This window comes from Peiella sedimenti, assembly GCF_030504955.1.
In the GTDB taxonomy this organism is placed as follows: Bacteria; Pseudomonadota; Alphaproteobacteria; order Caulobacterales; family Caulobacteraceae; genus Brevundimonas; species Brevundimonas sedimenti.
Genome location: NZ_JAUKTR010000005.1, coordinates 164,726 through 219,511 on the forward strand (window position 1 = coordinate 164,726; position 54,786 = coordinate 219,511).

Here is a 54,786-nt window from a genome sequence, read left to right on the forward strand (position 1 = left end):
ACATAGGCCTGATCGCCCTCGAACAGCACCGCCTGCTCCGGGGCCGCCAGGGACGTGCGCACGCCCTGGTCGATGCTGACGCGCACCAGCATGCCGGGACGCAGGGCGCCATCGGCGTTGGGCAGAACGGCGCGCGCCGTCAGGGACCGGTTCTGCTCATCGATGCGGGTGTCCAGCAGGCGGATGGCGCCCGGGAACTCACGGCCCGGCAGGGCGTCGGCGCGCGCCGTTATGGGCAGACCTGCGCGCAGGGCCGAAACCCGCCGCTCGGGCACCGGGAAGTCCACGCGGATCGAGGACAGGTCGTCCAGGGTGGCGATCACCGTGCCCGGATTGACCAGCGTGCCGGGGGTTACGTCCGTCAGGCCCATGACGCCCGAGAAGGGCGCGCGGATGACCCGGTCGCCAAACCGCGCCTGGGCGCCTTCCAGCCGGGTCCGGGCGTTCTCGAAATCGGTCTCCGCCTGTTCCAGCCGCGCGGGCGCGGCGATGCCGCGCTCAGCCAGGTCGCGCCAGCGGGCCAGGTCGCGCTCGGCCTGATTCAGGTCGGCGCTGGCGGCGGCGATGGCGGCGCTCTCTTCGCCCGCCTGCAGCTGGATCAGGGGCTGGCCGGCGCGCACGCGCTGGCCGTCGGTGAAATAGACGCGCGCCACCAGTTCCGTGGCGGCCGAGGTGATCTCGACGGACCTCAGGCCGCTGGCCGCGCCCAGCGCCTCCAGCCGGTCGCGGAACTCGCGCGGCTGCACCTGGATCAGGCTGACCGTCTGCGCCCGACCGCCGGGTCCGCCCGGTCCGCCCGGACCCTTCTCTTCCGCGCCGCCCGCCGTCAGCCGCAGCAGCACCGCCAGCGCCATCACCAGGATCAACCCCAGCGCCAGCGCCAGGAACCAGTGACGCCGCGCCAGTGCGGCGAAGCGGGCGTTCGTACGCGACGGCGGGGGTGTATAGGGGGCGTTCAAGGCAGCCGGAACTCCGTCAAGAGGGGTGCGAACCCAGCCGGTCTATTGGCCCTCACGTTGAAGGCCGTAAAGCGGAAACCGCACCTGAGGGGGTGGCGAAAACGCCGCGCCTGACGTTACGCGAACCGGGCCGGACGGATCACCCTGGCCTGCGCCTTTCGAGCAGCGCCACCTCGGCTTCGTGAAAGGTTGTGCGGGCGTACTCCACATACCCCGCGCGGGCCGCCGTGCGCAGCGAGGCGGGGTTGTCAGGCGTGATCATGCAGGCGGTGCGCTCGACGCCGCGCGCATCGGCCCAGGCCAGCACGGCGCTGAGGGCCTCGCTCGCCAGGCCCTTGCCGTGGTGTTCCGGCAGCAGCGCCCAGCCGGCCTCGGGCGCGCCGCCGAAGCCGGGCGTCAGCGGCCGCCGCGCCTCGAACAGACCCATGTCGCCGATGAAGGCGCCGCTGGCCCTGTCGGTGACGGCGAACATGCCGAAGCCCAGCAGCCGCCAGCCGCCCGCATAGCGCAGCAGGCGCGACCAGGTCTCGTCCGGCCGAGGCGTGGGCAGACCGATGGCCTGGCTCACCACCGGGTGGCTCCACAGCCGGTGCAGGTCGTCGAAGTCCGATACGGCGTGCGGCCTCAGGATCAGGCGCGGGGTCGAGAGTACGGGCGGCTCCAACGGGGTCTCCAGCAGGCGAGAAAAAGGCCGGGCTCTCGTCGAACCCGGCCTTTCCCGTCTCACGAAGATGTCGGCCTTACCAGAGGCGCACGCGCTGTTCCGGCGGGATGTACATCGGATCGCCGGGCTGGATGTTGAAGGCCTCGTACCAGGCGTCCATGTTGCGCACCACGCCATTGACGCGGGCGAAGGCCGGCGCGTGCGGGTCCGAGACCAGCAACTGGCGGGCGAAGGCCTCGCGGTCCTTGCTGCGCCACACCTGAGCCCAGCCCAGGAAGACGCGCTGCTCGCCGGTCAGGCCGTTGATGACGGGCGCCGGGCGGCCGTTCAGCGACATGCGATAGGCCTCCAGCGCCATGGTCAGGCCGGCCAGGTCGGCGATGTTCTCGCCCATGGTCAGCTCGCCGTTGATGTGGGCGTCCGGGAACATGGGCAGGGCCTCGTACTGGGCGCCCAGCCGGTCGGCCTGCACCTGGAAGCGGGCGGCGTCGTCGGGCGTCCACCAATCGCGCAGGCGGCCGTCGCCGTCCGATTTGCGGCCCTGATCGTCGAAACCGTGGCTGATTTCGTGACCGATCACGCCGCCGATGGCGCCGTAGTTGATGGCCGGATCGGCGTCCGGATCGAAGAAGGGCGGCTCCAGAATGGCGGCCGGGAAGGTGATGTCGTTCCGCGTGGGACGGTACCAGGCGTTCACCAGCTGCGGTCCGCGGGTCCATTCCTCGCGATCGACGGGCTGGCCCAGCTGCCAGAGATTGTAGGTCCAGTTCAGCTGGTTGGCCCGCTGGATGTTGCCCACCAGATCATCGTCGCTCAGCTGCAGCTCGCTGAAGTCGCGCCAGCGCGGCGGCGCGCCGATATTCGTGCCGAACTTCGACAGCTTGGTCAGCGCCTCCTGCTTGGTCGGATCGCTCATCCAGTCGAACTGGCCGATGCGAACCTCCAGCGCGCGGCGCAGGTTGGCGATCAGGTCCGCCATCTGGGCCCGGCTTTCAGCGGTGTAGTAGCGGTCCGCATAGAGGCGGCCGACGGCGTGATTGATGTTGTTGTTGACCAGATCGACCCCCCGGCGCCAGCGTGGCGCGTTCTGGGGCTGGCCGCTCAGGGTCTTGCCGTTGAAGTCGAAGTTGGCCTCCACGAAGGCCGATGACAGGTAGGGCGCGGCGTTGTTCGCGTACTGGAACGCCATCCAGGCCTGCAGCACATCGACGGGGGTCTCGCTCCACACCCGAGCCATGCCGGCGAACGCGGTGGGTTGCGCCACGATCGTGAAATCCTGGGCGGCGAAGCCCGCCGCCTGCTGATAAGCGCGCCAGTCAAAGCCGGGCGCCTGCGCCTCAAGCTCGGCGAGGCTGCGGCGGTTATAGGTGGCGGTGTCGTCGCGGCTTTGGGCCGACGTCCAGTGTTCGCGGGCGAGGGCGGTTTCGAACGCCATGACCTGCGCGGCGGCGGCCTCGGGCTGATCCCAGCCGATCATGCCCAGCATGCGGGCGATATGGGCCTGATAGGCCGCTCGCGTCTCGGCGAACCGGTCCTCCAGATAGTAGTCGCGGTCTGGCAGACCGAGCCCGCCCTGGCTGGTCCACACCACATTGCGCGTGGGATCATTGGCGTCGGCGCTCACGTAGCCGCCGAACAGGGTCGGGTGGAAATCGGTGAAGGCGCGGCCCATCAACCGCGCCAGGGCGCCGCGTTCAGAGGCGTTGCGGATTTCGGCCAGCTCGTCCCGGATCGGCTGGGCGCCCAGGTTCTCCAGACGCGCCTCGTCCATGAAGCTGCGATAGAAGGAACCGATCAGCCGCTGATCGGCGCTGGGGTTCTGGGACGAGGCGGAAGTCTCGATGATGTCGCGCACGCGCGCGTCGGACAGCGCGCGCAAGACGTGGAAGTTCCCCCAACGCGAACGGTCAGCCGGGATTTCGGTGCGCTCCAGCCAGCCGCCGTTGGCCCACTGGAAGAAGTCGTCGCCCGGCCGGATCGAGGTGTTCATGCCGGTCAGGTCCAGGCCCCACTCGCCGAACTGGGGCGAGGCCAGCGGATCGGCCGCGGTCTGGGCGGGCGCCTGAGCGGGCGCCTGAGCGGGCGTCTGCGCCACGACCGGCTGGCTGGCCAGAACGGCCGCGACCGTGGCCAACATCAGATGTCTGAATTTCATGGATCGTTCCTCCCCAAGCGGGCGGGACGATAGTCCCCGAGGAACGCGCCAGACATTAAATCCCTGTCACAAAGCCTGCGTCAGAACGACCGGACTTGCGGAATCCTCAGTATCCGAGCGCCCGCGCCGCCAACTCCCGCTGCTGGTCCGCATCGCCGAGCAGGCGGTCCAGAAGACGCTGCCGCTTCATGTAGAGCCCCGGATCGGCCTCGTCGGTCATGCCCATGCCGCCGTGCATCTGCACTGCCTCCTGCACGGCCAGGGCGGCGACCTGGCCGGCCTTGGCCTTGGCGGCGGCCACGGCGAAGGCGGCGTCCGCGGCGTCCGCCTCCAGCAGGCGCAGGGCCTTCAGGGTCCCCGCGCGGGCCAGCTCGATCTCGCAGAACAGGTGCGCGGCCCGGTGTTGCAGGGCCTGGAAGCGGCCGATCTCGACCCCGAACTGCTTCCTCGTGCGCAGGTGCTCGCCGGTGAGGGCGAAGACGCCTTCCGCCAGCCCGGTCATCTCGGCGGCGGCGCAGGCGCGGCCGAGGCTAAGGAAGCGTTCCACCAGGTCCGCCCCGCCCAGCCGCTGGGCGGGCGCCCCCTCCAGCGCCAGCCGCGCGGATTGGGAGCCGTCCAACAGCACGTCCGTCTCCCGCGTCAGGCCGTCCGCGCCCCCCTCGACCAGGAAAAGACCCGCGCCCTCCGCGTCCGCAGCCGCGACCACGAAGGCATCCGCCGCCGCGCCGTCCAGCACGAAGGTCTTGGCCCCGGTCAGACGACAGCCGTTGCCGCTGGCCTCGGCCTGACAGGTCAGGCGATCAGGCGCGTGACGGCCCTCCTCATCGACGGCGAGGCCGATCACCGCCTCACCCGCCGCCAGGGCGCCCAGACGTTCCGCTTCGCCGCCGCCGGCCAGGGCCGCCGCCGCCATGACGCCGCTGGACAGGAATGGGCTGGGCGCTAGCGTCCGCCCCGCCGCCAGGGCGATCAGCCCCGCCTCAACCGGGCCGAGACCCGACCCGCCGTCGGCCTCTGGAACCAGCACCCCGGCGAAGCCCATCTCGCCCATGGCGCGCCACAGGCCGGCGTCGACGCCCTTGCTCTTCCGGTCGTCGCGAACCCGGCGGCGCAAGGCGACCGGCGCCTGTTCGGCGAAGAAGCCGCCGGCGGCCTCGAGCAGCAGGGTCTGTTCCTCGGTCAGCATGCTCACGCCCCCGGCAGCCGCAGCAGGTGCTTGGCGATGATGTTCAGCTGCACCTCACTGGTCCCGCCCTCGATGGAGTTGGCCTTGGTCCGCAGCCAGTCGCGGGCCGCGGCGCCCCCGTTCGAGCGCGCGCCTTCCCATTCCAGCGCGTCCGAGCCGCCCGCCGCCATCAGCAGCTCGTGGCGGCGCTTGTTCAGCTCGGCGCCGTAGTACTTCAGCACCGAGGCCATGGCCGGGTGCGCCCGGCCCGCCGCCAGGGCCGCGCCCGTCTCCTCCAGCGCCGCGTCAAAGGCGAAGGCGTCCACGTCGAACTCGGCCAGCCGCGCGCGCAGCATGGGCTGGTCCAGCCGCCCCGCATCGTCCCGGCCCAGCCGCTCGGCCGCCAACTCACCCAGGGGCCGCGCGTTCGCCGCCTGGCCCATGGCGCCGATCATGGCGCGCTCGTGCCCCAGCAGATACTTGGCCACGTCCCAGCCGCGGTTCAGCTCGCCGACCAGGTTCTCCTTCTCCACGCGCACACCGTCGAAAAAGGTCTCGCAAAAGGGGGACTTGCCGCTGATCAGGGTGATGGGCCGGGTCGAGACGCCCGGCGTCTTCATGTCGAACAGGACGAAGCTGATCCCCAGGTGCTTGGGCGCCTCGGGGTCCGTGCGCACCAGGCAGAAGATCCAGTCGGCCTGATCGGCGTAGGAGGTCCAGATCTTCTGGCCGTCGACGATCCAGTGGTCGCCGCGATCCTCCGCGCGGGTCTGCAGTGAGGCCAGGTCCGATCCCGCGCCGGGCTCAGAATAGCCCTGACACCAGCGGATCTCACCGCGCACGATGGGCGGCAGGAATTTTCGCTTCTGCTCTTCCGTGCCGTATTTCAGCAGAGCCGGACCCAGCATCCAGACGCCGAAGCTGACCAAGGGCGGGCGGGCTCCGATGCGCGCCATCTCCTCGCGCAGCACCTGGGCCTGGTCATGGGACAGCCCGCCGCCGCCGTATTCGGCGGGCCATTCCGGCGCCGTCCAGCCCCGCGCGGCCATGCGCTCCAGCCACAGGCGCTGGTCCTGCGACTGGAAGACGAAGTCGCGACCGCCCCAGCACATGTCCTCTTCGGACGCCACCGGCGTGCGCATGGACGCCGGGCAGTTCGCCTCCAGCCAGGCGCGCGTCTCAGCGCGGAAGGCGTCCAGTTCGATCATCAGCCGCCTCTCAGCTGGGTCAGGGTTCGCCCGGGCGCGATGGCCTCCACGTCGCAGATGAGGTGGATCAGGGCGGGCCGCCCGGCCTTTCGCGCCGCCGCCAGCGCCTCGGGGAAGTCCTCGGTGCGCTCGACCCGGAAGCCGGCCGCGCCGAAGGCCTCGGCATAGGCGACGAAGTCGGGGTTTTTCAGATCGGTGGCCACCACCCGGCCCGGATATTCGCGCTCCTGGTGCATGCGAATGGTCCCATAGGCGCCGTTGTCCGCCACCACGACGATCAGGTTGGCGCCGTACTGCACGGCGGTCGCCAGCTCCTGCCCCGTCATCAGGAAGTCGCCGTCCCCGGCGAAGCACACCACCTCGCGATGCGGCTCGACCAGCTTGGCGGCGACGGCGGCGGGGAAGCCGTAGCCCATGGCGCCGGAGGTGGGCGCCAGTTGCGTCCGCCGCGCCCGGTGCCGGTAGAAGCGGTGCAGCCACGCCGCGAAGTTGCCCGCCCCGTTGGTGATGACGGCGTCGGCCGGCAACGTCCCGGCCATGTGCGCCACCACCTCCGAGAGGTTGACGCTGGCCTCGACCGGAACCGGCTGGGTGAAGGCCTCGTACTCCGCCCGCGCCGCATCCCGCCATTCAGTCCAGGCGCGTCCCGGCTCGAGGGTGGCCAGCCCCTTGGCGGCCGAGGCCACGTCGGCGCAGGCGGTGATGGCGGCGGGCCAGACGCGGTTCAGTTCTTCGGGCCCGGCGTGGATGTGGATCAGCCGCTCGGGCGTCGTGGTCCGGTCGAGCAGGGAATAGCCCTGGGTCGGATTCTCGCCCAGCCGCGCGCCCACGGCCAGGGTCAGGTCGGCGGTCTTCACCCGCTCGATCAGCTTCGGGTTCGGCCCCAGCCCCAGATCGCCGACGTAACAGGGGTGGTCGTTCGAAACGATGTCCTTGCGCCGGAAGGACAGCACGATGGGCAGGTCGATCCGGGCCGCCCACTCGGCGATGCAGATGGACGCCTCGTCCGTCCAGCCCGAGCCGCCCAGGACCAGCAGCGGCCGCTCGGCCCGCTTCAGCCGCGACTCGATGGCGGCCACGGTCCCTGGGTCCAGGGCCGAGAGGGCCGGGCTGACGGCCGCGATCGGCGCCGGGCCGCCGGGCTGCTCCAGCACGTCCTCGGGCAGGGCCATGACCACCGGTCCGCGCCGGCCGTTCAGGCTGGTGGCGATGGCGCGGCCGACGATCTCGACGGTGCGCTCGGGCTGGTCCAGTTCGGTCGCCCATTTGGCCAAGGTTCCGAAGACGGCGGCGTAGTCCACCTCCTGGAAGGCGCCCCGGCCCTTGTCGGCGCGGCTGACCTGGCCGACGAACAGGATCATCGGCGTGGAGTCCTGCTCGGCCGTGTGGACGCCGATCGAGGCGTGGGTGGCCCCCGGGCCGCGCGTGACCATGCAGACGCCCGGCCTGCCGGTGAGCTTGCCGTAGGCCTCGGCCATGTTGGCGGCCCCCGCCTCGTGGCGGCAGGCGACGACCTTGATCCGGTCCTTCACGTCGGCCAGCGCGTCCAGGACGGCCAGATAGCTTTCGCCCGGCACGCAGAAGACGTGATCGATCCCGTTCAGGATCAGGGTCTCGACCAGGCGGCGGGCGCACGTATCAGGAGCTTGCATGGCTTTGCTTTAGGACGCCCCACGCCTTTCGTCGAGGCGACGGATGACGCCCGGCCCCGCGCGCGCTACACGGGCGCCATGGCGGCCCCCGAAAGCCCTCAGGAACCCTTCAAGCGCGCCCTGGCCCATGCCGTGCGGGCCCTGGCCGAACAGCCGGACCTTGAGGTCGTGTTCGGCTCCGACGGCCCCAAGGTGCAGGACCGCCTGGCCACCCTGCCCCATCCGCCGCGCGACCTGATGAGCGCAGAAGCCCAGGCCCTGCGCGGCCTGGCCGACCGGCTGGCCCTGAAGCTGGCGCACCATGACGAGGGCGCGCATCGGCGCCTTCGCCCCACCTCGCCCGAGGCCGCCGAGGCCTTTGACGCCCTGGAGCAGACACGCATCGAGGCCCTCGGCGCCCAGTCCCTGGGCGGCGTGCGCGCCAACCTGGCCGCCGCCCTCGCCAGCCAGGTGGAGAAGACCGGCCTGACCCGCGCCACGGAAGCCGCGCGCGTCCCCGTGGCCCATGCCCTGGCCCTGATCGCCCGCGAGCGCCTGACCGGCGAGCCGCCGCCGGAGGCCGCGCGCGCCGCCGTCGATCTGGTCCGCCCGCGGATCGAGGGGCGCGCCGGGGCCGACCTCGACCGCCTGGCCGAGGGACTGGCCGATCAGGCCGGTTTCGCCGAGGCCGCGCGCCGCGTGCTGCGCGACCTCGACTTCGATCTTGGCGACGAACCCTCGGACAGCGCCGACGAGGAGGGCGAGGACGAGGAGGGCCAGGATCAGGAGGCCGAGACCGAACAGCCTGAAGAGCAGGAGCAGGAACAGCCCGACCAGGGCGCCCAGCAGGCCTCAGACCCCGGCGCGCCCGAATCCTCCGACGGAGAGGGCGAGGAGGGCGAGGCCCCCGCCGACGCCAAGCCTTCGGACCAGGAGAGCAGCGAGGAGGGCGAGCGCCCGTTCCGCGCCGAAACGCCCGAGGCCGCCTTCGATCCCAACGCCTATCGCGTCTTCACCAGCGCCTTTGACGAGGTGATCGACGCTGAGGAACTGTGCGATCCGCTCGAGCTGACCCGGCTGCGCGCCCTGCTCGACCACCAGCTGACCTCGCTCTCCAGCCTGGTGACCCGCCTGGCCAACCGGCTGCAGCGCCGCCTCCTGGCCCAGCAGAACCGCTCATGGATCTTTGATCTTGAGGAAGGCGCGCTCGACACGGCCCGCCTGACGCGCGTGATCGTGGATCCCACCGCGCCGCTCAGCTTCAAGGCCGAGAGCGATATGCCCTTCCGCGACACGGTGGTGACCCTGCTGCTGGATAATTCGGGGTCCATGCGCGGGCGACCCATCATGGTGGCGGCGATCTGCGCCGATATCCTGGCGCGCACCCTCGAGCGTTGCGGCGTCAAGGTGGAGATTCTCGGCTTCACCACCCGCGCCTGGAAGGGCGGCCAGAGCCGTGAACGCTGGATCCAGGCCGGGAAGCCGCCCCATCCCGGACGTCTGAACGACCTGCGCCACATCATCTACAAGGCGGCTGACCACCCCTGGCGCCGAGCCAAGAAGAACCTCGGCCTGATGATGCGCGAGGGGCTGCTCAAGGAGAACATCGACGGCGAGGCCCTGCAGTGGGCGCGCGCCCGCCTGGCGGCCCGGCCTGAGGCGCGGCGCATCCTGATGGTCATCTCCGACGGCGCGCCGGTGGACGACGCCACCCAGACCGCCAACGCCATCGGCTATCTTGACCGGCACCTGCGCCAGGTCATCGCCGAGATCGAGCGCGATGCGGCCATCGAGCTGCTGGCCATCGGCATCGGCCACGACGTGACGCGCTGGTACCGGCGCGCCGTGACCATCGTGGATGTGGAGCAGCTGGGCGGCGTCATGGTCGAGAAGCTGGCCGAATTGTTTGAAACCGAGCCCGCGCCCGCCCGGCGCGGCATGAGGAGAGCGGCGTGAGAAAGTATCTGGGGCCAGTCCTGGCCGCCCTTCTGGCCGCCTGCGCCACGACGCCCGAGGTGGGCTGGCAGGCGCGCCACGCCGCCAACGAACTGGCGCGCGAGGCCGTGCGCTTCGCCGAGCAACCCCTGCCCAACGCCTGGACGCCGGTGGAGACCACGACGGCGCCGGTGGCCCTGAACGCGCCCATCTACGAAGATGGCGGCGCGGCCCTCGTCTTTGCGGGCGGCGTCGAGATCAGATCGGACTTCAACCGCTTCCATGGCCTGTCGGACATCGACTTCGCCGCCGACGGCCGCACCTTCTGGTCCATCGTCGATGAGGGCCTTCTGGTGCGCGGCCGTGTGGTGCTGGACGCGCAGGGTCGCCTGACCGGCGTCGAGGGAATCGAGACCCGCCCCCTGACCGATCCGGACGGCCAGAGCCTGATCCCAAAGTATCTGGCCGACGCCGAAGGCATGGCCCTGACGCCTGACGGCGAACTGCTCGTCAGCTTCGAGCGGGAGCATCGCGTCTGGCGCTACGACCCCGACGACGGCCGCTGGCTGGGCGAGCGGGTCATCCCGGACTTCGCCTTCCCCGAGAACGACGGCATGGAGGGCATCGCCGCCGCCCGTCTCCAGGGCGCCTACTGGGCCACGGGCGAGAACGGCGGCTGGTGGCTGTGCCGCATCGAGGCCTGCGAGACCGTCATGGCCCCTCCCGCCGCGGCGCCCGGCGAAGACGCCCTGCGCGTCACCTCGCTGGACGCCAACCCGGTGGCGGACACCATCTTCGTGCTCGAGCGCGCCTATCACGCCAGCCGGAACACCAACACGATCCGCATTTCGCAGCTTCACGGCGCGGATCAGTCACGCGCCAATCCGTGGGAACGGCTGGCCGAGTTCACGGCGCCCGCCACGGTCGACAACTTCGAGGGCATAGCGGCCGTCCGCCGCCCGGACGGGGGCGTGCGCCTCTACATCCTCTCGGACGACAACTTCAATCCGGGACAGCGCACCCTGCTGATGGCCTTCGACGTGCGCTAGGCGGCGTATAGGGGGGCGTTTCAGGGGGGGGGGCCGTTTCAGGGGGCGACCACCTCGGCCTGGCGGAACTCCTCCACCAGCCAGTCCCGGAACCGCTCGATCAGGACGCGCTTGAGGCTGTCCTCGCGCCAGACGACGAAGTAGCCCCAGTCGACCGCGTGATCGATGTCGAACAGCCGCACCAGCCGGCCGCTCCTCAGGTCAGGCTGGGCCAGGGCCGAGCGCGCCAGGGCCACGCCCAGGCCTTCGACGGCCGCGTCCAGCATGTCGGAGCTGTCGTCGAAGACCAGCCCGCCCTGCGGCTCCTGCATCTCCAGTCCGACGATGCGGCACCACAGGGTCCAGGTGCGCATGCGGTGGCGCAGCAGCGGCACGCGCCGAAGGTCCTCCAGCGTCTCGATCCCGTGCCGGTCGCGGAAGGCGGGACTGCACACGGGCAGCAGCGTCTCCTGGAACAGAGGGTCGGCGCGCACGCGCGGCCAGCTGCCCTCGCCATAGCGCAGCGCCAGGTCGACGCCGTCGGTGGTGAAGTCCGCCAGCCGCTCCTCGCTGCGAATGTCCAGCGTCACCGACGGATAGCGGCTGGTGAACCGATCCAGACGCGGCGCCAGCATGCGACGGAAAAAGGACGACAGGGTCGAGATGACCAGGGTCGAGGGCGAGCTTTCGGCCTCCAGCCGGTTCACCGCCTGGCGCAGCAGGCCGACCGCCTCGGCCACCTCGCCGGCCAGCCGCTCGGCGGCCGGGGTCGGCGCCATGCCCCGGCCCGCGCGATGGAACAGCTTGACCCCGAACTGCTCCTCCAGGGCCCGTATCTGGTGGCTGACCGCGCCGTGGGTCACGTGCAGTTCGGCCGCCGCGCGGCTGTAGCTGCGCAGGCGCACCGCCGCCTCAAGGGCGCGCAGGGTCGATAGCGGCGGAATGTGGGCCATATGTGAGCTGCGCTATCAGAACATACGAGAAACTCTCGTTCGCCAGGACGAACGGCCACGCCTAGATAGCAGGGCATCGAAACCTTGCAAGACAAGGACGACGCGGGGAGGCGCAAGTGCGTTTCGCGCGAACGCCCAAGCCTTGCCCTGACTTAAGGGAGATTAACAATGACTCGTCTGCGTCGCCTGCCCGCCCCCGGCGTTCTCGCCGCCCTGCTGGCCATGATGGTCCTGCTGCCCATCGCCTTCGCCGCCAACGCACAGACGCCGGGCCGCCTGACGGACTCCGCCTTCATCAAGGCGTCCCAGTGCGCCGGCTGGGCCCAGGTGCTGTCCGAGGACGCCTCCATCCAGCAGCTGATCCGCGAGCAGTCCTCGCGCCGTATCGAGGTTGTCCGCAACCGCGCCGAAGCCGCTCAGGCCGACGCCGCGCGTGAGGCGCGCCGCAGCCAGGGACTGACGCGCCAAGCCCTTTCGGAGCGCCTCGCTTCCGAATGCGCCACGTTCGAACTGTCCGCACGGTCGAACTAGGCGTTCCTCCCCGCGGCCGGCCGGAGCCCCAGTCCCTCCGCGCCGGCCGCTTTTTTGGCTGGATACGCACGCCCCGGCGGCAGGGTCTAGACTTTGGACATGCAGCCTCGTCGCCCTCGCCAGGCAGCCGCCGTGGACGCCTCTACGCCGACGAACATTGGCGCGGTTTGGCGCGATCTGGCGCGGTTTGGCGCCCCGTTTTCGCTCGGCGCCCCGCCAGCTAGGCTCCCTCGCGCGTTGAGTCGCGAGGAGGACCCCCTGCATGAGCCAGTTCGACATCGACGCCGTGGTGGTGGGCGCGGGGGCGGTGGGCCTGGCCTGCGCCTACGCCCTGTCCGCGCGCGGCCTGTCGGTGATCGTGCTGGAGAAGGAGGGCGGCATCGGCCAGGGGATCTCCTCGCGCAACTCCGAGGTGATCCACGGCGGCCTCTACTACCCGGCCGGATCGCTCAAGGCCCGCTTCTGCGTCGAGGGACGGCGCAAACTCTACGCCTTCCTCGAAAAGCACGGCGTCGATTACGAGCGCTGCGGCAAGCTGGTCGTCGCGACGGAGCCTGACGAGCTCGAACGCCTGGACGCCATCCTCGCCTCGGCCCTGGCCAACGGCGTCGAGGGCATGGAGCGCCTGACCGCCGAAGAGGCGCGGGCGATGGAGCCCGAACTCCGCGCCGCCGGAGCTCTGCTGTCGCCGGAAAGCGGCGTCTTCGACAGCCACGGCTACATGCTGGCCCTGGAGGGCGAGATCGAGAAACACGGCGGCGCCATCGCGCTGAACACGCCCTTCGAGGGCGCGCGGCCTCTGCCGGACGGCGGCTTCGAGGTGCGGGCCGGGGGACCTGAACCCACCACCCTCACCACGGGCCGGCTGGTGATCGCCGCAGGTCTGGGCGCGCAGGACTGCGCGGCGCGGATCGAGAGCTTTCCGCCCGGACAGATCCCCGCCCTGCACTTCGGCAAGGGGTCCTACTTTCTCTACGCGGGCAAGGCGCCCTTCTCGCGCCTGGTCTATCCGCTGCCCATCCCCGGCGCGCTCGGCACCCACTACCGCCGCGACCTGGGCGGGCAGGCGCGCTTCGGCCCCGACCTGGAGTTCGTGGAGCACGAGGACTACACGGTCGATCCCGCGCGGGCCGACGGCTTCTACGCCTATGTGCGCCGCTTCTGGCCGGGGCTGCCGGACGGGGCGCTCAGCCCCGACTACGCCGGCATCCGGCCGAAGCTGCACGGACCGGGACAACCCCAGCCGGACTTTGTCCTGATGGATCGGGCGGGTCACGGCCTGCCGGGCCTGATGGCCCTGTTCGGGATCGAGAGCCCCGGCCTGACCTCGTCCCTCGCCATCGGCGAGGCGGTGGCGGACGCTCTGGTCTAGGGCTCTGAACCGAAATCTGAGTCTCGTCGGCGCGCGGCCTGCTCAACCGATTTCGATCTAGAGCGCCGGGTGGGTCTCGCGGAAGCTGGGCGTCTGCTCCAGCGCCTCGGACAGGCGCACCAGGTTCGGGCGGCCCACACGCCAGTCGAACTCGGGATGCCGGAAGCCGACCCAGGTGACGGCGCAGGCCGCGGTGATCACGCCCATGTCCAGCCGCTCGGGCGACAGGTTCGCCGCCTCCAGCGCATCCAGGGCGCGGCCCAGCCGGTCCCGCCAGCGGTCCATCCAGGTCTGGGAGCGCTCGCCCTCGGGCCGCCGCTTCTCCAGCACCCACTTCACGCCCATCTCCATGGCCCCATTGCCCAGGATCTCGATGCGCTTGACCGCCAGCCGCTCGGGCCCATCGAGGGGCAGCAGGCGCGGCCCGGAGCCCAGCCCGTCGAGGTACTCGCAGATCAGGGGACTGTCCGTGATCGGAAGACCGTCCTCGGCGATCAGAGCCGGAACCTGGTCCAGCGGATTGCAGGCGGCCAGATCGGGCGCGGTCCCGTAAAGGTCGACCACCACCTCTTCGACGCGGTCGGCCAGACCCTTCTCGCGCGCCACGATGCGGCACTTGCGGGCATAGGGGCTGGGGATGGTGATGTAGAGCTTCATGCGGGGACCGCCCATCAGTGCATCGTCTCCGCCACGATCTCGATCTTGTTGCCGTCCGGGTCCAGAAAGACCGTACCGAAATAGTCTGGGGCGATGTCCGGGTGCGAACCCGCGGCGCGGATCATGGTCGCTCCCCCTGCCTCGGCCGCCGCGCCGGCGGCCGCCACCGCCTGCCGGTCCGAAGCCCTGAAGGCGATATGCGCGCCCAGGCCCGCCACCTGATCGCCCGTCACCGGATAAAGCCAGAAGGCCCGCTGGCCGCCCGGGCCATAGGCCAGCTCGCGATCGTTGGACCAGGAAAGGCCCGCGCCCAGCGGCGCGAAGACCGCATCGTAGAAGCCGCGCGCTGACGCGAGATCCCGCACGCCGATGGACAGGTGGTCGAACATGGATCCTCACTCCCCGTGGCTCAGCTTGCTGAACATCGGCGCGGCGCTGGCCTTACGCAAGGCCGGGGTTAAGGTGGCGATCTTGCTGATTTGGAGAGGCGACCCATGGCCGGACGGATGACGCGCAGGCAGGCCCTGCTGACGGGCGCGGGCTTTGCGGGCGCAGCGCCGTCGCTGGCCTGGGCGCGGACGCAAGGCGCCGACGCCGCCCTGGCCGATCAGGTCGACGCCTTCGTGCGCGCGGCCCTCGCCGCGTGGCCGGACCAGCCGGGCCTCGGCGTCGCCGTGGTCAAGGACGGCGAGACCCTTCTCGCGCGGGGCTATGGCGTCAAGCGCAAGGGCTCGCCGGAGGCGGTCACCGAAACCACCCAGTTCGCCGTGGCGTCAAACACCAAGGCCATGACGGCCGCCCTGCTGGCCATGCTGGTGGACGAGGGCAAGGTCGCCTGGGACGCGCCGGTCAAGCGCTACCTGCCGGACTTCCGTCTGTCCGACCCGGTCATCACCCAGCTGATCACCGTGCGCGACCTGCTCAGCCATCGGGCGGGCTTCGGCCTCGGCGCGGGCGATCTCCTGTTCTGGCCCAACAGCGACCGGTCGCGCGAACAGGTGCTGGCCGCCGTGCCCCATGTGCCGATCGAGCACGGCTTCCGCGCCGGGTACCACTACTGCAACCTGATGTTCGTCCAGGCCGGCGCCGTGATCGAGGCGGTCACCGGCCAGCGTTTCGAGGATGTGCTGAAGACCCGCATCCTCGACCGGCTGGGCATGGGCGACACCGTCCCGCTGTGCAGTCAGGCCAGCTCGGCCTCGGCCAAGCCGCACGGCCGGGTCGGTCCGCCCTTGCGCTATCAGGGCGAGATGACGGTCCTGGCCGACAGCATCCCGGCGATCTGGAACTGGGACTCGGCCGCGGCCGCCGGCGGCGTGTGCACCACCGCCAGGGACTGGGCCCAGTGGATCAAGGTCCAGCTGGCGGCCGGCGAGGCGCCGGGCGGGCCGCGCCTGTGGAGCCAGGCCCAGGCCAACGAGATGTGGAAGCCCAACATCATCTCCGGCTCCTCGCCCGGCCCGACGGCCGAGCTGCCCGGCCGCGCCATCGCCCAGACCTATGCCCTGGGCTGGGCGGTTCAGGATTACCGCGGCGAGCGGCTGGTCACCCACGGCGGCGGCGCCCCGGGCTTCATCTCGGCCACCCTCATGCTGCCGGGCCGGAACACGGGCTTCTCGGTCTTCTCCAACGCCGAGGAGGGCCTCCTGATGCGGACCCTGCGCAGCGGAATCGCCGACATCCTGATGGGCAAGGCCGGCTTTGACTGGATCGCCGATTCCAAGCGGCTGGAGCGTGAAGGGACCGCCCGCTCGCTGACCGCCGCCGCCGAGATCGACGCCGCGCAGCGCGCCGGCGCGCAGCCCAGCCTGCCCCTGGCGGCCTATGCCGGGACCTGGCGGGACCCCTGGTACGGCGATGTGGCCATCACCCAGCGAGACGGCGGCCTGTGGCTGTCGATGACCCAAACGCCCGCCCTGCAAGGGCCGCTGGAGCCCTATGACGGCGAGACCTTCCGCACCCGCTTCCCCGACCGGCGCGAGGAGGACGCCTTCGTCACCTTCGAACTGGAGAACGGCCGCCCTGTGCGGGCGCGCATGCGCGGGGTCAGCCCCGACATCGACTTCTCGTACGACTATCAGGACCTCAGGCTGACCAGGATCTAGCGCAGGCGCACGCCCGGCGTCGGCTCCAGCACGCCGGCCACGGCCCAGCCGCCTCCGAACTCGTCGCTGACCACCAGGACCAGCTCGTTCGCGCCGGGCCTCAGATCCAGCAGCAGCGTGTCGTAAAGGCCCACCGTGCCCAAGAAGCGATAGTCCCGCGAGCCGTAGGTGTCGTCGCCGCGATATATCAGCCGCCCGTTCAGGAAGACCGACGCCTTGTCGCTGAAGCCGAAGCGGAAAGGCGCCTGGGCCGGCCGATCAGCGTAGAGAGTCAGCCGCGCCAGGGCGCTGCGCGAGCCGTCCGGCGAGGCCGAAGCGCGGGCGAGGTTGGCGATCCCTCGGGCCTCCACCTCGACGGGGGTGAAGCGAACGGCCGACAGATCGTCGGTCGCCGCCAGCGCCAGGGCTTCAGCCTCGGCCATGCCCTGCGACACCTGCCAGACGCGAACCGTCCCATCAGGGTCGGCGGGCGCCGCCTCCCTTGGCCTTGGATCAGCCATGGGCCGCGCCTCGTAGCGGAAGTCCGACACCCAGGCCTCGGCGAAGGAGGTGGACAGGCCGATGAAGCCGGCCTGCGGCTCACGCAGCAGGTCGCCGATATGCAGCGGCGGCTGGCCGTCGATGCTGACGAGCGCGGAGTCCTCGTAGACCTCGACCCGCACGGGCATCCAGGCGTCGAAGCGATAGGTCCAGGGACGGGACCAGGCCTCGCCGTAGAGGATCTGCCACGCCGTCGATCCGTTGATCACGGGCTGGTACTGGCTGGCGTCGGGATTGCCGCTCTGGTGGGGGCGAAAATAGACGTTCTCGTAGTTGGCCGCGTCTTGCCCCCGGAAGACCACGCCGGAAAAGCCGCGCGAGCGTGGAAGCGCGATGTCGAACTCGATGACGCCTGTCCGAAAGTCGGCATCGGGCAGCACGATCATCCCCGCCTGCAGGCGCAAGGCCGGGCGTCCAAGATGCACCCCGCGCTCCACGCGCGCCGCGCTCATGTCCCATCGCGGCGAGTCGAACGGCGCCGCCACGGGCTGCGCCAGAACGGGGAAGGCCCCGAGGAGGCCCAGGATCAGTATCGCCAGTCGCATGCCCATCTCCCTCACGAAGGCAAGGCTGGCACGCAGCTGGCCCAGCTCAAGTCAGGAAGCTGTAAAGGTCCGATCAGCCCGCCGCGGGTCGAGCAGCAGACCCGACACTGTCGCCGCCAGCAGACGGTCCGCCATCGGCAGGCGGGCGACCTTGCCCAGCACGTGGTCGCGCACCCACGGCAGCAGCGCGCCGTCGGCCTGATAGAAGGGCGTGAAGATCAGGCTCAGCGCCTGGTAGAGCCGCACGTGCCAGCGCCGCTCGCGGCAGTAGGCGAACAGCGCCGCCTCAAGGTCGGCCGAGCTCTCCAGCGCGCGGGCCAGCACCCAGGCATCGAGCAGTCCCATGTTCACGCCCTGGCCCAGCTGGGGGCTGGTGGCGTGGGCGGCGTCGCCGATGACCGCCACGCGGTTCGCACAGGGCCGCCCCAGGGTGTGATGCCCGTAGCGGGCCAGGGTCAGCTGATCCGCATCTTCGATCGCCGCCAGCACGGGCGCCGTCTCGGGCCAAAGGGACAGAACCTCGGCCTTCCAGGCCTCCAGACCCACCTCGCGCCACGCCCCGTACTGCGCGGGCTTCAGGCTCCAGAAGAAGGTGGCGCACCGCTCGCCGTCGGGGCCGCGTCCGCAGGGCAGAACGCCGATCATCCTGGCCGCGCCGCGATAGACCTGCTCCAGCGCCGCCGGATCGAAGGGCGCGCCAGGCTGGGGCACGGTGGTCCACAATGCGCCATAGGCCAGCTCGGTGCGGCGCGGGCGCAGGGCGGCGGCGATGGCCGACCGGGCGCCGGAAGCGTCCACCACCAGATCGAAGCCCGCGCTGGTCCAGCCCCGGCTGTCGGTCAGCCGTCCCTCGGAAGCGCCGGTGATCTCGCGGCGCGTTTCAAAGACCACGCCCTCGGCGACGCAGGCCTTGAACAGGAGATCGAACATGGCGGTCCGATGGATGCCGACGGCCGTTCGCGGGCGATTGAGCGCCGCATAGCCCACGTCCAGCACGATGCGGCGCCGACGCGCCTCGCGCCCGAACAGGCGCTGGATCGGAGCCCCCACGGCTTCGGCCTCGGCCCCCAGTTCCAGCGTGTCCAGCACATGCAGACCGGTGGGCTGAAGCATGAAGCCGGCGCCCACCGGGCGGGGCCGGTCAAAGCGTTCGTGCACGACGACGCGACGGCCCTGGCGCGCCAGCATCAACGCCAGGGCTAGGCCGCTGGGGCCCGCCCCGACGACGGCGACGTCCTTGAGGATCACGCCGGGACGAGTTCGATCAGGTCCAGGTTCGATTCGTACTGGGGCCAGGGAATGACCAGCCGCCAGCGACCGGGCGCGAAACGCTCCAGCCGCGCCACCATGTCCCGGTCGGGATTGGGGCCGTAGGACCGCGCGGGCGGCTCGTCGCCCAGGGCCATGGAGCCGAGGAAGATCATCTCGGTCCCGCTCTCAGGGAACAGCAGGCCGCTGGGCCGCTGCGAGCCCGTCAGCTTGGAGAACTTGAGCCCGTTCGGGGTGCGCTCGATGCGGCAGGCGAACCAGCCATAGACCACATAGCCCAGCCCGCCGTCGGTCTGGGAGCCCAGCTTGACCGTCCGGCAGCGGTACTCGCCCTCAGGCGGCTCCACGTCGGATAGGCGGGCGTCGGGATCGATCAGGTCTCCGGTTCCGCGAAGGTCGCCCGAGCCGTCGAAGCGGCGCGCCTGCTCAAGAGCCACGCGCCAGGCCTGATCGATGCGGGTCAGCCGGTCGCGGTCAGCCGAGGTGATGATCGAGCGCCAGTCGCGCATCACCGGACCGCTCGGCGGCGGCGGCGGCGGCGGCGGGGTCGTCGCGCAGGCGGCCAGCCAGGCCGCCAATGCGGCGGCGGCCAGGGCGCGAAGGGCTCTAGGAGGGGTCATGGGCGGCCTCGCTGACTGTGGCGACAGACAAGCGGGGCGCGGGCCGCGGGTCAAGGCGGCCGGGGTTCAGCCCTCGTCGGCGGTGGCCGCGGCCTTGCGCGGACGGCCGCGGCGGCGGGGCGCCGCTTCCTCGTCGCCCGACGGCGCTTCGGCGGCGCTCTCGTCCACGGCGGGAGCGGGCCGGGTCAGAAAGCCTGGCAGGCCCTGATCCTGGCTTTCGCCCTCATCCGCGGCGCGGGCCTCGCGACGGGGCCGGCGCTCGCGGCGGGCCTCACGCTCGCCGTTGTCCTCGGAGCGCTCGTCCGAGCGCGGCTCGATGACCTCGAGCGGATCACGCCCAGAGCGCTCGCCGCTCTCGTCGCGGCCCTCACGCGGCTCGTCGCGGTCATCGCGCGGGCGGCGGTCATCGCGATCGCGATAGCGGTCACGCCGGTCGCGGCGGCCGCCTTCGCGATTGTCCCGATCGCGGCCCTCGCGGCGATCCTCCCACTGCCGTTCCGAACGATCCTGGCGCTCGCCCTGGGCGTCGCCCTGGGTCTCGCCGCCGTCGCCGGCCTGGCCCTGGGGCTGTTCCGGCGGGGTCTGGAAGCGGGTCTCGTCCTCGAAGTCGATGTCGAAGCCCTGGGAAATCCCCTCGCGCGCGGCGATCTCGGACACGGGCCGTTGCGGCTGCAGCGTGCGCAGCAGGCGGAAGTAGTGCTCGGCGTGCTGCATGTAGTTCTCGGCCAGCACCCGGTCGCCCGAAGAGCCGGCGTCGCGCGCCAGCTGCACATAGCGCTCGTAGACCGTCTGGGCGTTGCCGCGCACCTTGATCCCCTCGGGACCTTGCGAGTCCCATGAGCGGTTGGGGTTGTTGCTCTGGCCGCCTCCGCCGCCGCCCGGCTTGCGGTTGCGGCCCCGTTGGCGCTTCATGCCCTTGAAATCTCTCATGCCTGCTACCGTTGGCTCGCGCCTGCGCGAGTCTGTCAGCCCTTTCGCCCGTCTGGTCCGGGGGCCCATCCCCCATCAGCCGAATTCGCGAAAGTCAGGAGTCTCCCCGCCTGGGCCGTGGTCCGAGAGGCGGCTGATACGCCGCCGCCCGCCGTCACGACCCGTTCGCCGCGCATTGCGTGACGGCTTTGCCGCCGCCGCGCTCTGATGGCGATTTGGTTGGAGACAGGGGCAGACTTACCCCGTCGGCCCGCCGTTTCCAAGGGGATTTTTCACGCCCGCCACGACACGGTCGCGGTCGCCGAGGTCCTTGATCACCCGCACCTGATCGGCGCCCGCATCACGGAACAGGGCGGTCACGTCCGCCCCCTGGGTCCAGCCGATCTCCACCAGGAACAGGCCGCCCGGCTTGAGCACGCGCAGAATCTCGGGCGCCAGGACGCGATAGGCGTCCAGCCCGTCCGGGCCGCCGTCCAGCGCCAGGCGCGGATCATGCTCGCGCACCTCGGGATCCAGCGTCTCGATCTCAGCCGTCGGAATGTAGGGCGGGTTCGAAACCACCAGATCGAACGAGGCGTCCGCCAGCCCATCGGCCCAGGCGGTGCGCAGAAAGGCGGCGCGCCCCTCCAGCCCCAGATTGGCGGCGTTTTCGCGGGCCACGGCCAGGGCCTCCTCCGAGATGTCCGTGCCCAGGCCCTTGGCCGCCGGCCGCTCGGCCAGGATGGCCAGCAGGATGGCGCCGGACCCCACGCCCATGTCGAGCAGGTTGAAGCCCATGCCGTCGGGAAACTGGCGCAGGGCCTCATCGACGATGACCTCGGTGTCGGGCCTCGGGACGAGCGCGGCGGGACCGAGGTTGAGCAGTATCTTCCAGAAGCCCTTGCGGCCCAGGATTCGCGCCACGGGCTCGCGCCGCTCGCGCCGCTCGAGCCAGGCGTCGAGTTGGCCTGACTGTTCCGCCGTCAGCGGACGATAGGGGTCGGTCAGAATATCAAGCCGCGTCGCGCCGGTGGCCGCTTCGAGCAGCAGCCGCGCATCGATGGCGGGGCTGTCGATATGGGCGGCCTTCAGCCGCGCCTGGGCGGCCTTCCAGGCCTGGACGAGGGTCGGAGCATCCGTGGTCATCGGCCCCAGATGCGCGCTCGCCTCCCGTTGAGCAAGGGCGGCGGGCGCGGGAACGTCAGACCCAAGCGTGGCGTTTGACGCCTCATGGCGGCGGGCAGACCCTCTTCAAAAAAGGCCTCCCTGTTGGGGCCCCTGACCGCGGCGGGCGTCGTTGCGGCGGTGGCCGGCGGCCTACTGGCGGCTCGCCGCTTCGAGGTGGCCGACCGGCTGAAGACCCGGTTGGGCAAGGGCCTGGCGCCGCCCGCTCCGCCAGCGGACGAGGACACGCCCGAGGCCTGCGCCGAGCGCGAGCCGGGCCGCGGCCGCGAGGCCGGAGCTCCGACGGCCATCCCGAAGAAGGGCTGGATGGACATCGCCTGGCGCGTGGGCCTCAGCTATTTCGGCGACCGGCTGGGCTTCATCTCGGCGGGCGTCACCTTCTTCGTGGTGCTGTCGCTGTTCCCGACCCTGCTGATGATCGTCACCTTCTACGGGTTGATCTTCGACGCCTCCAACGCCTGGGACCACATCGACTATCTTCGCGGCGTCCTGCCGCGCCAGATCGCCGACTTCATCGGCAACGAGATGCAGCGCCTGTCCATCGATCGCGGCGCCACGCTCAGCCTGACTTTGGCGGGGACGACCCTGCTGTCCCTCTGGACCGCCAGCGGGGCCGTGCGCACGCTCTTCTATGGCCTCAACGTGGCCTACCACGAGACCGAGAAGCGCAACGTCATCAAGTACGCCCTGATCTGCCTGGCCTTCACCGCCGCCGCCATCGCCGCTGTGGTTCTGGCCCTGGCCCTGGTGGTGGGCGCGCCCCTTCTGCTGGAGCCGCTGCGCCTGACCGCCGAGGTCCAGGCGCTGGAGCCGCTGCGCTGGCCCCTTCTGGCGGCGCTCTACATCGCAGCCATGACGGCCATCTACCGCTACGGTCCCTGCCGTCAGCGGGCCAGGTGGCGCTGGGTGACCCCGGGGGGAATCTTCGCCGCCGTCGGCGCTCTGGCGGTCTCGGCGGCCTTCAGCTGGTACATCAACGAACTGGCCGACTTCCGGCGCTCCTATGGCTCGCTGGGGGCCATGATGGCCTTCATGCTGTGGGTCTGGTTCAGCGTTCAGATCATCCTGCTGGGCGCCAAGCTGAACGCCGAGATTGAGCACCAGACCGCGGTCGACACCACGACCGGTCACCCCATGCCCATGGGCCAACGCGGCGCCGTGGTGGCCGACACCCTGGGCGCACGGCGCGGCGCGACCAACGCCTGGGCCTTCACCATGAAGCACGCCGAGGAGCTGTCGCGACGCCTGACCCTCAGGCGGCGACGGCCCGATCAGGACTGACGACGGCCGCCGAAAGCGCGGCCAGCAGCTGGTCAGGCCGGATCGGCTTCTGCACCACCTGGCACATGCCCGCGGCCAGATAGAGCCGCGCGTCGTCAGGATCAGCGTTGGCCGTAAGCGCGATCACCGGCGTCGCGGCCGACGGGGTGCGCGAGGCGCGGATGGCGCGGGTCGCCTCGACGCCGTCCATGCCCGGCATCTTGATGTCCATGAAGATCACGTCGAAGGCGCCTTCAACCGCGCGGTCCACCGCGTCCCGACCGTCCACGGCGGTCTCGCATTCACAGCCGGCGGCCTCAAGAAGCTTGCTCGCCACCAGCCGGTTGGTGGGATTGTCATCGGCGATCAGGACGCGCAGGCCCGAGCGCACGGGCTGGGACGTCGCCTCGACCTTGATTTCTTCGGCAGACTCCGACGCAGGCACATGGAAGAGGACGATCTCGAAGGTGAAGGCCGCACCGCAGCCCGGCGTGGAATCCACGCGAATGCCGCCGCTCAGGCTCTCGACGATCTGGCGGCAGATCGCCAGGCCCAGCCCGGCCCCGTGCCCCTTCTCACGCCCGGTCCGGAACGGTTCGAACAGGCTTTCAGCCACGTCAGGCGCGATGCCGGGGCCCGTATCGCGGACGCTGCCCCTCAGGCGCAGATGCACGCCATCCCGAACTGCCGCGATATCCACATGGACGCCGCCCTTCTCGGTGAACTTCAGGGCGTTGCCGATCAGGTTGTTGAAGACCTGCTTGATGCGCACGGCGTCGCCCAGGGCCCAGGTCCCCGGGTCCGCCTCGAGACCGATCGAGAAGCCCAGACCCTTGTGTTCGCAGGCGGGCGCCCACAGCGCTGTGAGATCCAAGGCCAGGGCGTCGAGGCTGAAGGGCTGGTCATCGAAGGTAATGGCGCCGGCCTGGGCGCGGGACAGGTCAAGCGCATCGGTCAGAAGGCGCAGCAGCGTTTCGCCGGACTCCAGAATGGCCCCGACATAAGGCCGCAGTTCGGCCTGCTCGAGGCGCTGTTCGATCAGCCGGGCCACGCCCAGAACGCCATTGAGGGGCGTACGGATCTCATGGCTCATCACGGCCAGGAATTGCGATTTGGCCCGGGAGGAGGCCGTGGCCTCCGCCTCGGCCCAGGCCAGGTCCTGGGCCAGACGCGTCATCTCCTCGGCTCTCTGGCGGTGTAACGCGTAGCCCGCCTTCATCACAGCCAGGGCCGTGCCGACGCCCAGATAGTGACCGCCGCCGTCCACGACCACGAAGCCGTGCAGCATGGCGGCCGCGTCCTTGGACAGCACGTCCCTGAAGAAGCTCTCAGTGCTCATGTCGGCCGTGGCGATCAGCGGCCGCTCGTCCATGAGCCGCTCGACCGGCCGCTTGCCGTAAAGGGCCCGACCGTACTCGGCGGCCATCTTGAGCAGCAGCGTATTGCGCTCCACCAGGCCCAGAGGCTGACCGTTCGCCCCCACCACGGCGATCGCCATGGTGTTGGGTTCCTTGAGAAACCGCTCGTAAACGTCGCCGCCCGACGCGTCCGGCGAGACCGGATCGCTGGGTTCGATGAAGTCGCCGATGCGCGCCATAGCCCCTCCGAGACACAGCGACAGCTACGCGCCGCGTCTTAAGGATGGCTGAACTCACGCTTGAAGTTATTGTGTCAGTTCAATGCGTTACCGTCCGTGGCCGGATAATGCCATTGTGCCGTGGCGGCCTCTGGAACAGGGGCCGCCCCGGTCAGGCAGGCTTGCGGAAGCGCAGGGTCATCCGGTCGCTCTCGCCCACGGCGTCGTATTCGGCGCGCTCGGCCTCGGTCAGGGGCGTTGGGCGGTCGGTGGCCACGCCGTCGCGAGGCGCGGAGTTCCGCGTGGGCGGCAGGGTCCAGACGCCGTAGGGGTGATCGCGGTCGTCGCGCGGGTTGGCGTTGATCTCGCTGCGGCCGTCCAGGACGAAGCCCGCGCGCTCGGCGGCGGCGATGACATAGGCCTCGGAGACGTAGCCGAAAGGCGCGGTGGCGTCGGGGTCGGATCCCTCGGCGGCGCGGTGCTGCTCCACGGCCAGCACGCCGCCCGGCTTAAGGATCTTGAAGAAGGTCTCCATCATGGCGTCGGTGCGGCCGCCGCGATGCCAGTTGTGGAAGGCGCGGGCCACCAGAACCATGTCCGCCGATCCGTCCGCCACGGCCTCGAAGTCCGCAAGGCGGTTGATGCCGACCCAGCGTCCGCCCGTGGCGTCGGCGTACGGCCGCAGGATGTTCGACCACCAGCCGGCGGCGCCGGGCTGGATTTCGACGACCGTCGATCCGGGCGTCAGGCCCCAGAAGGTCAGGGACTCATAGGGATGGCGGTAGACGTCGCGGGCCCTGTCGGCGGCGGGCCGGGCGTCCGAGGCGATGGCGGCCTGCAAGGCTGCGTCGGGGGCCGCGGCCGAGGCCTGTGACGCCGCCTCGCCCTCGGCCGATCGGGCGCAGGCGGTGGTGGCGGCCATGAAGGCGGCGGCGACAAGGGCGATGGGGGCGGCGCGCATCGGGGGTCTCCGGGTCAGGGGCGAACGTTCAGGCGAACCTTAGCGGTGACGGACGGCTGAGCAAGGCTTCAGCCGAACTCCTCCTCGAGCGCCGCCAGCCGGGCCGCCTGATCCTCGGCCAGCAGGGCGTCGAGGATGGGATCGATGTCGCCCTCCAGGATCTGCGGCAGGCTGTGCAGGGTCAGGCCGATGCGGTGGTCGGTCACGCGCCCTTGCGGGAAGTTGTAGGTGCGGATGCGCTCGGAGCGGTCGCCGGAGCCCACCTGGGACTTGCGCGCGTCGGCGCGGGCCCGGTCCTTTTCCTGGCGCTGCATGTCGTAGAGCCGGGCCTTGAGGTTGGCCATGGCCTTCCTGCGGTTCTCGTGCTGCGACTTTTCCGAGCTGGTGGCCACTACGCCGGTGGGCAGGTGGGTGATGCGCACGGCGGAATCGGTCTTGTTCACGTGCTGGCCGCCCGCGCCCGAGGAGCGATAGGTGTCGATGCGGATGTCCTCGTCGCGGATTTCGATCTCCACGTCCTCTACCTGGGGCAGGATGGCGACGGTGGCCGCCGAGGTGTGGATGCGTCCGCCCGCCTCGGTCACCGGCACGCGCTGGACCCGGTGCACGCCGCTTTCGAACTTCAGCCGCCCGAACACGCCGTTGCCCGTGATGGAGGCGACGATCTCCTTGTAGCCGCCCATCTCGCCTTCGGAGACGCTGTCCACCTCGACCCGCCAGCCGCGGCCTTGGGCGTAGCGGGAGTACATGCGGAAGAGGTCGCCGGCGAAGAGGGCCGCCTCATCGCCGCCGGTGCCGGCGCGCACCTCCAGGATGGCCGAGGCGTTCTCGTCGGCGTCCTTGGGCGCCAGCAGCAGCGCCACGCCCCGCTCCAGTTCGGGCAAGCGTTCCTTCAGCGCCTGGAGCTCATCGCGGGCCAGGGCCGCCATCTCGCGATCCGCGCCCTCGGCCATGGCCTCGAGTTCGGGCAGTTCGGAGCGCGCGCGGTTCAGCTCGGCCACCGCGTCGGCTACGGGCTTGAGCTCGGCGTGCTCCTTGGACAGACGCACGAGCTCGGCGCCGTCGCTGGCGGCGGACATGCGCGCCTCCACCTGCTGGAAGCGGTCGAGAACCTGGTCGAGACGGGCCTGGGGCAGTCGCACGGTCGGGGGCGGTCCTTCGGAAATCGGAGCGGCTGTTTAGCGGGGCGGGGCCGCCATGGCGAGGCCCGCGCAAGTCGGGTCCGGCTTGCCCGGCCGCCGGGCCTGTCTATGGTGGCCGGATGCAGTTCGGGAGACTTGAATGCGCGGCGGCAAACTTCTGCTCACGGCGCTGGCGATGAGCGCGGCGTTGTCTGGAACGGCGGCGGCTCAGGTGCCGGACGGCTCGGACGACCCGTTCTTCTGGCTGGAGCAGACCGAAGGCGAGCGCGTCGACGCCTGGGTGGCCGAACAGAACGGCTACAGCCTCGGCGTGCTGCAGGGCGATCCGCGCTACCAGCCTCTGCATGACCAGGCCCTCGCCATTCTTGAGGCGCGCGACCGCATCGCCGTGCCCGGCTTCAACCGCGACGGCACCATCGACAATTTCTGGCAGGACCAGACCAGCGTTCGCGGCGTCTGGCGCCGCACCACGCTGGAGAGCTACCTCTCCGACCAGCCGCAGTGGCGCACCATCCTCGACTTCGACGCCCTGGCCCGGGCCGAGAACGCCAACTGGGTCTACAAGGGCGCGACCTGCCAAACGCCCAATGACGACATCTGCCTGATCAGCCTGTCCGACGGCGGCAAGGACGCCGTCACCATCCGCGAGTTCGACGCCTCGACCGGGCGGTTCGTGGAGGGCGGTTTCGTCCTGCCGGAGTCCAAGGGCGGCGCGACCTGGCTGAGCAACGACGAACTGCTCGTCTATCGCGACTTCGGCGAAGGCTCGCTCAGCACGTCCGGCTATCCGCTGGTGGTCAAGCGCCTGCGCCGCGGCCAGAGTCTGGATCAGGCTGTCGAAATCTATCGCGGCCAGCCGGACGATCTGGCCGCCAGCGCCTACACCCTGCGCGATCCTGACGGGCGTCTGCGGGCCGTGATCGTCGAGCGCACCATCGCCTACTACAACTCCGAGCGGTTCGTTCTGACGCCCGAGGGGCTCAAGCCCTTCGCCTTGCCGCGCGACGCCGAGGTGCAGGCCCTGCTGGGCGACCGCCTGATCGTGCGCCTGCTCAGCGACTGGGCCATGCCGTCGGGCGACAGCTTCCGCCAGGGCGACCTGGTGGCCGTGGACCTTGACGCCTTCATCGCCGATCCCGCCACGGCCAGGGGCGAGCTGGTGCTGCGGCCCGGCGCCCGCGACTCCATCCAGGACGTGACCACCACCCGCAATCAGCTGCTGGTGTCGCTGTACGAGAACGTGCGCGGCTCGATCTATGTGTTGCGGCCCGAGGGCGCGACCGAGGCCGGCTGGACGCGCACCCGCCTGCCCCTGCCTGAGAACGTGTCGGTGGGGCTGGGCTCCACCAGCGAGACCACCGACCAGCTGTTTGTGAACGTCACGGGCTACCTGACCCCGCCGACCCTCTATCTCGCGGACGCCGCGGCGGCGCAGACCCAGGTGGCCAAGACCTCGCCCGAACGCTTCAGCGCCGAGGGCCTGACCGTCGAGCAGTTCCAGGCCCGATCGGCCGACGGGACCATGGTCCCCTACTTCGTCGTGCATCGCGCCGACATGCCGCTGAACGGCGCCACGCCCACCCTGCTTTACGGTTACGGCGGCTTCCAGAACGCGCTCCTGCCCGGCTATTCGGCCACGGTCGGCAAGCTGTGGCTGGAGCGTGGCGGCGCCTATGTGGTGGCCAATATCCGCGGCGGCGGCGAGTTCGGGCCGGCCTGGCACCAGGCCGCTCTGCGCCAGAACCGCCAGCGCACGCATGAGGACTTCATTGCCGTGGCCGAGGACCTGATCGCGCGTCAGATCACCTCGCCCCGGCGCCTCGGCATGATGGGCGGCAGCCAGGGCGGGCTTCTGGTCGGCGCCGTGCTGACCCAGCGGCCCGAGCTGTTCAACGCCGCCGTCATCCAGGTGCCGCTGTTCGACATGCTGCGCTACACCCAGATCGGGGCCGGGGCCTCGTGGCGGGGCGAGTATGGCGACCCCGCCATCCCTGAGCAGCGCGCCTGGATCGAGGAATACTCGCCTTACCAGCGCTTGCAGGCAGGACAGCCCTACCCCGAGGTGTTCATCCACACCTCGACCAAGGATGACCGCGTGCATCCGTCGCATGGGCGCAAAGCGGCCGCGCGTCTGGATCAGCTGGGCTATCCGGTGCTGTACTACGAGAACACGGACGGCGGTCACGCCGCGGGCGCCAACCTGCGCGAGACGGCGCGCCGCATGGCGCTGGAATACACCTACCTGACCCGCCGCCTGATGGACTGACGGACAAGCCAAGGACGACCATGACCCGCACCCTCCTGCTCGCCGCCTGCTCGGCCCTGACCCTGTCCGCCTGCGCCTCCATGAGCGACGCGGATGCCGGCGCCGCCGCGAACGCCGCCGCCGCCGCCGCCGCGGCGGCAGCTGCGATGGCGGCCGATCAGGCCGCTACGCCGCCCGGCATGCCCGCCGACCTCAGCCCGGCCGCCGTCGCCGCCGCCGACCCCTACATCTGGCTGGAGGATGTGCGCGGCGCCCGCTCCATGGCCTTTGTCGAGCAGCAGAACGCCCGCACGGCCGCCCGCCTGGAGCAGGATCCGCGCTACGAACAGTTCCGGCAGGAGGCCCTGGCCATCTTCTCGGCCCAGGACCGCATCCCCACGCCCGAGCTGCTGGGCGGCATGGTCTACAACTTCTGGCAGGACGCCGAGCACCCGCGCGGCGTCTGGCGCCGCACGTCAGAGGCTTCTTACCGCTCGGGCAATCCGCAGTGGGAGACGGTGCTGGACATCGACGCCCTGGCCCAGGCCGAGGGCAAGGACCTGTTCTACAAGGGCGCCGACTGTCTGGCCCCCGACGAGACCCGCTGCCTGATCAGCCTGTCGGAAGGCGGCGGCGACACGGTCGAGGTGCGCGAGTTCGACACCCAGGCCAAGGCCTTCGTCCAGGGCGGCTTCCATCTCGCGCCCGGCAAGCACCGCCTCGACTGGGAGAGCCAGGACACCATCCTGGCGGCCTACGCCGGGGAGGGCTCGGTCCTGACGGAGTCCGGCTATCCCTTCACGGTCAAGCGCCTGCGCCGCGGCCAGACCTGGGATCAGGGCGAGGTGGTCTACGCCGGCGACCAGTCCGACGGCGGGTACGGCGTCTATTCCACCGTCTACCGCGACGGCGAGGGGCGGCCCCTGGCCACCATCTTCAGCCGTCCGCTGGACACCTACCGCCAGGAAACCTGGCGGCTGACCGAAACCGGCCCGGTCAAGCTGAACCTGCCCGCGCGCCTGAACGTCTTCGGCGTCATCGGCGACCGGCTGATCTTCCAGAACGACGAGGCCTGGACGCTTGGCGGCAAGACCTATGCGGCGGGGACCATCATCGCCGCGCCCCTGTCGGCGCTCGAAGGCGCGGCGACGGACGCCTCGCGCGACTTCACCGTCTTCGCCCCCACGGACCGCCAGGGACTGGACGGCGTGGCCGTGCTGGAGGGCTCCATCGTCGCCGTCCTCTACGACAATGTGCGTGGCGGTCTGGTGCGCTTCAGCCGCAACGGCGACCGGTGGATGCGCACCGATCTGATTCCGCACGACAACATCTCGGTCCATCTGGTGGATTCCAGCCGCGGCTCGGGAACGGTGCTGTTCTCGACCGAGGGGCTGCTGACGCCGCCGACCCTGATGGGCGCCAACGTCGACACCGGTCAGGTCCAGGCCATCGCCCAGGCGCCGGCTCGCTTCGACGCCTCGACCCACGTGGTCGAGCAGTTCGAGGCCGTGTCCAGCGACGGCACGCGCATCCCCTACTTCCTGGCCCGTCCCCGGAGCATGACCCTCGACGGCTCCACCCCGACCATCCTCTACGGCTATGGCGGCTTCCAGGTTTCCAAGCCCTCCATCTACGTGCCCGAGATGGGCAAGATCTGGCTGGAGCGCGGCGGCGCCTATGTCATCGCCAACATCCGGGGCGGCGGCGAGTTCGGCCCCCGCTGGCACCAGGACGTACTGCGCGAACGTCGCCAGCTGGCCTTCGATGACTACGCCGCCGTGGCCCAGGACCTGATCGACCGCGGCGTCACCAGCCCCGACCATCTGGGCATCTACGGGCGATCGAACGGCGGCGTGCTGACCAGCGTCTTCGTCAACCAGCACCCCGACCTGATCGACGCGGCGGTGATCGAGAGCCCGCTGATCGACATGCTGCGTTATCACGAGATGCCCGCCGGGGCCTCGTGGATCGGCGAGTACGGCGACCCCCGCGTGCCCGGCGACGCCGCCTTCATCTCGCGCTATTCGGCCTATCAGAACCTGCGGCCCGACGCCGACCTGCCCGAGGTCTACATCACCACCAATACCGGCGATGACCGGGTGCATCCGGGTCACGCGCGCAAGTACGCCGCCCGTCTGGCCGAGCAGGGCCACGACTACCTCCTCTATGAGGACACCTCGGGCGGCCACTCCTATGACGCCGACCCGCGCGCCAATGCGCGGCGCTGGGCCCGGCACTACGTCTATCTGTCGCAGCGCCTGATGGACTGATCTCACGGCAAGGTGAGCGGCCCACCCGCCCACCTTGCTTTAGTCATGGAAGCCATGCGCGTCCGCTTCGCTATCGCTCTCCTGCTGCTCGCCGCCTTCGGCCTGCCCGCCAAGGCTCAGGAGGGGCGTGAGCGGCCCCTGACCGTGGTCGAGCTGTTCACGGCGCAGGGCTGCGACGGCTGTCCCGACGCCAACGCCTACGCCGCCGGCCTGGCCAGGAACCCGGACCTGATCGTGCTGACCTACGGCGTCGACTACTGGGACTATCTGGGCTGGGAGGACACCTTCGCCAGGCCCGAGTTCGTCGAGCGCCAGCGGGCCTATCGCGCTGCGCTCCGCCAGCGGGACATCTACACGCCCCAGGTGGTGATCAACGGCCACGGCCAGGCGCCGGGCGTCCGGGCCGAGGCGCTGGACACGCTGCTTGGCGAAGAACGGGGGCGTCCCCGCGCGGTGATCGACACGCGCTTTCAGAACGACGGCCAGCGCATCGCCGTGGGCTCGGGCCGGGCCCCGCGCGGCGGCGCCGACGTCTGGCTGGTGCGGTACCAGGCTGAGGTCGACCCCGTGCTCGTGCGGCGGGGCGAAAATCGCGGGGTCAGCGTTCCCCACGCCAATGTGGTGCGCGAACTGGCGGACATCGGCGACTGGCGCGGTCGCGCGGCCAGCTATGACCTTCCCGAGCCTTCAGTGCCGGGCCTGACGACCGTGGTGCTGGTCCAGGCCCGCGCCACGGGCGAAATCCTCGCCGCCGACCGCCTCGACCCTTAAGCCTTAAGCGCCCGCCTTGACGGCGAAGGACAGGGCGGCCTCCGCCAGCAGCGGCGCCTGGGCCGCCGTGGCCCTGGCCTCGGCGCTGGCCGCGGTCCCGTCGCGGATGCGCCCGGCGATGCCCTGGCAGATCGCCGCCAGCCGGAACAGGTTGTAGGCCATCAGCCAGTCCAGCGAGACGGTCAGCCTGCGCCCGGTGCGGGCCTGATACCGCTCGACCATTTCCTGCGCCGTCGGCAGGCCTTCTGCGGTCAGGTCCAGCCCGGCCAGGCCGTTACGCTGCGACGACGGGATCACCCAGGCGATCAGCAGGTAGCCCAGGTCCGCCATGGGGTCGCCCAGGGTCGACAGCTCCCAGTCCAGCACCGCCAGCACCTGGGGCCGATCGGCGGCGAAGATCATGTTGTCCAGTCGGAAGTCGCCATGGACGATGCGCGCCTCGCCCTCGGGCGGCAGGGTCCTGGGCAGCCACTCGATCAGCCGGTCCATGGCGGGCAGGGGGTCGGTCTCCGACGCGCGGTACTGGCGCGACCAGCGATCGACCTGACGGGCGAAATAGGCGCCCGGCTTGCCGTAGTCGCCCAGGCCAACCTCGGCGGGATCAATCCGGTGCAGATCGGCCAGGGTATCGATCTGGGCCTCATAGATCGGCCGCCGCGCCGCGCGCGCCAGTTCCGGCAGGGCCAGGGTCCAGAAGATGCGACCTTCCACGTAATCCATGACGTAGAAGGGCGCCCCGACCAGGGCCGGACCCTCCTCGTAGCCGACCGGCCTGGGAACCGGGAAACCGGCGCCCGACAGGGCCGAGATCACTCGAAACTCACGGTCCACCGCGTGCGCCGAGGGCAGCAGCGGCCCCGTCGGCTTGCGGCGCAGCACCCATCGGCCCGAGGGCGAAACCAGCGCATAGGTCGGGTTCGACTGACCGCCCGAGAACCGCTCCAGCGCCACCGGGCCTTCGAAACCAGGCACGCGCGCGGCCATCCATCGGGCCAGGCCCTCCAGGTCGGGCGCGGGATCGGCGGTCGAGCTCATGCGCTTCCCAATACCTTACTTTCTTGTCTCGGAGGGCGGGGCGGCTTAGCTGAATTAGCCGCATATGGAGGAGCAGGGCCAGCCCATGACGTTCGAGCGTGTGGTCATCATCGGCGCCGGCCATGCCGGAGGCACGGCGGCGGCGCTGCTGCGCCAGATGGGCTTCAAGGGGCAGGTGACCCTGATCGGCGACGAGCCCGTCTGCCCCTATCAGCGCCCGCCCCTGTCCAAGGCCTGGCTCAAGGGCGAGGCCGACAGCGACAGCCTGCTGCTGCGTCCCGAGAGCTTCTATCGCGAGCAGGATATCGAGCTGGTCACCGGCGTGGCCGTCCGCGCGATTGACCGCGAGGCGCGCATGGTTCGGCTGGACCGCAGCCGGTCCGGCGCCGGCGTCCCCTATGACGCCCTGATCCTGGCCACGGGGTCGCGGGCGCGCACGCTGCCGGTTCCGGGCGGAGACGATCCGGCGGTGCTGACCCTGCGCACCATGGCCGACGCCGATCGGCTGAAGGCGCGGCTGACCCCCGGCGCCCGTCTGGTGCTGATCGGGGCGGGCTATGTGGGGCTTGAGGCGGCCGCCTCGGCCACCGCCCTGGGCTGCACGGCTACCGTGGTCGAGGTGCAGGACCGGGTCCTCTCGCGCACCGCCTCGCCGGCCCTGGCGGAGCGGATCGCGGCGCGCCACGGCCAGGCGGGCGTCGAAATCCTGACCGGCGTGGGCGTGGCCGCGATCCGGCCAGGGGGGACCGGGGTTGAGCTCAGCGATGGGCGCGTTCTCGAGGCCGACGTGGTGCTGGTGGGCGTGGGCGCCGTGGCCGAGGACCGGCTGGCGCGCGACGCCGGCCTGACCTGCCGCGACGGGGTGGTCGTGAACGCGGAAGCCCGCACCAGCGACGACGACATCTTCGCCATCGGCGACTGCGCCTGGCGCCCTTGGCCCCTCTACGGTTCGGCCGGACGGCTCGAGAGCGTGCCCAGCGCTCTTGAGACGGCCAAGCAGGCCGCCGCCGCCATCTCCGGCGCGCCGCCGCCTCCCCCTGAGGTTCCGTGGTTCTGGTCCGACCAGTACGACCTCAAGCTCCAGGTGGCCGGCCTGTTCATCGATGCTGACCGACAGGTGATCCGAAGGGACGCCGCCACGGACCGCTTCGCCGTCTTCCACCTGAAGGGCGACCGCCTGCGCGCGGTCGAGGCGCTGAATGCGCCCCAGGAATTCATGGGCGGGCGGCTGCTGATCGCCTCGGGCAAGCCGGTGGACGACGCCCTGCTGGCCGATCCCACCGTGTCGATGAAGGCGGTGACGAAGGCCTAGTCTGCAGCGAGGTGGCCGAACGCCTCGACCACGCGCTCATAGGCGGGCCGCTTGAAGGGCACGATCAGCTCGGGCGCCTCGGCCAGCCGGCCCCATCGCCAGGCGTCGAACTCGATGGGTGGATAGGCCTTCAGGTCCACCTCTGCGTCCTCGCCGGTGAAGCGATAGGCGAACCAGATCTGCTTCTGGCCCCGCCATTTGCCCCGGCCCAGAATCTCGGCCGGGAAGTCATAGGCGATCCAGCCTTCGGTGCTGGCCAGGTACTCGACGGAGGTGACGCCGGTCTCCTCGCGCAGCTCGCGCCGCGCCGCGTATTCATAGGCGCCGGCCGCCTCTTCGTGCGGATCGACGCCCCCTTGCGGAAACTGCCAGGAATGGGGACCGCCCTGGCCGCGGCGCCGGCCGTACCAGACGAGACCGTCGCGGTTGATCAGGACGACGCCCACATTGGGGCGGTGCCGGGGGAAGTCGCCGGCCGCCTCGCTCAACGGCCGGGCCGCCGGGCCAGGGCCGAGGCGGGCGCCAGCTGCACCCCGCGTTCCGACAGGCCCTGCGTCCAACGCGCCGCCGCCTCGACCGTCACCGGATAGGCGAAGCCGCTGCCCAGCGCCTGGCCCCGCGTCTTGGCCTGCGCCTCCAGAGCCGCCAGGGCGGCGGTCACGTCATCGGGCGTCAGGGTGCGGTCGACCACCGCGTCGGCGCTGGCGCGCGCGAAGGCGCCGGGCCGCCGCCGGGCCGACCCGTCGTCCATGAAGGCCAGGCCCCGCTGCCGCAGGATCTGCAGGAAGGCGGTCATGGGGCCGTCGGAGGTGACGAAGCGCTCGCCCATGTAGTTGGTCACCCCCGCATAGCCCGTGGCGCGGGCCAGCAGCCATTCCATGCGCCGGGTGATCTCCTGCGGGCCGGCGGTCGAGACCAGGGTGTAGGGACCCGGGTCGTTCTGGGGGTAATCGACCGGCTCCATGGGAATCTCGAGCAGCACCTCGTGGCCGGCCGCCCGGGCCATGTCGATCCAGGCCTGCAGCCCCTCGGCATAGGGCACGAAGGACAGGGTCACTTCGGGCGGCAGATTCTCGATGGCGCTGCGCGTGGCCGTGGGATTGATGCCCAGGCCGCCGACGATCAGGGCCACCTTGGGCCGTCCGTCCGGGCGGAAGGGCCGTGCATAGGCTTCGAAGGGCGTGCGGCCGTCCGGCGCGATCGTGGGCAGCGGACCGTTCGGTCCCGGCTGCACCAGGGCCGCGATGGGGGCCGGCGCAAGCGGCGAGGCGGCGAAGCGGCGCACCGGGCCCGAGGTCCCGTCCGCGCCGGGAATGGTGATCAGCGCCTGTCCATCGATGGGCTGGCCTTCGGCGTCCAGCGGGGCGCCGTTGGCGTCCTGATAAAGGCCGAGCGTGTCCATGGAGAAGGTGGACAGGCCGTCCGGCGCCTGATCCAGGCGCGGGTCGCGCTTCAGGGCCACGCGCGCCTCCGGCGCCCCGGCGCGGGGGTCTCCGACGATGGCGACCAGGGCGGCGGCGGCGCCGATGAACAGCGTTCCGGCGGCGAGCACGGCGACAGGCGGGCGCTTGAGGCCCGAAAGAATGGCCTTGGGGTTCAGGCCGCGGCCCGTCTTGGCGGGCGGCGATCCTGCGGCGGCGGCGAGAGCGGACTGGCGGCGGGCGAACATGGTCAAGAACCGGATTGACGAGCGCCCTCCGGAAGGGAGGGTTCGCCAAGCCCAAAGCTCTTATGTCGCGGTTAACAAAGCCTAACGGCGCCGGCCTCTCGGCGGATTGGGGATCGGCCGCATGGTCCCCGGCGTCGGGGCCTCGTCGGCGGCTTCGTCCTCAGCCTCAGGTTCGGGCTGTCGAATGGGCGGCAGGCTGGCCAGATCCCCACCCGCGCGCAGCAGGTCCAGCGCCCGCTCCAGCTGGAAGTCGCCGTCTTCGGCATAGCCCTCCGGCGGAACCTCGGCGGGCTCGTGGGGGGCGCGACGCTCCTCGCCGATCGAGGAGTCCAGCGCATTGGCGTAGGCGGCCTCCGAATAGATGAAGCTGGACCGCGCCACGATCCGGGCCTCGGCGGCCGAGCGGGCCACCTCCAGGTCCGGCTCGATGCCGATCTTCTGGATCGAGCGGCCCGACGGCGTGTAGTAGCGGTGCGTCGTCAGGGACAGCGCGCCGTCCTGACCGCCTCGCAACGGCATGACGGTCTGGACCGATCCCTTGCCGAAGCTGGTCAGCCCCACGATCGTGGCCCGCTCGTGATCCTTGAGCGCGCCGGCCACGATCTCGGACGCGGACGCCGAGCCGTAGTTGATCAGCACCACCAGCGGCAGACCGTTCAGCACGTCGCCCGCCGTGGCGTGGTAGCGCTGGATGTCCTCCAGGCGGCGCCCGCGCTTGGAGACGATCTCGCCGCGCTCGAGGAAGGCGTCGGTCATCTCGATGGCCGATTCCAGCACGCCGCCGCCGTTGTTCCGCAGGTCCAGCACCAGACCGCGCATGTTCGGATTCTCGGCCAGCAGACGCTCGGCCGCTTCACGCGTCTCGACCCCCGCGCGCTCGTTGAAGATGGCGACGCGGATATAGCCGATGTCGCCCTCCATGCGGCTGCGGACCGCCGACACCCGGATGATGTCGCGCGTCAGGGTGACTTCGCGCGGCTCGGCGCCGTCGCGCAGGAAGGTGACGCGCACCTCGGTGCCCGCGGCGCCGCGCAGCTTCTGCGACACTTCCCGCATGGGCAGGCCGGTCACGCTCTGGCCGTCCACGGCGCTGATGACGTCGCCGGGCAGCACGCCCGCGCGCTGGGCCGGGCCGCCATCCATGGGCGACACCACCTTGATCAGCCCGCCCTCGGCCGACAGGTCCAGACCCACGCCGGAATACTGGCCCTCTGAGCGCTCGCGAACCGGGGCGTAGTCGGCCGCCGACATGTAAGACGAGTGGGGGTCCAAGGCCTGCATCATGCCGTCGAGCGCCGCCTCGATCAGCTTGGTGTTGTCGACATCGACCACATACAGGCGGTTCACCACCGCCAGCACGTCGCCGAACAGGGACAGCATGCGGAAGGTCTGGGCCTGCTCGCTCAGCTCGTTCTGGCGAGCGACGGCGGCGACGCCTCCGGCGGTGACGAGGGCCAGGGCGCAGGCGCCGGCGATCAGGAATTTACGCATTGAGCCTCCGGCGGCGAAGCAAGGAGCCGCTGGCCCGCATATGAACGGCGGTTTGTGGCCGCGTCGAGACCCTGTCGCCCGTCAGGCGAACGGGTGTGACCAATGGGCCCCATCATCGGCGGAACCAGCGCGCGGGATCGACCGGCCGTTCCTCGCGCCGAACCTCCACATAGATGTCCGATCCGGCGGCGTCCGGGGCCCGTCCCAGAACCTGACCCTCGCGCACGCGCTCGCCCGTGGCCACCGTTGTCTCGCCCAGACCTGCGACCACCACCCGCCAGGTTCCTCCGAGATGGAGGACGACCACCTGGCCCCAGCCCTCCAGCGGTCCGGCGTAGTCGACGCGGCCCTCAGCGGGAGCGGCGACGCCCGCCAGGGCCTCGGCCCGCCAGGACAGGCCCCGATCCTGGGGCGTGAAGCCGCCCGGAAGGGGTGGGGTCAGCCGGGTCCGCCCGCCGGGCAGGCCGGCCGCGCCGCGCAGGGCCGGACCACTGTCCGGCGGCAGGTCGCCCACCTCCAGGCCCAGGGCGCGCAGACGCCGCCCCAGCGCATCGGCCTCGGCGTCCGCCGCATCGGCGTCCTGGCTGAGCCCGGCCTCCAGCGCGCGCCGCTGGGCGATCAGGGCCTCGATGTCGGCGCCGCGCTCGCTGAGCGCGCTCTCGGTCGTGATCAGCGCCTGGCTTTCGATCACCGCCTGGCGGCGCAGCGTCAGGACGCGCGACTGCTCGGCGGCCAGGGCGTCGGCGCGCCGCTTCAGGGCGGGCGTCACGGCCTGCATCAGTATGGCGGCTCGGACCGCGTCCGTGGCCGAGTCCGGCGACACCAGCAGGGCCGGCGGCGGGTCCCGGCGGAACAGCTGCAGCGCGCCCAACAGGCGAGACAGTCGTCCGCGCTCCGCGCCCAGCCGCGTCAGGATTTCGGTCTCCCGGGCGCGCAGGGCGTCCAGCCGGGCGCGCTGCTCCAGCAGCGTGGCCTGATCGCCGGTCTGGTCCAGCGCCAGCCGCGCCTGCTCCTGGCTGAGCCGGGCGATCTCCTCGGCCACGGCGCGGGCGTCCTGGCGCAGGCGGCGCGCGCGGCTCAGCTCGTCCTGGCGGCGCGCCTGCAACCGCCCGGCTTCCTCGGGTGAAACCTGCAGGGTGGCTGCGGCCGGCGCGGCCAGGGCCAGCATCAGGGGCAGGATCAGGACGGGCCTCAGGCGGGCCATGGGTCAATCACGATGGTAGGGCGAGCCGGACAGGATCGTCACGGCCCGGTACACCTGTTCGGCCAGCATGACCCGCGCCAGGGCGTGCGGCCAGGTCTGGGGCCCGAAGGCCAGCAGCTCGCGCGCCGGGTCGCGCACCGTCTGATCCAGCCCATCGGCGCCGCCGATGACGAAGACCAGCGTCCGCTCGCCCTGGTCGCGCAGGGCCTCGATGCGGCCGGCGAAGGCGCGAGAGGCCAGCGTCCGGCCCCGTTCGTCGCAGGCGATCAGCACCGCCCGTTCCGGCAGGGCGGCGAGGATGGCCTCGGCCTCGGCGGCCTTGCCGGGCTTGCGCGGCTCGATCTCCACCTGCTCGACCGGCCCCAGGCCCAGGGCCCGCCCCGCCGCCGTGGCGCGGTCGAGGTACAGGCGCACGAGGTCGGCCTCAGGCCCGCGGCCCAGGCGTCCGATGGCGAGGATGAGGATGCGCAAGGCCGGGCCCCTTACGGGCTCAGCCGGCCTGGCCGCGGTGGGCGCTCTCGACCGACCAGATCTTCTCGATGTTGTAGAAGGCGCGCACCTCGGGCCGGAACAGGTGGACGATCACGTCCCCGGCGTCGATCAGCACCCAGTCGCAGTGCGGCAGGCCCTCGACGCGGGCGCGGCCCATGCCGGCCTCCTTGAGGGCGCGCAGCAGATGGTCCGCCAGGGCGCCCACATGCCGGTGCGAGCGGCCAGAGGCCACGATCATGGTGTCGGCCATGGGGCTCTTGCCCCGCAGGTCTATGGAGACGATGTCCTCGGCCTTGTCTTCGTCGAGCTTGGCCAGGATCAGCTCCTGCAGGCCCCCGTCCTCATCCCGCAGCCTGGGCGCGGGCCGATCTTCACGGGCGGTGTTGGAAACGGCGTCCGGTTGCGCGTCATGCGCGGAGGGGGCGTTCAGCGAAGTGCTCCTTGAGGGCCTTTGTCAGCCCAATGCCTAGCACAGGGGCGGGTTCCGGTCACGTCCGCATCGGCGGCGCCGACTGTCGCAGGGCGGTGGACGAGGCGGGATTGAGCGGCGCGCGCAGGAACACCCAGGCCGGCGGCTCCATGGTCGGCAACAGGCGCGCCGCCTGGATCGGCACGCGGTGACGGCCCAGGCGCCTGGCCGCCGGCCCCATGCGGCTGTCGATCAGCGAGCCGGGCCGGCCCACCACGGCGATGGGCATCATGCGGGCGATCTCCATCCAGCCCCGCCACAGGTGGAAGCTCTCCAGATTGTCCGAGCCCATGATCCAGACGAAGTGCACGGCCGGATGCCGCTGCACCACCGCGCGCAGGGTGTCGACCGTCCAGCCGCAGCCTGTGCGCGTCTCGAAGTCGGACACGACCATTCTCGGATTGGCCGCGAAGCGCCGCGCCGAGGCCATGCGCTGGTCCAGCGAGGCCGTCTCGCTCGCGCTCTTGAGGGGATTCTGCGGCGAGACCAGCCAGACGATCCGGTCCAGACCCAGCCGGATCAGCGCCGTCTCGGCCACATGGGCGTGGCCCTCGTGGGCCGGATTGAACGAGCCGCCGAAGAGGCCGACCTTCATGCCGGGCTGCAGGTTCAGCGTGTCGCGGACCGCGCCGTGGGGCATCGGCTTTCGGGGGGCGGGTCCGGCGAAGGCGTAGCGGGGCAAGAAGCTATCGTCCGTGATCCGCGGGTCCGGGGCCTAGCCGCCCCTTATGCTCAGTTCGCGCATATCACGGGGTCCAGCCCGTGTCCTCACCCATTTGCTCCGTCTGCGCCTCAAGTCCGCGCGTGACCAGCACCTGGCGCCAGGCGGCGCGCAGCAGCTCGGTGACGCCTTCGCCCGAGACGCCGGAAACCAGCATGGGCTCGCGCCCGCACGCCTGGGCCAGGGCTTCGCGCGCCGCCTCGCGCCCCTCTTCGTCCAGGGCGTCCACCTTGTTCAGGGCCACGATCTCGGCCTTCTCGGCCAGACCGCCGCCATAGGCCTCCAGCTCGGCGCGGATGGTGGCGTAGGCGCCGGCGATATCCTCCTGGGTGGCGTCCACCAGATGGATCAGCACCGCCGTGCGCTCCACGTGGCCCAGGAATTTGGTGCCCAGACCCGCGCCTTCGGACGCCCCCTCGATGAGGCCGGGGATGTCCGCCACCACGAAGCGCTCGGACTGGCTCAGGTCCACCATGCCCAGGTTCGGCGTCAGGGTGGTGAAGGGATAGTCGGCGATCTTGGGCCGGGCCGCCGACACCGCCGCCAGGAAGGTGGACTTGCCCGCGTTGGGCAGTCCCACCAGCCCCACATCGGCGATCAGTTTCAGGCGCAGCCAGATCCAGCGCTCCTCGCCCTCCTGGCCCGGATTGGCGTGGCGCGGGGCCTGGTTCACCGGCCCCTTGAAGTGGACATTGCCCCAGCCGCCGTTGCCGCCCTTCAGCAGCAGGATGCGCTTGCCGGCCTCATCCATGTCGGCGATCAGCGTCTCCTTGTCCTCGTCCAGCACCTGGGTGCCGACCGGAACCTTCAGCACCACGTCGTCGCCCGCCGCGCCATGCATCTGGCGGCCCTGGCCGTGGTGGCCGGTCTGGGCCTTGAAATGCTGCTGGTAGCGGTAATCGATCAGGGTGTTCAGCCCCTCCACCGCCTCGATCCAGACATGGCCGCCCCGGCCGCCGTCGCCGCCGTCGGGACCGCCGTACTCGATGTACTTCTCGCGCCGGAACGAGACGGCGCCCGCGCCGCCGTTGCCGGAGCGCACATAGATCTTGGCCTGGTCGAGGAACTTCATCGCGCCCGCCTTATGGCCCAACCCGCGTCCGAGGAACAGGCGGACTCCGAAAGGGTTCTATCGCTGGAGTGTAGTCAGAGGAGATCCGCCATGGGCGACCGCGAACTGATCGAACCCACCCCCGGCGACAAGCGCTACCAGCGCCGCAACGAGGACGGCACGTTCGGGAAGAGCGACGACGTCTCGCGCTCCCTGTCCCAGGACGTGCGCCAGAAGGCCAAGACCGAAGCCAAGCCGGGTCAGGGCGATCGCGGCGATCAGAAACGTCACTGAGGGTTTCAGCGGGGCGGCGGCGGCGTTAGATCGCCCCCATGACCGACCACAGCTTCTCCGCCGTCCGGGACCTTTTCGACGCCGCCCTTGAAAGCGGCGAGGAGCTGGGCGCCGCCTTCACCCTCTGTATCGAGGGCGAGGTGGTGCTGGACCTCATCGGCGGCCATGCCGATCTGGCGCGCGAGCGGCCCTTCGACCGCCGGACCCTGACCCCGGTCTTCTCGACCACCAAGGCGGTGACGGCGCTGATGGCCGCGCGCCTTGTGGATCAGGGCCGCATCGGCTGGACCACGCCGGTGGCCGAGGTCTGGCCCGAGTTCGGCCAGGCGGGCAAGGCGGCCGTGACCTTCGAGCAGCTTCTCTCTCACCAGGCGGGCCTGCCGGGCTTCGATACGCCCCAGGATCCGGGGATCTGGTTCGATCCGCCCGCCGTGCTGGCGAAGCTGGCGGGCCAGGCCCCCATGTGGCCCCTGGGTCAGGGCTCGGGCTACCACCCGATAACCGGCGGTTATCTGATCGGCGAGGTGTTTCGCAGGCTGGACGGCCGCAGCCTCGGGACGGCCCTGCGCGAGGACCTCGGCGAGCCGTTCGGCCTCGATATCTGGATCGGCCTGCCCGACAGCGAGCACGGGCGCTGCGCCGAAATGAAGAAGCCGCCGGCCGCCGCCGACTTGGGCCAGCTGGACGACATCAAGCGCGCCGCCTTCCTGGATCGCGGCTCGGCGCCTGGCGGACGCGGCTCGGCGGCCTGGCGCAGGCTAGAGATCCCTTCGGCCAACGGTCACGCCACGGCCCGCGACCTGGCCCGGCTCATGTCGGTCATGGCCTGCGACGGCATGATGGAGGGGCGACAGGTCCTCTCCCCCGACACGGCGCGCGCCGCCATGGCCGAGCGCGTGCAGGGCCAGGACCGTGTGCTGCCCTTCGTCCTGTCCTGGGCCGCGGGCTTCATGCGCAACCAAGGCGTCTGGGTTTACGGGCCGGGCGAACAGACGGTCGGCCATTCCGGCTGGGGCGGCAGTTGCGCCTTCGCCGATCCCGAGCGGCGGCTGTCGGGCGCCTATGTCATGAACAGGCAATCGGTCCACCTGATCGGCGATCCGCGCCCGGTCAAGCTGATCGAGGCGGCCTACGAGCGCCTTTGACGGCTCCACAGCAATCCAGCGGTGAATAGGATCAGGCCCGAGCCGCCCAGCGCCATGATCACGTAGGGCGCTTTCAGCAGGGCACCCAGCGCGTTCGTATTGAACGCCCAGGTGATCAGCAACTGATCCGGCATGAAGGTCAGCGCGGCGGAAACAAGGGCGGCGGCAAGCACGAGCATCAGGCCCAAACGGGCCAGCAGATTACGGGGCCAAAGACGGGTCATGGCGGCTCCCCTTCAAGCGGAACAACCATAGGGCGAAGCGCACACCTTCGGGAAGGGCCTGGATCAAACCACCCGCGTCCTTTCCGCCGCCTTGCGTGAGGCGCGGTTGCGGATGAAGGCGCCCGCCGCAAAGGTGACCGCCCCCGCCCAGATGAAGGCGAAGGAGACGCCCCTCAACGCATTGAAGGGTTCGCCCTGGGCCACGCCGATGCAGAAGCTGATCGTCGGCGCGATGAACTGCAGAAAGCCCATGGCCGACAGCGGCATCCGCCGCGCCGCCCACGAGAACAGCGCCAGCGGAAACACCGTCAGCGGCCCGGCCAGCGCCAGCAGCGCCACCACCTGCGGCGCGGCGGTGAAGTGCCCCTGACCGTGCATCTCAAGCCAGATCAGCCAGGCGACGCCGAAGGGCGCCATCAGCAGGCACTCGACCAGCAGGCCCGCCTGGGCGTCGACGGCCGCGCGCTTCCGGATGACGCCATAGCCCGCGAAGGAAAAGGCCAGCACCAGCGACACCCACGGCAGCTGCCCGATGGCCAGGGCCTGCAAGGCCACGCCCACGGCGGCCAGCGCGATGGCGGCCTTCCCGAAACCGCCCAGCCGCTCGCGGAACAGCCATACGCCCAGCGCCATGTTGAGCAGCGGGTTCAGATAGTAGCCGAGGCTGGTCTCAAGCGTGTGGCCGTTGTTCACGGCCCAGACGAACACCACCCAGTTGACGGCGATCAGCACGGTCGAGGCCGCCAGCCAGCCCAGCAACCGCGCGTCGCGGAACACACGCCGCACCTGCGCTCCCTGCTTCGCCAGCAGCACCAGCACGCCGGCCAGGATCACCGACCACAGGGTGCGATGGGCCATGATCTCCCAGGCGTCGGCGCCGGCCCGGCCCATGGGCTGATAGGCCAGGGGCGCCAGACCCCAGATGACGAAGCACATGACGCCGGCCAGCAGGGCGGCGCGGGCGCCCTCGGCGCCCTTGTCGGCTGGGCTCATCCGACGGCGAGCGTACGATAGCCGCGCGAGGTCAGGACGCCTTCCTCATGGGCCAGCTGGGCGATCTGAACGGCGTTCAGCGCCGCGCCCTTCCTGAGGTTGTCCGACACCACCCACAGCGACAGGCCGTTCTCGATGGTCGGGTCGTTGCGGATGCGCGAGACGAAGGTCGCGAACTCGCCCACGCACTCGATGGGGCTGATCCAGCCGCCGTCCTCGTGCTTGTCCACGACCATGACGCCCGGCGCCTCGCGCAGGACGTCGCGCGCGTCCTCGGCGTCGAGCGGGCTTTCGAACTCCAGGTTCACGGACAGCGAGTGTCCCACGAACACGGGCACCCGCACGCAGGTGACAGTCAGCCGGATGCCCGGATCGACCATCTTGTGAGTCTCGTCCCACATCTTGGCTTCCTCGACGGTATAGCCGTCGTCGCGGAAGTCGCCGCACTGGGGCAGGACGTTGAAGGCGATCTGTTTGGGATAGGCCTTGGGGGCGACTTCATTCAGCCCATAGAGCCCCTTTGTCTGGTTCCACAGCTCGTCCGTGGCCGCCTTTCCGGTGCCCGAGACCGACTGATAGGTGGAGACCACCGCGCGCGTCACCCGGGCCGCGTCGTGCAGCGGCTTCAGCGCCACGACCAGGGCCGCCGTGGTGCAGTTCGGATTGGCGATGATGCGCTTCTTCGCCTCGTGGATGGCGTGAGGGTTCACCTCCGGCACGATCAGCGGCACGTCCGGGTCCATGCGGAAGGCCGAAGAGTTGTCGATGACCAGCGCCCCGGCCGCGGCGATCTTGGGCGCCCATTCGCGGCTGACGTCGCCCCCCGCGCTCATCAGCACCAGATCCACCTGCGAGAATTCAAAGCGCTCCAGGTTCTGGCACTTCACCGTGCGGTCGCCGAAGGCCACCTCCAGCCCCTGCGACTTGCGCGAGGCCAGGGCGTGCAGCTCGCTGACGGGGAACTGCAGCTCGTCCAGGATGGCGAGCATCTCACGGCCGACATTCCCGGTCGCGCCGACGACGGCCACGCGGTAGCTCATCCCGATCTCTCCTGAGGCTGGTCCCGGGCAAATAGGCCTCCGACCCTCGCCGCACAAGGCGCGCGCTTTGCGCAAGCGGGCGGCGCAGGCTAAGCGCGGTCAGGCATGGCTCAGACCCTCTCCGCCGCCTACGACCGCCTCGTGCAGGCCGGGACGCTCACCACCGATCCGGCGCAGCGCGCGGCGCTGGACGCCCTTCAGGCCGTGCTGGGGCGGCTGAACCAACGCCAGGGCCTGTTTCGACGGCGCGTCCAGGCCAGGGGCCTCTACCTCTGGGGACCGCCGGGCCGGGGCAAGTCCATGCTGATGGACCTGTTCTACCAGGCCGCGCCCCAGCCCAAGCGGAGGGCGCACTTTCACGCCTTCATGGCCGAGGTTCACGAGCTGATCCGCACCTGGCGCGAGGGCGATCCCGCTCAGCGCCGCGCCGCCTTCGGTTCGGCCAGGGGCGACGATCCCATCCCGCCCGTCGCCGAGCGCATCGCCCGCGAGGCGCGCCTGCTCTGCTTCGATGAGCTGCAGGTGACGGACATCGCCGACGCCATGATTCTGGGGCGGCTGTTCCAGGCCCTGTTCGCGCGGGGCGTGACGCTGGTGGCCACCTCGAACCGCGCGCCTCAGGACCTCTACCGCGACGGCATCAACCGCCAGCTGTTCCTGCCCTTCATCGACATGATCCGGACCGAATGCGACGTGGTCCAGCTGTCCGGCGCGCGGGACTGGCGGCTCGACCGGCTGCGGGGCGCCCAGACCTATTTCGTCGAGGAGCCCGAAGGCTTCGAGGCCTGCTGGGGCGCGCTCAAGGGCGGCGAGACCGAGGAGCCGCACACCCTGACCGTCAAGGGCCGCACCCTGACGCTGGATCGCACCGCCGGTGGTCTCGCCCGCGCCACGTTCGATCAGCTGTGCGAGCAACCCCTGGGTCCATCGGACTACCTGGCCGTGGCCGAGGCCTTCCACACCCTGTTCCTTGAGGGGGTCCCCCATCTGGACCCCTCGCGCCGCGAGGCGGCCCGCCGCTTCGTCACCCTGATCGACGCCCTCTACGAGGCGCGGGCGCGGCTGGTGGTCCTGGCCGAGGCGGCGCCTGACGACCTCTATCCGCAGGGAACAGGGGCCTTCGAGTTCCAGCGCACCGCCTCGCGTTTGCACGAAATGGCCTCCGCCGACTATCTGGAACGCACCGGACAGGAGCGACCTGAATGAGAACGATCCTCGTGGCCCTGGCGGCGCTCCTGGCGACGCCTTCCCTTTCGCTCAGCCAGCCCGCGCCCTCGGCCTGGTCGCGCGAGGCCGCCTCCGCACCGCCCTTCGCCCAGGGCATGACCGAGGATGAGCTGCTGGCCTGGCTGACGGCTCAGGGCGTGTCCGCCGAACGGCGTACGGACTCAGGCGGGACCTACATGGCCGCCGAACACAACGGCATCGCCTGGGAGGCCCAGCTTCAGGCGTGCGAGGCCGAGCGGTGCCGGGTGCTTGAGTTCTCGTCCGGCTTCCGCGCCCAGCAGCCCAGCGCCGAGCGCGCCAACGAATGGAACCGGGGCCACCTTTTCCTCAAGGCCGTGGCCGTCGACGGCGGCCTCGTGGCGCGTCACCCGGTTTATCTCTCGGGCGGCCTCAGCCGTCAGGCGCTCGACGAGCAGCTCGAGCTGTGGCTGACCTTCCTGCCCGAGTTCGGCGCCTGGGCGATCCCGCCGGCGACCTAGTCTAGGCTCGCCAGCAGGGCCTCGGCCCTGCGCAGATGCAGCCGCTCGACCATCTGATCCCCCAGCCTGACCGCCCCGGCCTGGCTGTTTTCAGGGCGCCCGAACAGCTCGACCACCGAACGGGCCCAGGCCAGTTCGGCCTCTGATGGGGAAAACGCCGCGTTGCAGGGCGCCACCTGGGAGGGGTGGATCAGGGTCTTGCCGTCGAACCCCCAGGCGCGGCCCTGCGCGCATTCGGCCGCGAAGCCCTCCGCATCGGCGAAGGCGTTGTACACGCCGTCCAGCGCGAACAGCCCGTTGGCCCGGGCGGCCGCCAGGATCCAGGGGGCGAAGGCGGCGATCACGGGGCGGCCCGGCAAAGCCTGAGCGCCCAGTTCGGCCAGCAGATCGTTCTGGCCCAGGATCAGCGCCTTCAGTCGGCCCGGCGCGGCCGAGGCGATGGCGGCCAGGTTCATCAGGCCCGCCGGGGTCTCGATCATGGCCCAGACGGCCGTGGTCTCGGGCAGGGTCTCGGCGGCGCGCGCCACATCGGCGGCGCCCTCGACCTTGGGCAGGATCACCGCGTCCGGCGCCGCCCGCGCGGCGGCCTCCAGGTCGCGTCCGCCCCACGGACTGGAAAGGGCGTTCAGTCTCAGGGCGACCAGCCGCTCGCCGAAGCCTGCGGCCAGGGCCGCGAGCGCCGCCTCGCGCGCCGCGTCCTTGGCCTCGGGTCCGACCGCATCCTCCAGGTCCAGCGCCACGGCGTCGCACGGCAGGGTCCGGGCCTTGGCCACCGCCCGCTCGCGCTCCGCCGGCAGGAACAGGACCGAACGCAGGGGCCTCTCGGCAGTGCGCCTCACAGCAGGTACTCCCGCTCCAGTTCGTAGGTGGAGCCGTTTAGCGACAGCCACGACGAATAGAGGCCGAACCGATCCACCCGAAATGGCGGCGACCTGAGCAGATTGTGCCCCGTGATCCAGGCGGCGACGCGCTTGGGATCGGGACGTTTCAGATAGGCCAGGGTCACGTGCGGACGGTAGGCGCGCGTCTCGGCCGCCAGCCCTGCGCGCCGTGCAGCGGTCTCGCACTTGCGATGCAGCGCCTCCAGCGCCTCGGAAGGGGCGACGCCGGCCCAGACCGCCCGCTCGGTATGGCCATCCCCGAACGCCCCGACGCCCTCAAGATTCAGCTCGAAGGGCGCGCGATGAATGGAGCTCAGCTCCGCGTCCAGGTCGTCCGCCTGCCGGGGCGTCGCCTCGCCGAAGAAGCGCAGGGTGATGTGCAGCGCCTCGCGCGGCCGCCACTTCGCCCCCGGCAGGCCGGACTGGCGACGGGCCAGGCCGTCGGCCACGTCCTCTGGCACGGCGATGGCGGCGAACAGGCGCATGGCGCTTCCTAGCCAGATTGCGGCGCGAAGGCGACGGGCGATCACGTTTTCGGGAACAGGCGTGGCGCTGGGCGGTTGGGGCCGGGCGTAACCGCTCATCAGTCAAAGGAGACTTCCCCATGCGACGCACCGCGACCGCCCTTGTAACCGTGCTTTCCGCCGCCGCTCTCGGCCTGGCCGCCTGCGGCGACAACGAGTCCGACGCCAACACGGCGCGGAACCCGGCCGGTCAGTCCGAAGGCGAGGTTCTGACCGACGGGGCCATGCAGCCGGGCATGGGCGCCGAGACCCCCAGCGACGCCATGGGCTTCCTGCAGATGGCGGCCGTGAGCAACATGTTTGAGATCGAATCCTCGCGCCTGGCCAAGGAGAAGAACCAGCCCGCGCCGATCACCGAGTTCGCCGACATGATGATCACCGATCATACCCGCGCCGGCCAGGACATGCAGGCCGCCGTCAGCGAAGCCGGCCTCAACTTCACCATGCCGACGTCGCTGGACGCCGAGCACATGCAGAAGATGAACGACCTGCGCGGCCTGAACGGCGAGGACTTCGGCGACCGCTACCTCGACATCCAGACCGAGGCCCATGAGCGCGCCGTGGCCCTGTTCCAGAACTACGCCCAGAACGGCGACAATCCGCGTCTGAAGCAGTTCGCCGCCACGACCCTGCCGGCGCTGCAGCGTCACCTTGACCGGGTGCGCCAGCTGGACGACCGCGAAGCCAACGAGGCCGGCGCGGCTGGAACCAACTGATCCCCGGCACGCTAAGCGGAGAAGCGGGGCGGAACGTCGGATTTTCGCTGGAACCTTGGCCGTGAGACTGGCGTTCCGCCCCCAGCCGATCCTATATGCGTCCAAGCTTCGCCGGAGACATCATCATGGCCCGTAATCCGACCACGCGCGCGGCGATCAAGACCGACGCCAAGGCGCTCAAAGAAGACCTCAAGACCGGCCTGCGCGAGGAGGCCGATCATCTCAAGGACGTGGCGTCACGCGCCGAGGCCACCGTGCGCCAGCGCGCCGAACAGGCTCGCGAGCGCGCCCGCGAAATGTACGACACCACCCGCGACCGGGCGTCCGCCTACTACGACGAGGCCCGTCAGCGCGGCCGGGTCTATTACGACGAGGCCACCGAGAAGCTCGACGAGTACCAGCGCCTGCTCAGCGAGCGGGTGCAGGAAAAGCCCCTGCAGTCGGCGGCCATCGCCATGGGCATCGGCTTCTTCCTGGGCGTGCTGCTGAGCGGCCGCCGCCGCTGATGTTCGGACGGGGGCTGGTCACTACCCTGGTCGCCGCCGCGGCCGCTTCGGCGGCGGCGGTGGTGATCGTCGTGTCGCTGGGCGCGGCGGTCTTCTACCTGCTCAGCGGGTTCATTCCCGCCTGGGCGGCCGCCGCCTGCACCGCGCTGGTCTTCGCCCTGGCGGGCTTCATCGCCTACCGCGCCGCCGTAGGCGCCCGCGAGGCCGAGGACGCTGAAGAGGAAGAAGAGGTCGGCATCACTGACCGCGCCATCGCCCTGTTCAAGCAGCGGCCGATCCTGGGCACGGTCGCCGCCCTGGCGGCCGGCTTCATCTTCCTGCGCAATCCGGCCCTGACCACCCTGGTGGCCGCCGCCTTCACCGAAAAGGCGCACACCCGCAATCGCGGGCGCCGACGCTAGCGGCTGTTTTTTCTGGACCGAACTCTGAGCTTCGCGGGCGTGCGGCCCGCTCAACCGATTTCGGTCTAGATCTTCTCGCTGATCTTGATGGCGGCGCGGCAGCCCGCCTGGATCGCCGCCGACAGCACCGCATAGCCGGGCGCCTCGCGCGCGCCCTCGTCCACCGCCTGGTCGCGGTGGGCCAGTTCCTCGTCGCGAAAGCGCGACAGCTCCGCCGCCAGCTCCGGCTCGCGCTCGGCCAGCTCTTCAATCTGGGTCGCGTAGTGGTCCTCGATGACGGTCTCGACCGCCTCGGTGCAGGCGTGCGCCGCCTTCTCACCCAAAAGGGCCGTGCCCGCCCCCACGGCGAATCCGGCCGCGCGCCACAGCGGGGCCAGCAGGGTCGGGCGCACCCGATGCTCGGTCAGAAGCGCGTCGAAGCGGTTCAGGTGGGCCTGCTCGTGACCCTCCATGTCGGCCAGGACCTCGGCGGCGCGCTCGCGGCCCGGCGCCTGGCCCAGCACGGCGCGCTGGCCGCGATAGATATGCACCGCCCCCAGCTCGCCGGCGTGGTCGACGCGCAGAATTTCCGCCAGGCGGGCGCGGGTCTGGCCCAGGCCGGGGCGCGGCAGGGGAATGTCACGAGCGGGGCGCACGGGCGTCCTCCGGACGGCGCGAGGCGATCAGGCTGATGACCGCCAACACCACCGAGATCAGCGCGTTCCACCCGGCCATGGAAATGCCGAGCCAGCTCCAGGCGACCACATCGCACATGGGCGGACGGGCGCGGGCCGTGCCGTCCAGGAAGGCGGACAGCTGGGACAGGTCCACCTGGCCGCCGCCGCCCGAACAGGTCGCCGGCAGATCCCACCACTTCAGTTCGCCGCCGGCGTGATAGCCGGCCACGATGGCGGATGTGGCGAAGATGGCGAACAGCAGGAAGGCCGTGATCCGCGGCGTGCCCCTGGCCCGGCTGATCAGGGCCCAGGCGGTGCCCATGGCCGACAGCCCGGCCGCGGCCCACAGCACCTCGCGCTGCTTCAGGCACAGGGCGCAGGGCGCCAGCCCCCCATAGACCTCGAAGGCGTGCGCCGCCGCCAGCAGGGACAGGGAAGCCAGCAGCGCGAACGCGCACCACCAGCGGGTCACGAAGCGATAGATGTCCATCATCACCCGCCAGCATTAGCGCGGCCTCAAGGCGGCGTCGATTGCCTGGTTGGGCGTTACGTCCACGCCGTGCGGATGCTAAGCCCCGAGGCGACCGAAGCAGAGGCCCGGATGACTTCCACACCCCCCGCTCCCAAGACGGACGACGTCAGCCACGACCTGGTCCGCCTGCTGCGCCGCCTGGCCGACGACGGCGGCGAGAGCGGACTGACCCTGGCCGAAATCCGCGACCGGCTGGACGAGCGCGCCTACGGGCTTCTGATCCTGCTGCTGTCGATCCCCTGCCTTGTGCCGGGCCTTTACGGCGTGCCCCAGGTCGTCGGCCTGGTCATCATCGTGATCGCCGCCCAGCTGCTGCTGGGCCGCGAGGAGCCCTGGCTGCCGGGATGGATGCTGCGTCTGCGCGCGCGCCAGAGCTGGCTGAACGCCATGGCCGACTTCTCCGAACAGCGGCTGGGCTGGATCGACCGGCTGTCGCGGCCCCGGCTGCTGATGTTCTCGACCGGCTTCGGCGAGCGGCTGGCGGCCGTCTTCATGATCCTGGCGACCCTGACCATCGTCCTGCCGCTGACCAACACGATCCCCTCGGTGGCCCTGGCGCTGCTGGCGGTCGGCCTCATCCAGCGGGACGGCCTGTTCGTCCTCGGCGGCTGCGCCATCGCCACCGCCTGGATCGGATTGCTCAGCGCGGTCGGGGTGGGTCTGCTCATCGGGGCGGACTGGGCCCTGCGCCTGCTGCCTGGCGCCGCCTGATCGCCGCGACTTGATCCAGCGCAAACTTGGATTCGCGGGCGGGCGGCTATAGGGTCCGCTCGCAATCCCTCCCCAGTCGCCGCCCAAGGAGACCACCATGGTCGATCACGTGGAAAACCCGCTCGGCACCGACGGCTTTGAGTTCGTCGAGTTCACCGCCGACGACGCCGACGGCATGATCAAGACCTTCGAGACCATGGGCTTCGTCCAGACCCACGTGCGCCCCGACGGCGAGGTGGTGCGCATGAAGCAGGGCGACATCACCTTCCTGGTCAACCGCATGTCCAGCGGCCACGCCGCCGATTTCCGCAAGGACCACGGTCCCTCGGCCGCCGGCATGGCCTTCCGCGTGCGCAATGCGGCCGACGCCTTCGAAAAGGCCCTGGCCAAGGGCGCCAGAAAGGCCGATCCCGCCACTTCGGCCCTGGGTCCGGACGCCTATGTGTTGGAGGGGATCGGCGGTTCACACCTGTATCTGATCGACCGCTACGGCGAGCGCAGCCTCTATGACGGCTGGACCGAGGTTCCCGGCTGGCGCGAGGCGGAGGCGAAGAACAGCGTCGGCCTGCACCTGCTGGATCACCTGACCCACAACGTGCGCCGCGGCCAGATGCGCACCTGGTCGGGCTTCTACGGCGACGTCTTCAACTTCCAGGAGCAGAAGTACTTCGACATCAAGGGCAAGGCGACGGGCCTCTTCAGCCAGGCGATGATCGCGCCGGATCGGATGATCCGCATTCCGCTCAACGAGAGCCAGGACGAGCAGTCCCAGATCGAGGAGTTCCTCAAGCGCTACAACGGCGAGGGCATCCAGCACATCGCCCTGGCCACCGACGACATCTTCGAGACCGTCGAGGAGCTGAAGCGTCGGGGCGTGGCCTTCCAGGACACCATCGAGACCTATTTCGAACTGATCGACAAACGCCTGCCCGGCCACGGCGAGGACGTGGAGCGCATGCGCAAGAACCGCATCCTCATCGATGGGTCCGATGAAGAGGGCCTCCTGCTGCAGATCTTCACCCAGGACGTGTTCGGACCGATCTTCTTCGAGATCATTCAGCGCAAGGGCAACCAGGCCTTTGGCGAGGGCAACTTCCAGGCCCTCTTCGACTCCATCGAGCTGGACCAGATTCGCCGCGGCGTCATCAAGGTGGACGCCTAAAGGCCGATGCGCGCCGCGGCCGCGCTCCTTCTCGTCGTCTTGCTTGGCGGCCCCGCGGTCGCCCAGACCAGCAGCGCCTTGACGCCGCGCATCCTGAACGAGGTCTGCCTGCCCTTTCTTCGCGGCGGCAACATCCTGACGGCGGGGCGGACGGCCCTGAGCGACCGCTTCCGCTTCCGCATCGTCGACAATCGCGCCGGCGATCCGGTCGCGCCCATGCTGGTGCTGCGCGGTCAGGGCGGATCGGCGCTTCGCCTGCGCATGGGCAATCCGCGCAGCTGCATCCTCACCATCCCCGAGGCCAGTGTTGAGACCGTCGCCGGCGCGGCCGGGGCCTCGCTCGAACAGGCCGGGTTCGTGCGCGTCGTCTCGCGGGCCGAGCGCGTGCGCTGGACCGCCGCCCAGGGCGACGTGATCATCGACCGCAACAGCCGCGACACCACGACCGTTACGGTCCGAAGCCCGCTCAGGCGCTAAAGACGCCCGACAAAGTCCGGCACGGCGCGCGAGGCGGGGCCATAGACGCCTTCGTCGAATAGACTGGCGCCGGCGCTCGGCTCCAGATTGATCTCCACCGTGCGCGCCCCGGCCCGCCTGGCCTGCCGCACGAAGCCCGCCGCCGGATAGACCGCTCCTGAGGTGCCGATGGACAGGAACAGGTCGCAGCCTTCCAGCGCCGCCTCGATGCGCTCCATCTGAAGGGGCGTTTCCCCGAACCAGACGATGTGCGGCCGAAGCGTCCCCTCGGGCGCCAGGTCGCTCGCGCAGGTCTCGACGCGGCCCGTGCGCACGCACCGCGCCTTCAGAAGTTCGCCGTGCATGTGGATCAGCTCGAAGCCGGGGGCGGGTGGAATCTGCGCGTGGGCCCGGTCGTGCAGATCATCGACGTTCTGGGTGACCAAAAGGAAGCTCCCCTCCCAGCGCGCCGCCAGCTCCGCCAGGGCCAGATGCGCCGCGTTCGGCTCCACCTCCGCCAGCTGTCGTCTCCGCCGGTTGTAGAAATCCTGCACCAGCGCCGCATCGCGGGCAAAGGCCTCGGGCGTCGCCACGTCCTCGACCCTGTGGCCCATCCAAAGGCCGTCATTGGCGCGGAAGGTCGGCACGCCGCTCTCGGCCGAAATGCCGGCGCCGGTCAGGACGACGAGGTTGCGCGTCATGGCTGCTTCCTAGCACGGCCGCGCGATGATCTGACGCCAAAGACCGTTGCCAATAAGAACGGACGGGCGCTAGTCTTCGCCTCGAAGCAGGAGGGAAAGCCATGTTCACCCACGTCACGCTCGGGGCCGACGACGTCGAGGCCTCGCGCCGCTTCTATGAGGCGGCTCTCGGCGCCCTGGGCCACGAGCCGGGCCAGCGCGATCCCAAGGGCCGCTACTGGTGGCGCACGGCGTGGGGCGCCTTCGCCATCGGCAAGCCCATCGACGGCGAGGCCGCCAGCTGCGCCAACGGCGGCACCGTCGGCTTTCTGGCCGGCAGCCCGGAAGCGGTCGACGCCTTCCACGCCGCCGGGGTGGCGGCGGGCGGCGCGGCCATCGAGGATCCGCCCGGCCCCCGCGACAATCCCTTCGGCCGCCTCTACCTGGCCTATCTGCGCGACCCGGCGGGCAACAAGATCTGCGCCCTGCACCGCATGGGCTGACGCGGGACCGCGCCTCGGGGTAAGACAGGCCTTCCGGTCTGGAGGCCAGTATGACGCGCATCCTTGCGGCGCTCGCCGCTTTCGCCGCCCTCGTCGCCACCGCGCCCGCCCAGGCGCAGGAGGGCCGCTGGGCCCTGGCCCTGCACGGCGGGGCCGGGACCATCGAGCGTAGCCGCATGACGCCCCAGATGGACGCCGCTTACCGCGCCGCCCTGACCGCCGCGCTCGAGCGGGGGGCCGCCGTGCTGCGCGCGGGCGGCTCGTCGCTGGACGCCATCCAGGCGGTGATCGAAGGCTTCGAGGACGACGAGCTGTTCAACGCCGGACGCGGCGCCGTCTTCACCGCCGAGGGCGTCAACTCGCTGGACGCCTCCATCATGGATGGCCGGACCCTGGCCGCCGGCGCCGTGGCCGGCGCGGTCACCACCCGCCACCCCATCGCCCTGGCCCGTGCGGTGATGGAGCAGAGTCCCCACGTCATGCTGTCGGGGCGCGACGCCGACCGCTTCGCCGCCTCGGTGGGGCTGGAGCAGGTCCCGACCGCCTACTTCTTCAC

56 protein-coding genes (2 of these 56 only partly in view) are annotated in these 54,786 nt (G+C 70.6%); 22 read left to right on the plus strand and 34 right to left on the minus strand.

What is annotated here, in order from left to right; translation table 11 throughout:
• The 6 genes from Q0812_RS12080 to Q0812_RS12105 form a co-directional block, all read right to left on the minus strand.
• Positions 1-959: the 5' portion of an efflux RND transporter periplasmic adaptor subunit gene (locus tag Q0812_RS12080; RefSeq protein ID WP_302110592.1), read on the minus strand. 211 nt of this gene lie to the left of the window's left edge; the window shows 959 of its 1,170 coding nt (coding positions 1-959); its start codon is at positions 957-959; the stop codon falls past the left edge of the window.
• Positions 960-1,098: 139 nt separating this feature from the next.
• Positions 1,099-1,623 carry a GNAT family N-acetyltransferase gene (locus tag Q0812_RS12085; protein WP_302110593.1) on the minus strand — a complete coding sequence of 175 codons (525 nt, stop codon included), beginning with the start codon at positions 1,621-1,623 and terminating at the stop codon, positions 1,099-1,101.
• Between the two features lie 76 nt (positions 1,624-1,699).
• Complete coding sequence (locus Q0812_RS12090) at positions 1,700-3,778, minus strand: M13 family metallopeptidase (protein ID WP_302110594.1); 2,079 nt, start codon at positions 3,776-3,778, stop codon at positions 1,700-1,702.
• 106 nt (positions 3,779-3,884) lie between these two features.
• Positions 3,885-4,964 (minus strand): acyl-CoA dehydrogenase family protein, encoded by a 1,080-nt coding sequence (locus tag Q0812_RS12095; RefSeq protein WP_302110595.1) that lies wholly within the window; start codon positions 4,962-4,964, stop codon positions 3,885-3,887.
• A 2-nt stretch (positions 4,965-4,966) separates the two neighbouring features.
• Positions 4,967-6,151: an acyl-CoA dehydrogenase family protein gene (locus Q0812_RS12100; protein ID WP_302110596.1), complete on the minus strand. Its 1,185-nt coding sequence runs from the start codon at positions 6,149-6,151 to the stop codon at positions 4,967-4,969.
• Positions 6,151-7,803, minus strand: coding sequence for a thiamine pyrophosphate-binding protein (locus Q0812_RS12105; protein WP_302110597.1), 1,653 nt, complete (start codon positions 7,801-7,803; stop codon positions 6,151-6,153). The genes Q0812_RS12100 and Q0812_RS12105 overlap by 1 nt, the downstream gene beginning before the upstream one ends.
• 78 nt (positions 7,804-7,881) lie before the next feature.
• On the opposite strand from Q0812_RS12105, the gene cobT reads away from it, so the two are divergent.
• Both cobT and Q0812_RS12115 read left to right on the plus strand, forming a co-directional pair.
• Positions 7,882-9,738, plus strand: coding sequence for a cobaltochelatase subunit CobT (gene cobT / locus Q0812_RS12110; protein WP_302110598.1), 1,857 nt, complete (start codon positions 7,882-7,884; stop codon positions 9,736-9,738).
• Entirely contained in the window at positions 9,735-10,766 is a 1,032-nt protein-coding gene (locus Q0812_RS12115; protein WP_302110599.1) for an esterase-like activity of phytase family protein, read from the plus strand. The genes cobT and Q0812_RS12115 overlap by 4 nt, the downstream gene beginning before the upstream one ends.
• Positions 10,767-10,804: 38 nt before the next feature.
• Here the strand turns inward: Q0812_RS12115 and gcvA are convergent, their stop codons facing one another.
• On the minus strand, positions 10,805-11,698 hold the full coding sequence (gene gcvA, locus Q0812_RS12120) for a transcriptional regulator GcvA (protein ID WP_302110600.1): 894 nt from the start codon (positions 11,696-11,698) through the stop codon (positions 10,805-10,807).
• A gap of 168 nt (positions 11,699-11,866) precedes the next feature.
• Between gcvA and Q0812_RS12125 the strand changes: the two genes are divergently transcribed.
• Positions 11,867-12,229, plus strand: a complete 363-nt coding sequence (locus tag Q0812_RS12125) for a hypothetical protein (protein ID WP_302110601.1) — start codon at positions 11,867-11,869, stop codon at positions 12,227-12,229.
• Positions 12,230-12,491: 262 nt separating this feature from the next.
• Entirely contained in the window at positions 12,492-13,601 is a 1,110-nt protein-coding gene (locus Q0812_RS12130) for an NAD(P)/FAD-dependent oxidoreductase (RefSeq protein ID WP_302110602.1), read from the plus strand.
• 57 nt (positions 13,602-13,658) lie between these two features.
• Here Q0812_RS12130 and Q0812_RS12135 read toward each other — a convergent pair whose 3' ends face one another.
• The gene (locus Q0812_RS12135; RefSeq protein WP_302110603.1) at positions 13,659-14,273 is read right to left on the minus strand and encodes a glutathione S-transferase N-terminal domain-containing protein; all 615 of its coding nucleotides are present in this window, start codon (positions 14,271-14,273) and stop codon (positions 13,659-13,661) included.
• Positions 14,273-14,647: a VOC family protein gene (locus tag Q0812_RS12140; protein ID WP_302110604.1), complete on the minus strand. Its 375-nt coding sequence runs from the start codon at positions 14,645-14,647 to the stop codon at positions 14,273-14,275. The genes Q0812_RS12135 and Q0812_RS12140 overlap by 1 nt, the downstream gene beginning before the upstream one ends.
• Positions 14,648-14,752: 105 nt before the next feature.
• Here Q0812_RS12140 and Q0812_RS12145 point away from each other — a divergent pair, with 105 nt between their 5' ends.
• Positions 14,753-16,363: a serine hydrolase gene (locus Q0812_RS12145; RefSeq protein ID WP_302110605.1), complete on the plus strand. Its 1,611-nt coding sequence runs from the start codon at positions 14,753-14,755 to the stop codon at positions 16,361-16,363.
• Here Q0812_RS12145 and Q0812_RS12150 read toward each other — a convergent pair.
• The 5 genes from Q0812_RS12150 to prmC form a co-directional block, all read right to left on the minus strand.
• Entirely contained in the window at positions 16,360-17,448 is a 1,089-nt protein-coding gene (locus Q0812_RS12150) for a hypothetical protein (protein ID WP_302110606.1), read from the minus strand. The two genes, Q0812_RS12145 and Q0812_RS12150, sit on opposite strands and share 4 nt — an antisense overlap.
• A gap of 51 nt (positions 17,449-17,499) precedes the next feature.
• Positions 17,500-18,696 (minus strand): FAD-dependent oxidoreductase, encoded by a 1,197-nt coding sequence (locus Q0812_RS12155; protein WP_302110607.1) that lies wholly within the window; start codon positions 18,694-18,696, stop codon positions 17,500-17,502.
• Positions 18,693-19,337, minus strand: a complete 645-nt coding sequence (locus Q0812_RS12160; protein ID WP_302110608.1) for a DUF4893 domain-containing protein — start codon at positions 19,335-19,337, stop codon at positions 18,693-18,695. The genes Q0812_RS12155 and Q0812_RS12160 overlap by 4 nt, the downstream gene beginning before the upstream one ends.
• Before the next feature lie 66 nt (positions 19,338-19,403).
• Entirely contained in the window at positions 19,404-20,249 is an 846-nt protein-coding gene (locus tag Q0812_RS12165; RefSeq protein ID WP_302110609.1) for a DUF4167 domain-containing protein, read from the minus strand.
• A 255-nt stretch (positions 20,250-20,504) separates the two neighbouring features.
• The gene (gene prmC / locus Q0812_RS12170; RefSeq protein ID WP_302110610.1) at positions 20,505-21,392 is read right to left on the minus strand and encodes a peptide chain release factor N(5)-glutamine methyltransferase; all 888 of its coding nucleotides are present in this window, start codon (positions 21,390-21,392) and stop codon (positions 20,505-20,507) included.
• Between the two features lie 123 nt (positions 21,393-21,515).
• Here prmC and Q0812_RS12175 point away from each other — a divergent pair, with 123 nt between their 5' ends.
• Positions 21,516-22,712 carry a YihY/virulence factor BrkB family protein gene (locus Q0812_RS12175; protein WP_302110611.1) on the plus strand — a complete coding sequence of 399 codons (1,197 nt, stop codon included), beginning with the start codon at positions 21,516-21,518 and terminating at the stop codon, positions 22,710-22,712.
• Here Q0812_RS12175 and Q0812_RS12180 read toward each other — a convergent pair.
• The 3 genes from Q0812_RS12180 to prfA all read right to left on the minus strand — a co-directional run bounded on the left by Q0812_RS12180 (position 22,684) and on the right by prfA (position 26,370).
• Entirely contained in the window at positions 22,684-24,288 is a 1,605-nt protein-coding gene (locus Q0812_RS12180; RefSeq protein ID WP_302110612.1) for a response regulator, read from the minus strand. The genes Q0812_RS12175 and Q0812_RS12180 overlap by 29 nt on opposite strands.
• Before the next feature lie 151 nt (positions 24,289-24,439).
• A complete protein-coding gene (locus tag Q0812_RS12185) occupies positions 24,440-25,228 on the minus strand; it encodes a class I SAM-dependent methyltransferase (protein ID WP_302110613.1) in 789 nt (262 codons plus the stop codon).
• Between the two features lie 68 nt (positions 25,229-25,296).
• Positions 25,297-26,370 carry a peptide chain release factor 1 gene (gene prfA, locus Q0812_RS12190; RefSeq protein WP_302110614.1) on the minus strand — a complete coding sequence of 358 codons (1,074 nt, stop codon included), beginning with the start codon at positions 26,368-26,370 and terminating at the stop codon, positions 25,297-25,299.
• Between the two features lie 139 nt (positions 26,371-26,509).
• On the opposite strand from prfA, the gene Q0812_RS12195 reads away from it, so the two are divergent.
• From Q0812_RS12195 to Q0812_RS12205, 3 genes are read left to right on the plus strand one after another with little or no spacing between them, the layout of a single operon-like run.
• Positions 26,510-28,636 carry a prolyl oligopeptidase family serine peptidase gene (locus Q0812_RS12195; RefSeq protein WP_302110615.1) on the plus strand — a complete coding sequence of 709 codons (2,127 nt, stop codon included), beginning with the start codon at positions 26,510-26,512 and terminating at the stop codon, positions 28,634-28,636.
• A 20-nt stretch (positions 28,637-28,656) separates the two neighbouring features.
• The gene (locus Q0812_RS12200) at positions 28,657-30,885 is read left to right on the plus strand and encodes a prolyl oligopeptidase family serine peptidase (RefSeq protein WP_302110616.1); all 2,229 of its coding nucleotides are present in this window, start codon (positions 28,657-28,659) and stop codon (positions 30,883-30,885) included.
• Between the two features lie 54 nt (positions 30,886-30,939).
• A complete protein-coding gene (locus tag Q0812_RS12205) occupies positions 30,940-31,656 on the plus strand; it encodes a DUF1223 domain-containing protein (protein WP_302110617.1) in 717 nt (238 codons plus the stop codon).
• A gap of 3 nt (positions 31,657-31,659) precedes the next feature.
• Here Q0812_RS12205 and Q0812_RS12210 read toward each other — a convergent pair whose 3' ends face one another.
• Positions 31,660-32,691, minus strand: a complete 1,032-nt coding sequence (locus Q0812_RS12210; protein WP_302110618.1) for a phosphotransferase family protein — start codon at positions 32,689-32,691, stop codon at positions 31,660-31,662.
• A gap of 85 nt (positions 32,692-32,776) precedes the next feature.
• Between Q0812_RS12210 and Q0812_RS12215 the strand changes: the two genes are divergently transcribed.
• Positions 32,777-34,003 carry an NAD(P)/FAD-dependent oxidoreductase gene (locus Q0812_RS12215; RefSeq protein ID WP_302110619.1) on the plus strand — a complete coding sequence of 409 codons (1,227 nt, stop codon included), beginning with the start codon at positions 32,777-32,779 and terminating at the stop codon, positions 34,001-34,003.
• Here the strand turns inward: Q0812_RS12215 and Q0812_RS12220 are convergent.
• The 8 genes from Q0812_RS12220 to obgE form a co-directional block, all read right to left on the minus strand.
• The gene (locus Q0812_RS12220; RefSeq protein WP_302110620.1) at positions 34,000-34,491 is read right to left on the minus strand and encodes an RNA pyrophosphohydrolase; all 492 of its coding nucleotides are present in this window, start codon (positions 34,489-34,491) and stop codon (positions 34,000-34,002) included. The two genes, Q0812_RS12215 and Q0812_RS12220, sit on opposite strands and share 4 nt — an antisense overlap.
• Positions 34,488-35,672 (minus strand): divergent polysaccharide deacetylase family protein, encoded by a 1,185-nt coding sequence (locus Q0812_RS12225; protein ID WP_302110657.1) that lies wholly within the window; start codon positions 35,670-35,672, stop codon positions 34,488-34,490. Before Q0812_RS12225 ends, Q0812_RS12220 begins: the two co-directional genes overlap by 4 nt.
• An 81-nt stretch (positions 35,673-35,753) precedes the next feature.
• On the minus strand, positions 35,754-37,163 hold the full coding sequence (locus Q0812_RS12230) for a S41 family peptidase (protein ID WP_302110621.1): 1,410 nt from the start codon (positions 37,161-37,163) through the stop codon (positions 35,754-35,756).
• Between the two features lie 112 nt (positions 37,164-37,275).
• Entirely contained in the window at positions 37,276-38,367 is a 1,092-nt protein-coding gene (locus Q0812_RS12235) for a murein hydrolase activator EnvC family protein (RefSeq protein ID WP_302110622.1), read from the minus strand.
• A gap of 3 nt (positions 38,368-38,370) precedes the next feature.
• The gene (gene rlmH, locus Q0812_RS12240) at positions 38,371-38,838 is read right to left on the minus strand and encodes a 23S rRNA (pseudouridine(1915)-N(3))-methyltransferase RlmH (protein WP_302110623.1); all 468 of its coding nucleotides are present in this window, start codon (positions 38,836-38,838) and stop codon (positions 38,371-38,373) included.
• 19 nt (positions 38,839-38,857) lie between these two features.
• The gene (gene rsfS, locus Q0812_RS12245; RefSeq protein WP_425281574.1) at positions 38,858-39,289 is read right to left on the minus strand and encodes a ribosome silencing factor; all 432 of its coding nucleotides are present in this window, start codon (positions 39,287-39,289) and stop codon (positions 38,858-38,860) included.
• A gap of 58 nt (positions 39,290-39,347) precedes the next feature.
• Complete coding sequence (locus Q0812_RS12250) at positions 39,348-40,010, minus strand: nicotinate-nucleotide adenylyltransferase (protein WP_341923629.1); 663 nt, start codon at positions 40,008-40,010, stop codon at positions 39,348-39,350.
• A gap of 64 nt (positions 40,011-40,074) precedes the next feature.
• A complete protein-coding gene (gene obgE / locus Q0812_RS12255; protein WP_302110624.1) occupies positions 40,075-41,121 on the minus strand; it encodes a GTPase ObgE in 1,047 nt (348 codons plus the stop codon).
• Between the two features lie 90 nt (positions 41,122-41,211).
• Between obgE and Q0812_RS12260 the strand changes: the two genes are divergently transcribed.
• Together Q0812_RS12260 and Q0812_RS12265 are read left to right on the plus strand one after the other, a co-directional pair.
• Entirely contained in the window at positions 41,212-41,394 is a 183-nt protein-coding gene (locus Q0812_RS12260; protein WP_302110625.1) for a hypothetical protein, read from the plus strand.
• 38 nt (positions 41,395-41,432) lie between these two features.
• On the plus strand, positions 41,433-42,539 hold the full coding sequence (locus Q0812_RS12265) for a serine hydrolase domain-containing protein (RefSeq protein WP_302110626.1): 1,107 nt from the start codon (positions 41,433-41,435) through the stop codon (positions 42,537-42,539).
• On the opposite strand, the gene Q0812_RS12270 is transcribed toward Q0812_RS12265, so the two are convergent.
• The 3 genes from Q0812_RS12270 to Q0812_RS12280 all read right to left on the minus strand — a co-directional run bounded on the left by Q0812_RS12270 (position 42,524) and on the right by Q0812_RS12280 (position 44,796).
• Positions 42,524-42,763, minus strand: coding sequence for a hypothetical protein (locus tag Q0812_RS12270; RefSeq protein ID WP_302110627.1), 240 nt, complete (start codon positions 42,761-42,763; stop codon positions 42,524-42,526). The two genes, Q0812_RS12265 and Q0812_RS12270, sit on opposite strands and share 16 nt — an antisense overlap.
• 63 nt (positions 42,764-42,826) lie before the next feature.
• Complete coding sequence (gene rarD / locus Q0812_RS12275) at positions 42,827-43,756, minus strand: EamA family transporter RarD (RefSeq protein WP_302110628.1); 930 nt, start codon at positions 43,754-43,756, stop codon at positions 42,827-42,829.
• The gene (locus Q0812_RS12280; protein ID WP_302110629.1) at positions 43,753-44,796 is read right to left on the minus strand and encodes an aspartate-semialdehyde dehydrogenase; all 1,044 of its coding nucleotides are present in this window, start codon (positions 44,794-44,796) and stop codon (positions 43,753-43,755) included. The genes rarD and Q0812_RS12280 overlap by 4 nt, the downstream gene beginning before the upstream one ends.
• A 105-nt stretch (positions 44,797-44,901) precedes the next feature.
• Between Q0812_RS12280 and zapE the strand changes: the two genes are divergently transcribed.
• Together zapE and Q0812_RS12290 are read left to right on the plus strand one after the other, a co-directional pair.
• The gene (gene zapE / locus Q0812_RS12285; RefSeq protein WP_302110630.1) at positions 44,902-46,002 is read left to right on the plus strand and encodes a cell division protein ZapE; all 1,101 of its coding nucleotides are present in this window, start codon (positions 44,902-44,904) and stop codon (positions 46,000-46,002) included.
• Positions 45,999-46,502, plus strand: a complete 504-nt coding sequence (locus Q0812_RS12290; protein WP_302110631.1) for a YbjN domain-containing protein — start codon at positions 45,999-46,001, stop codon at positions 46,500-46,502. Before zapE ends, Q0812_RS12290 begins: the two co-directional genes overlap by 4 nt.
• Here the strand turns inward: Q0812_RS12290 and Q0812_RS12295 are convergent.
• Both Q0812_RS12295 and thpR read right to left on the minus strand, forming a co-directional pair.
• Positions 46,499-47,341 (minus strand): HpcH/HpaI aldolase/citrate lyase family protein, encoded by an 843-nt coding sequence (locus tag Q0812_RS12295; protein ID WP_302110632.1) that lies wholly within the window; start codon positions 47,339-47,341, stop codon positions 46,499-46,501. The genes Q0812_RS12290 and Q0812_RS12295 overlap by 4 nt on opposite strands.
• Positions 47,338-47,868, minus strand: coding sequence for an RNA 2',3'-cyclic phosphodiesterase (thpR, locus tag Q0812_RS12300; protein WP_302110633.1), 531 nt, complete (start codon positions 47,866-47,868; stop codon positions 47,338-47,340). Before thpR ends, Q0812_RS12295 begins: the two co-directional genes overlap by 4 nt.
• Positions 47,869-47,987: 119 nt before the next feature.
• On the opposite strand from thpR, the gene Q0812_RS12305 reads away from it, so the two are divergent.
• The 3 genes from Q0812_RS12305 (at position 47,988) to Q0812_RS12315 (ending at position 49,530) form a co-directional block, all read left to right on the plus strand.
• Entirely contained in the window at positions 47,988-48,623 is a 636-nt protein-coding gene (locus Q0812_RS12305) for a DUF4142 domain-containing protein (RefSeq protein WP_302110634.1), read from the plus strand.
• 125 nt (positions 48,624-48,748) lie between these two features.
• On the plus strand, positions 48,749-49,129 hold the full coding sequence (locus tag Q0812_RS12310) for an ElaB/YgaM/YqjD family protein (protein ID WP_302110635.1): 381 nt from the start codon (positions 48,749-48,751) through the stop codon (positions 49,127-49,129).
• Positions 49,129-49,530, plus strand: a complete 402-nt coding sequence (locus Q0812_RS12315; protein ID WP_302110636.1) for a hypothetical protein — start codon at positions 49,129-49,131, stop codon at positions 49,528-49,530. Before Q0812_RS12310 ends, Q0812_RS12315 begins: the two co-directional genes overlap by 1 nt.
• Positions 49,531-49,595: 65 nt before the next feature.
• Here the strand turns inward: Q0812_RS12315 and Q0812_RS12320 are convergent, their stop codons facing one another.
• A complete protein-coding gene (locus Q0812_RS12320; RefSeq protein WP_302110637.1) occupies positions 49,596-50,165 on the minus strand; it encodes a demethoxyubiquinone hydroxylase family protein in 570 nt (189 codons plus the stop codon).
• Entirely contained in the window at positions 50,149-50,679 is a 531-nt protein-coding gene (locus Q0812_RS12325) for a disulfide bond formation protein B (protein WP_302110660.1), read from the minus strand. Before Q0812_RS12325 ends, Q0812_RS12320 begins: the two co-directional genes overlap by 17 nt.
• Positions 50,680-50,787: 108 nt before the next feature.
• Here Q0812_RS12325 and Q0812_RS12330 point away from each other — a divergent pair, with 108 nt between their 5' ends.
• From Q0812_RS12330 to Q0812_RS12340, 3 genes are all read left to right on the plus strand, one after another.
• Positions 50,788-51,429 carry an exopolysaccharide biosynthesis protein gene (locus tag Q0812_RS12330; protein ID WP_302110638.1) on the plus strand — a complete coding sequence of 214 codons (642 nt, stop codon included), beginning with the start codon at positions 50,788-50,790 and terminating at the stop codon, positions 51,427-51,429.
• 97 nt (positions 51,430-51,526) lie between these two features.
• The gene (gene hppD, locus Q0812_RS12335; protein ID WP_302110639.1) at positions 51,527-52,591 is read left to right on the plus strand and encodes a 4-hydroxyphenylpyruvate dioxygenase; all 1,065 of its coding nucleotides are present in this window, start codon (positions 51,527-51,529) and stop codon (positions 52,589-52,591) included.
• 6 nt (positions 52,592-52,597) lie between these two features.
• Positions 52,598-53,068, plus strand: coding sequence for a hypothetical protein (locus Q0812_RS12340; protein WP_302110640.1), 471 nt, complete (start codon positions 52,598-52,600; stop codon positions 53,066-53,068).
• Here Q0812_RS12340 and Q0812_RS12345 read toward each other — a convergent pair.
• On the minus strand, positions 53,065-53,748 hold the full coding sequence (locus Q0812_RS12345) for an NAD-dependent deacylase (RefSeq protein ID WP_302110641.1): 684 nt from the start codon (positions 53,746-53,748) through the stop codon (positions 53,065-53,067). The genes Q0812_RS12340 and Q0812_RS12345 overlap by 4 nt on opposite strands.
• 101 nt (positions 53,749-53,849) lie before the next feature.
• Between Q0812_RS12345 and Q0812_RS12350 the strand changes: the two genes are divergently transcribed.
• Together Q0812_RS12350 and Q0812_RS12355 are read left to right on the plus strand one after the other, a co-directional pair.
• The gene (locus Q0812_RS12350) at positions 53,850-54,230 is read left to right on the plus strand and encodes a VOC family protein (RefSeq protein ID WP_302110642.1); all 381 of its coding nucleotides are present in this window, start codon (positions 53,850-53,852) and stop codon (positions 54,228-54,230) included.
• A 50-nt stretch (positions 54,231-54,280) separates the two neighbouring features.
• Positions 54,281-54,786, plus strand: the 5' end (the start) of a protein-coding gene (locus Q0812_RS12355) for an isoaspartyl peptidase/L-asparaginase family protein (RefSeq protein ID WP_302110643.1). Its footprint extends 538 nt past the window's final position; only the first 506 of its 1,044 coding nucleotides appear in the window; its start codon is at positions 54,281-54,283; the stop codon falls past the right edge of the window.

Excerpts from the sequence above, each read along its gene's own strand:
- Q0812_RS12090 (WP_302110594.1), bottom strand. The coding sequence starts at position 3,778 with ATGAAATTCAGACATCTGATGTTGGCCACGGTCGCGGCCGTTCTGGCC.
- Q0812_RS12095 (WP_302110595.1), bottom strand. The coding sequence starts at position 4,964 with ATGCTGACCGAGGAACAGACCCTGCTGCTCGAGGCCGCCGGCGGCTTC.
- Q0812_RS12100 (WP_302110596.1), bottom strand. The coding sequence starts at position 6,151 with ATGATCGAACTGGACGCCTTCCGCGCTGAGACGCGCGCCTGGCTGGAG.
- Q0812_RS12105 (WP_302110597.1), bottom strand. The coding sequence starts at position 7,803 with ATGCAAGCTCCTGATACGTGCGCCCGCCGCCTGGTCGAGACCCTGATC.
- cobT (WP_302110598.1), top strand. The coding sequence starts at position 7,882 with ATGGCGGCCCCCGAAAGCCCTCAGGAACCCTTCAAGCGCGCCCTGGCC.
- gcvA (WP_302110600.1), bottom strand. The coding sequence starts at position 11,698 with ATGGCCCACATTCCGCCGCTATCGACCCTGCGCGCCCTTGAGGCGGCG.
- Q0812_RS12125 (WP_302110601.1), top strand. The coding sequence starts at position 11,867 with ATGACTCGTCTGCGTCGCCTGCCCGCCCCCGGCGTTCTCGCCGCCCTG.
- Q0812_RS12130 (WP_302110602.1), top strand. The coding sequence starts at position 12,492 with ATGAGCCAGTTCGACATCGACGCCGTGGTGGTGGGCGCGGGGGCGGTG.
- Q0812_RS12135 (WP_302110603.1), bottom strand. The coding sequence starts at position 14,273 with ATGGGCGGTCCCCGCATGAAGCTCTACATCACCATCCCCAGCCCCTAT.
- Q0812_RS12140 (WP_302110604.1), bottom strand. The coding sequence starts at position 14,647 with ATGTTCGACCACCTGTCCATCGGCGTGCGGGATCTCGCGTCAGCGCGC.
- Q0812_RS12145 (WP_302110605.1), top strand. The coding sequence starts at position 14,753 with ATGGCCGGACGGATGACGCGCAGGCAGGCCCTGCTGACGGGCGCGGGC.
- Q0812_RS12150 (WP_302110606.1), bottom strand. The coding sequence starts at position 17,448 with ATGCGACTGGCGATACTGATCCTGGGCCTCCTCGGGGCCTTCCCCGTT.
- Q0812_RS12160 (WP_302110608.1), bottom strand. The coding sequence starts at position 19,337 with ATGACCCCTCCTAGAGCCCTTCGCGCCCTGGCCGCCGCCGCATTGGCG.
- Q0812_RS12165 (WP_302110609.1), bottom strand. The coding sequence starts at position 20,249 with ATGAAGCGCCAACGGGGCCGCAACCGCAAGCCGGGCGGCGGCGGAGGC.
- prmC (WP_302110610.1), bottom strand. The coding sequence starts at position 21,392 with ATGACCACGGATGCTCCGACCCTCGTCCAGGCCTGGAAGGCCGCCCAG.
- Q0812_RS12180 (WP_302110612.1), bottom strand. The coding sequence starts at position 24,288 with ATGGCGCGCATCGGCGACTTCATCGAACCCAGCGATCCGGTCTCGCCG.
- Q0812_RS12185 (WP_302110613.1), bottom strand. The coding sequence starts at position 25,228 with ATGCGCGCCGCCCCCATCGCCCTTGTCGCCGCCGCCTTCATGGCCGCC.
- Q0812_RS12195 (WP_302110615.1), top strand. The coding sequence starts at position 26,510 with ATGCGCGGCGGCAAACTTCTGCTCACGGCGCTGGCGATGAGCGCGGCG.
- Q0812_RS12200 (WP_302110616.1), top strand. The coding sequence starts at position 28,657 with ATGACCCGCACCCTCCTGCTCGCCGCCTGCTCGGCCCTGACCCTGTCC.
- Q0812_RS12205 (WP_302110617.1), top strand. The coding sequence starts at position 30,940 with ATGCGCGTCCGCTTCGCTATCGCTCTCCTGCTGCTCGCCGCCTTCGGC.
- Q0812_RS12210 (WP_302110618.1), bottom strand. The coding sequence starts at position 32,691 with ATGAGCTCGACCGCCGATCCCGCGCCCGACCTGGAGGGCCTGGCCCGA.
- Q0812_RS12215 (WP_302110619.1), top strand. The coding sequence starts at position 32,777 with ATGACGTTCGAGCGTGTGGTCATCATCGGCGCCGGCCATGCCGGAGGC.
- Q0812_RS12225 (WP_302110657.1), bottom strand. The coding sequence starts at position 35,672 with ATGTTCGCCCGCCGCCAGTCCGCTCTCGCCGCCGCCGCAGGATCGCCG.
- Q0812_RS12230 (WP_302110621.1), bottom strand. The coding sequence starts at position 37,163 with ATGCGTAAATTCCTGATCGCCGGCGCCTGCGCCCTGGCCCTCGTCACC.
- Q0812_RS12235 (WP_302110622.1), bottom strand. The coding sequence starts at position 38,367 with ATGGCCCGCCTGAGGCCCGTCCTGATCCTGCCCCTGATGCTGGCCCTG.
- obgE (WP_302110624.1), bottom strand. The coding sequence starts at position 41,121 with ATGAAGTTCCTCGACCAGGCCAAGATCTATGTGCGCTCCGGCAACGGC.
- Q0812_RS12260 (WP_302110625.1), top strand. The coding sequence starts at position 41,212 with ATGGGCGACCGCGAACTGATCGAACCCACCCCCGGCGACAAGCGCTAC.
- Q0812_RS12265 (WP_302110626.1), top strand. The coding sequence starts at position 41,433 with ATGACCGACCACAGCTTCTCCGCCGTCCGGGACCTTTTCGACGCCGCC.
- Q0812_RS12270 (WP_302110627.1), bottom strand. The coding sequence starts at position 42,763 with ATGACCCGTCTTTGGCCCCGTAATCTGCTGGCCCGTTTGGGCCTGATG.
- rarD (WP_302110628.1), bottom strand. The coding sequence starts at position 43,756 with ATGAGCCCAGCCGACAAGGGCGCCGAGGGCGCCCGCGCCGCCCTGCTG.
- Q0812_RS12280 (WP_302110629.1), bottom strand. The coding sequence starts at position 44,796 with ATGAGCTACCGCGTGGCCGTCGTCGGCGCGACCGGGAATGTCGGCCGT.
- zapE (WP_302110630.1), top strand. The coding sequence starts at position 44,902 with ATGGCTCAGACCCTCTCCGCCGCCTACGACCGCCTCGTGCAGGCCGGG.
- Q0812_RS12290 (WP_302110631.1), top strand. The coding sequence starts at position 45,999 with ATGAGAACGATCCTCGTGGCCCTGGCGGCGCTCCTGGCGACGCCTTCC.
- thpR (WP_302110633.1), bottom strand. The coding sequence starts at position 47,868 with ATGCGCCTGTTCGCCGCCATCGCCGTGCCAGAGGACGTGGCCGACGGC.
- Q0812_RS12305 (WP_302110634.1), top strand. The coding sequence starts at position 47,988 with ATGCGACGCACCGCGACCGCCCTTGTAACCGTGCTTTCCGCCGCCGCT.
- Q0812_RS12310 (WP_302110635.1), top strand. The coding sequence starts at position 48,749 with ATGGCCCGTAATCCGACCACGCGCGCGGCGATCAAGACCGACGCCAAG.
- Q0812_RS12315 (WP_302110636.1), top strand. The coding sequence starts at position 49,129 with ATGTTCGGACGGGGGCTGGTCACTACCCTGGTCGCCGCCGCGGCCGCT.
- Q0812_RS12325 (WP_302110660.1), bottom strand. The coding sequence starts at position 50,679 with ATGATGGACATCTATCGCTTCGTGACCCGCTGGTGGTGCGCGTTCGCG.
- Q0812_RS12330 (WP_302110638.1), top strand. The coding sequence starts at position 50,788 with ATGACTTCCACACCCCCCGCTCCCAAGACGGACGACGTCAGCCACGAC.
- hppD (WP_302110639.1), top strand. The coding sequence starts at position 51,527 with ATGGTCGATCACGTGGAAAACCCGCTCGGCACCGACGGCTTTGAGTTC.
- Q0812_RS12340 (WP_302110640.1), top strand. The coding sequence starts at position 52,598 with ATGCGCGCCGCGGCCGCGCTCCTTCTCGTCGTCTTGCTTGGCGGCCCC.
- Q0812_RS12345 (WP_302110641.1), bottom strand. The coding sequence starts at position 53,748 with ATGACGCGCAACCTCGTCGTCCTGACCGGCGCCGGCATTTCGGCCGAG.
- Q0812_RS12350 (WP_302110642.1), top strand. The coding sequence starts at position 53,850 with ATGTTCACCCACGTCACGCTCGGGGCCGACGACGTCGAGGCCTCGCGC.